Source organism: Collinsella sp. OM07-12 (assembly GCF_003438275.1).
Lineage (GTDB): Bacteria > Actinomycetota > Coriobacteriia > Coriobacteriales > Coriobacteriaceae > Collinsella.
The window spans coordinates 1-43,501 of record NZ_QSTQ01000021.1; the positions used below are offsets into that span (position 1 = coordinate 1).

Annotated in this window: 35 protein-coding genes and 1 tRNA gene; 13 read left to right on the top strand and 23 right to left on the bottom strand. The window is 57.2% G+C overall.

The features are described 5' to 3' along the window. Nucleotides 1-87: 87 nt before the first annotated feature. Together DXB98_RS08065 and DXB98_RS08070 are read right to left on the bottom strand one after the other, a co-directional pair. Nucleotides 88-2,616, bottom strand: coding sequence for a phosphoketolase (locus DXB98_RS08065; RefSeq protein ID WP_117743773.1), 2,529 nt, complete (start codon nucleotides 2,614-2,616; stop codon nucleotides 88-90). Nucleotides 2,617-2,820: 204 nt separating this feature from the next. Then, nucleotides 2,821-3,849 carry a LacI family DNA-binding transcriptional regulator gene (locus DXB98_RS08070; protein WP_055252182.1) on the bottom strand — a complete coding sequence of 343 codons (1,029 nt, stop codon included), beginning with the start codon at nucleotides 3,847-3,849 and terminating at the stop codon, nucleotides 2,821-2,823. 183 nt (nucleotides 3,850-4,032) lie between these two features. Between DXB98_RS08070 and murB the strand changes: the two genes are divergently transcribed. Beyond that, nucleotides 4,033-4,995: a UDP-N-acetylmuramate dehydrogenase gene (gene murB / locus DXB98_RS08075; protein WP_055252181.1), complete on the top strand. Its 963-nt coding sequence runs from the start codon at nucleotides 4,033-4,035 to the stop codon at nucleotides 4,993-4,995. Between the two features lie 228 nt (nucleotides 4,996-5,223). Here the strand turns inward: murB and DXB98_RS08080 are convergent, their stop codons facing one another. After that, nucleotides 5,224-6,429, bottom strand: coding sequence for a hypothetical protein (locus DXB98_RS08080; protein WP_006235871.1), 1,206 nt, complete (start codon nucleotides 6,427-6,429; stop codon nucleotides 5,224-5,226). A 266-nt stretch (nucleotides 6,430-6,695) separates the two neighbouring features. Here DXB98_RS08080 and galE point away from each other — a divergent pair, with 266 nt between their 5' ends. After that, nucleotides 6,696-7,757, top strand: a complete 1,062-nt coding sequence (gene galE / locus DXB98_RS08085; protein ID WP_117743774.1) for a UDP-glucose 4-epimerase GalE — start codon at nucleotides 6,696-6,698, stop codon at nucleotides 7,755-7,757. 88 nt (nucleotides 7,758-7,845) lie between these two features. Here galE and DXB98_RS08090 read toward each other — a convergent pair whose 3' ends face one another. Next, the gene (locus DXB98_RS08090) at nucleotides 7,846-8,157 is read right to left on the bottom strand and encodes a hypothetical protein (protein ID WP_117564855.1); all 312 of its coding nucleotides are present in this window, start codon (nucleotides 8,155-8,157) and stop codon (nucleotides 7,846-7,848) included. Between the two features lie 294 nt (nucleotides 8,158-8,451). On the opposite strand from DXB98_RS08090, the gene DXB98_RS08100 reads away from it, so the two are divergent. Next, entirely contained in the window at nucleotides 8,452-9,750 is a 1,299-nt protein-coding gene (locus tag DXB98_RS08100) for an ATP-binding protein (RefSeq protein ID WP_035137751.1), read from the top strand. Between the two features lie 142 nt (nucleotides 9,751-9,892). Then, complete coding sequence (locus tag DXB98_RS08105; protein ID WP_124786586.1) at nucleotides 9,893-10,411, top strand: hypothetical protein; 519 nt, start codon at nucleotides 9,893-9,895, stop codon at nucleotides 10,409-10,411. A 22-nt stretch (nucleotides 10,412-10,433) separates the two neighbouring features. On the opposite strand, the gene DXB98_RS10465 is transcribed toward DXB98_RS08105, so the two are convergent. The 11 genes from DXB98_RS10465 to DXB98_RS10600 all read right to left on the bottom strand — a co-directional run bounded on the left by DXB98_RS10465 (nucleotide 10,434) and on the right by DXB98_RS10600 (nucleotide 20,571). Continuing rightward, a complete protein-coding gene (locus tag DXB98_RS10465; RefSeq protein WP_117584251.1) occupies nucleotides 10,434-10,706 on the bottom strand; it encodes a hypothetical protein in 273 nt (90 codons plus the stop codon). A 602-nt stretch (nucleotides 10,707-11,308) separates the two neighbouring features. Next, on the bottom strand, nucleotides 11,309-12,943 hold the full coding sequence (locus tag DXB98_RS08120; RefSeq protein ID WP_117743775.1) for an ABC transporter ATP-binding protein: 1,635 nt from the start codon (nucleotides 12,941-12,943) through the stop codon (nucleotides 11,309-11,311). Next, the gene (locus tag DXB98_RS08125) at nucleotides 12,927-14,225 is read right to left on the bottom strand and encodes a radical SAM protein (protein ID WP_117638255.1); all 1,299 of its coding nucleotides are present in this window, start codon (nucleotides 14,223-14,225) and stop codon (nucleotides 12,927-12,929) included. Before DXB98_RS08125 ends, DXB98_RS08120 begins: the two co-directional genes overlap by 17 nt. 66 nt (nucleotides 14,226-14,291) lie before the next feature. Beyond that, the gene (locus DXB98_RS08130; RefSeq protein WP_035137757.1) at nucleotides 14,292-15,080 is read right to left on the bottom strand and encodes a hypothetical protein; all 789 of its coding nucleotides are present in this window, start codon (nucleotides 15,078-15,080) and stop codon (nucleotides 14,292-14,294) included. Then, nucleotides 15,077-15,895, bottom strand: a complete 819-nt coding sequence (locus tag DXB98_RS08135; protein WP_117564851.1) for a hypothetical protein — start codon at nucleotides 15,893-15,895, stop codon at nucleotides 15,077-15,079. The genes DXB98_RS08130 and DXB98_RS08135 overlap by 4 nt, the downstream gene beginning before the upstream one ends. Beyond that, a complete protein-coding gene (locus DXB98_RS08140; protein WP_035137759.1) occupies nucleotides 15,895-16,815 on the bottom strand; it encodes an ABC transporter ATP-binding protein in 921 nt (306 codons plus the stop codon). The genes DXB98_RS08135 and DXB98_RS08140 overlap by 1 nt, the downstream gene beginning before the upstream one ends. Nucleotides 16,816-17,518: 703 nt before the next feature. Then, nucleotides 17,519-17,848 (bottom strand): helix-turn-helix transcriptional regulator, encoded by a 330-nt coding sequence (locus DXB98_RS08145; protein ID WP_052044110.1) that lies wholly within the window; start codon nucleotides 17,846-17,848, stop codon nucleotides 17,519-17,521. 8 nt (nucleotides 17,849-17,856) lie between these two features. Continuing rightward, nucleotides 17,857-18,393 (bottom strand): hypothetical protein, encoded by a 537-nt coding sequence (locus tag DXB98_RS08150; RefSeq protein WP_035137761.1) that lies wholly within the window; start codon nucleotides 18,391-18,393, stop codon nucleotides 17,857-17,859. A 120-nt stretch (nucleotides 18,394-18,513) separates the two neighbouring features. Further along, nucleotides 18,514-19,005, bottom strand: a complete 492-nt coding sequence (locus tag DXB98_RS10310) for an ATP-binding cassette domain-containing protein (protein ID WP_233505134.1) — start codon at nucleotides 19,003-19,005, stop codon at nucleotides 18,514-18,516. Nucleotides 19,006-19,007: 2 nt separating this feature from the next. Continuing rightward, nucleotides 19,008-20,117 (bottom strand): ABC transporter ATP-binding protein, encoded by a 1,110-nt coding sequence (locus tag DXB98_RS08160; protein WP_158553182.1) that lies wholly within the window; start codon nucleotides 20,115-20,117, stop codon nucleotides 19,008-19,010. Nucleotides 20,118-20,211: 94 nt separating this feature from the next. Further along, entirely contained in the window at nucleotides 20,212-20,571 is a 360-nt protein-coding gene (locus DXB98_RS10600; RefSeq protein ID WP_117564846.1) for a DUF3784 domain-containing protein, read from the bottom strand. Nucleotides 20,572-20,654: 83 nt separating this feature from the next. On the opposite strand from DXB98_RS10600, the gene DXB98_RS10105 reads away from it, so the two are divergent. From DXB98_RS10105 to DXB98_RS08175, 3 genes are read left to right on the top strand one after another with little or no spacing between them, the layout of a single operon-like run. Next, nucleotides 20,655-20,864 carry a hypothetical protein gene (locus tag DXB98_RS10105; RefSeq protein ID WP_147324162.1) on the top strand — a complete coding sequence of 70 codons (210 nt, stop codon included), beginning with the start codon at nucleotides 20,655-20,657 and terminating at the stop codon, nucleotides 20,862-20,864. Continuing rightward, complete coding sequence (locus tag DXB98_RS08170) at nucleotides 20,864-21,910, top strand: radical SAM/SPASM domain-containing protein (RefSeq protein WP_117743778.1); 1,047 nt, start codon at nucleotides 20,864-20,866, stop codon at nucleotides 21,908-21,910. The genes DXB98_RS10105 and DXB98_RS08170 overlap by 1 nt, the downstream gene beginning before the upstream one ends. 12 nt (nucleotides 21,911-21,922) lie before the next feature. Next, nucleotides 21,923-22,105, top strand: a complete 183-nt coding sequence (locus DXB98_RS08175) for a hypothetical protein (RefSeq protein WP_117564844.1) — start codon at nucleotides 21,923-21,925, stop codon at nucleotides 22,103-22,105. A 319-nt stretch (nucleotides 22,106-22,424) separates the two neighbouring features. Here DXB98_RS08175 and DXB98_RS08180 read toward each other — a convergent pair whose 3' ends face one another. Continuing rightward, nucleotides 22,425-22,655 carry a hypothetical protein gene (locus DXB98_RS08180; RefSeq protein ID WP_117564843.1) on the bottom strand — a complete coding sequence of 77 codons (231 nt, stop codon included), beginning with the start codon at nucleotides 22,653-22,655 and terminating at the stop codon, nucleotides 22,425-22,427. A gap of 769 nt (nucleotides 22,656-23,424) precedes the next feature. Between DXB98_RS08180 and malQ the strand changes: the two genes are divergently transcribed. Then, nucleotides 23,425-25,002 (top strand): 4-alpha-glucanotransferase, encoded by a 1,578-nt coding sequence (gene malQ, locus DXB98_RS08190; protein WP_255413331.1) that lies wholly within the window; start codon nucleotides 23,425-23,427, stop codon nucleotides 25,000-25,002. A 128-nt stretch (nucleotides 25,003-25,130) separates the two neighbouring features. After that, nucleotides 25,131-27,398, top strand: a complete 2,268-nt coding sequence (gene glgP, locus DXB98_RS08195) for a glycogen/starch/alpha-glucan family phosphorylase (RefSeq protein ID WP_233505135.1) — start codon at nucleotides 25,131-25,133, stop codon at nucleotides 27,396-27,398. A 536-nt stretch (nucleotides 27,399-27,934) separates the two neighbouring features. Here glgP and DXB98_RS08200 read toward each other — a convergent pair. The 5 genes from DXB98_RS08200 to DXB98_RS08220 all read right to left on the bottom strand — a co-directional run bounded on the left by DXB98_RS08200 (nucleotide 27,935) and on the right by DXB98_RS08220 (nucleotide 33,326). Further along, complete coding sequence (locus DXB98_RS08200; protein WP_117743781.1) at nucleotides 27,935-29,134, bottom strand: ABC transporter ATP-binding protein; 1,200 nt, start codon at nucleotides 29,132-29,134, stop codon at nucleotides 27,935-27,937. A gap of 68 nt (nucleotides 29,135-29,202) precedes the next feature. Continuing rightward, a complete protein-coding gene (locus DXB98_RS08205) occupies nucleotides 29,203-30,042 on the bottom strand; it encodes a carbohydrate ABC transporter permease (protein ID WP_117735679.1) in 840 nt (279 codons plus the stop codon). Beyond that, the gene (locus DXB98_RS08210; RefSeq protein ID WP_099432301.1) at nucleotides 30,042-30,896 is read right to left on the bottom strand and encodes a carbohydrate ABC transporter permease; all 855 of its coding nucleotides are present in this window, start codon (nucleotides 30,894-30,896) and stop codon (nucleotides 30,042-30,044) included. The genes DXB98_RS08205 and DXB98_RS08210 overlap by 1 nt, the downstream gene beginning before the upstream one ends. 87 nt (nucleotides 30,897-30,983) lie before the next feature. Next, complete coding sequence (locus DXB98_RS08215; protein WP_055252173.1) at nucleotides 30,984-32,300, bottom strand: ABC transporter substrate-binding protein; 1,317 nt, start codon at nucleotides 32,298-32,300, stop codon at nucleotides 30,984-30,986. A 306-nt stretch (nucleotides 32,301-32,606) separates the two neighbouring features. Then, nucleotides 32,607-33,326: a GntR family transcriptional regulator gene (locus DXB98_RS08220; protein ID WP_117743782.1), complete on the bottom strand. Its 720-nt coding sequence runs from the start codon at nucleotides 33,324-33,326 to the stop codon at nucleotides 32,607-32,609. A gap of 224 nt (nucleotides 33,327-33,550) precedes the next feature. On the opposite strand from DXB98_RS08220, the gene DXB98_RS10210 reads away from it, so the two are divergent. From DXB98_RS10210 to DXB98_RS08240, 4 genes are all read left to right on the top strand, one after another. Continuing rightward, nucleotides 33,551-36,001 (top strand): PTS transporter subunit EIIC, encoded by a 2,451-nt coding sequence (locus DXB98_RS10210; RefSeq protein ID WP_158553183.1) that lies wholly within the window; start codon nucleotides 33,551-33,553, stop codon nucleotides 35,999-36,001. A gap of 127 nt (nucleotides 36,002-36,128) precedes the next feature. Further along, on the top strand, nucleotides 36,129-37,142 hold the full coding sequence (locus tag DXB98_RS08230; RefSeq protein ID WP_117735677.1) for a polyprenyl synthetase family protein: 1,014 nt from the start codon (nucleotides 36,129-36,131) through the stop codon (nucleotides 37,140-37,142). A 138-nt stretch (nucleotides 37,143-37,280) separates the two neighbouring features. Continuing rightward, a complete protein-coding gene (locus DXB98_RS08235) occupies nucleotides 37,281-38,186 on the top strand; it encodes a peptidoglycan-binding protein (RefSeq protein ID WP_199406666.1) in 906 nt (301 codons plus the stop codon). A 38-nt stretch (nucleotides 38,187-38,224) separates the two neighbouring features. Further along, nucleotides 38,225-38,299, top strand: a tRNA-Gln gene (locus tag DXB98_RS08240). 497 nt (nucleotides 38,300-38,796) lie between these two features. Here the strand turns inward: DXB98_RS08240 and DXB98_RS08245 are convergent. Both DXB98_RS08245 and DXB98_RS08250 read right to left on the bottom strand, forming a co-directional pair. Beyond that, nucleotides 38,797-40,977: a hypothetical protein gene (locus DXB98_RS08245; RefSeq protein WP_117743783.1), complete on the bottom strand. Its 2,181-nt coding sequence runs from the start codon at nucleotides 40,975-40,977 to the stop codon at nucleotides 38,797-38,799. Nucleotides 40,978-41,160: 183 nt separating this feature from the next. Further along, nucleotides 41,161-43,050 carry a carbon starvation protein A gene (locus tag DXB98_RS08250; protein WP_117743784.1) on the bottom strand — a complete coding sequence of 630 codons (1,890 nt, stop codon included), beginning with the start codon at nucleotides 43,048-43,050 and terminating at the stop codon, nucleotides 41,161-41,163. Nucleotides 43,051-43,501: the final 451 nt, after the last annotated feature.

Consider the following 43,501-nt stretch of genomic DNA (forward strand, 5'->3'; position numbering starts at 1 on the left):
CGCCTTCCTCTGAGAAGTTCGCGAAGCCCACTTCTCAGAGGAAGGCGCCCGCCCGGAGGCGGCCCCAGCGCGAGGCCGTCCCGGATGCTATTCGTTGTCGCCGGCAGTTAGCTGCGTTGCGGAGAGCGCGCCGTCGGCTGCGGTTGCGGCAGCGGCGTCGGGCCAGACCCAGTCGGTAAAGGCCGGGTGATCGAAGCCCTCGTCGCACGCGAACTCAAAGGCCTCGGTGCGGAAGGCCTCCCACTCATCAATCTGCTCGGCAAACTTAACGGCGTCGACCATGCGCAGCACGTCGGCGGCCAGGGCCCAACGATCCATGTTGTTCAGGCGCAGCATGTCGAACGGCGTGGTCGTGGAGCCCTTCTCCTCGTAGCCGTGGACGCGGAACGCGTCGTGTCCGGGGCGGTTCCAGATCAGGCGGCGAATCGTGCCGGCATAGGCGTGGAACGCGAAGAGCACGGGCTTCTCGCCGCAGCCAAACAGCTCAGCCCAGCGCTCGTCGCTTATAGCCTGGTCGTTCTCGCAGACGTTCTGAATCTTGAGCAGATCGACCACGTTGACGAACCATACCTTGATGCCCAGCTCGCGCAGCATATCGGTTGCAGCCAGAGCCTCGAGCGTCGGCACGTCGCCACAGGTGGCGACCACGACGTCGGCCTCGCCGAGCGAGTCGGCGGTCGATGCCCACTCCCAATTTGCGACGCCCTCGGCGAGCTCGGCCTTTGCCTCGTCGACCGTCTGGAAGGTCGGGGCGGGCTGCTTGCCGCAGAAGATCGCGTTGACGCAGTCGGTGGACTGGTAGACGCGCTCGGCCACGGCGAGAGCCATGTTAGCGTCGGCCGGATAGTAAGCGTTCACGATATGCGTGTCGTTGGCCTTGTTGAGCAGCAGGTCGATAAAGCCGGGATCCTGGTGCGAGAAGCCGTTGTGGTCCTGACGCCAAACATGGCTCGACAGCAAAATGTTGAGGCCGCTGATGGGGGCACGCCACGGAATCTCGCGCTTGGTAGCCTCGAGCCACTTGCAGTGCTGGTTGACCATGGAGTCGACCACATGGACAAAGCTCTCGTAGGAGCTCCACACGCCGGAGCGGCCGGTGAGCACATAGGCCTCGAGGAAGCCCTCGCACTGGTGCTCGGACAGCTGCTCGACAACCTTGCCGGAGCCAGCGAGCAGCTCGTCGTTGGCCTCGTCCTCGTAGAAGCCGGCATCCCACTGCTTCTTGGTCACCTTATAAGCGGCCTGCAGGCGGTTGGACGCGGTCTCGTCGGGACCGAAGATGCGGAAGTCGTCCATGTTCTTGGCCAGAACGTCGGCAGTGTACTCACCAAAGACGCGGGCAGCCTCGGTGGAGCCCCAACCATGGCCCTTCTCGGCGACGGGAATCTCGTGGGCGTGGATATCGGGCAGCTCGAGCTCGCGACGCACCTTGCCGCCGTTCGCGTTGGGGTTGGCGCCAATACGCAGCTCGCCGGTCGGCATAAAGGCCGTTACCTCGGGGCGCACCTGGCCCTCGGGCGTAAAGAGCTCCTCGGGCTTGTAGGAGCGCAGCCACTCGCGCAGCACGCGGAAGTGCTCGTGAGTGTCCTTGGCGCTTGCCAGCGGCACCTGATGGGCGCGCCAGGAGTCCTCGGTCTTCTTGCCGTCGATCTGCTTGGGGCAGGTCCAGCCCTTGGGCGTACGGAACACAATCATGGGGTAGGCCGGGCGGACCACGGTCTCGCCCGCGGCAGCCTGGGCCTGCGCGGTGGCCTTGATGTCACAAATCTCGTCAAAGACCTGCTCAAACAGGGCGGCAAAGCGCTCATGGATGCTTGCGTGGCTCTCGTCGTCAAAGCCGGCGATAAAGAAGTGCGGCTTATAGCCCATACCCTCAAAGAACTTGGTGAGCTCTTCGTCGGACACGCGGGCGAGGATGGTGGGGTTGGCGATCTTGTAGCCGTTGAGGTGCAGGATCGGCAGGACGATACCGTCGGTTGCCGGGTTCACGAGCTTGTTGGACTGCCAAGAAGTCGCGAGCGGGCCGGTCTCGGACTCGCCGTCGCCCACCACGGCCACGGCTAGCAGGCTCGGGTTGTCCATGACGGCACCGTAAGCGTGGCTGAGCGTGTAGCCGAGCTCGCCGCCCTCGTGGATGGAGCCGGGCGTCTCGGGCGCAAAGTGGCTCGGGATGCCGCCGGGATAGGAGAACTGGCGGAAGAACTTCTGCAGACCGGCCTCGTCATTGGTGATGTCGGGGCGGATCTCGCGGTAAGTACCGTCGAGCAGCGACTGGGCGGTGCCGGCGGGGCCACCGTGACCCGGGCCCATCAAGAAAATGGCGTTCTGGTTGTGATCGGCAATAAGGCGGTTGACGTGGCCGAACAGGAAGTTGATGCCAGGCGTGGTGCCCCAGTGACCAACCAGGCGATGCTTGACGTCCGGACGACCGAAGTCGCGCGCCTCGCCAGTCTTATCGTCGACAAAGTCAGCGCGCATCAGCGGGTTGGAGCGAAGGTAGATCTGACCGACGGACAGGTAGTTCGAAGCGCGCCAATACAGATCGACACCCTCGAGCTCGGAAGCCGGCACCTCGTGCCCCAGCTTTTGCCACGGCGTCCCCAGTGTTTTAGCCATTGTTTATGTCCCTTCGCTGCGCGGTCACCCTCCGATACGGCAACCATTCGTTGGGACTAGTATATTTGCTAAAACGTTTTATCATGGTGAAAAAACGTTTTATCATCTCTATCAAACACACCAATTGGCAAAACGCAACATTCACCTGCGGCATTGCCTGTCACAGATGCTCCACATTCGATCTTCTCGAATTGATAAACATGTTTAGTTGTATTTAGTAAGTTCTAGAACGCTGCCCTTCACAATGAGAGCAGGTTCCAGAACCACTTCTTCGGCACGCCTGCCGCCCTTGCCGGCAAGACGTTTGGACATGCAACCAAAGGCATGCTCGGCAAGCACGCCCGGATCCTGCTCGATCGCGGTCAGCGCCGGCTCAAAGAGAACGTCGGCAGCCGAGTTGTCATAGCTCACCACCGAGATATCGCCCGGGATGCTCTTCCCCATCTCGTGCAAGCGCTTGAGCAAACCGAGGGCGATGTTGTCCGAACTTGCGAACACGGCGGTGGCATCGGTTGCGAGCACCGCCTCCGAGGCCTCGTAGGCACTCGGAATGTAGTACTCGCTCTCGAACTCCAAGCGCGCGTCGATGGGCAGGCCAACCTCGCGCAGCGCGCGTTCATAGCCGGCAAGTCGTTTGCGACCCGTATTGGAGCGACGCGCGTTAACCAAGCAGGCAATACGGCGGTGGCCTTGCTCGATCAGATAGCGGGTGGCCATATAGCCGCCCATCTCGTGGTCGAACATCACCTTGTCGCACTCGAGCCCCTCAATGGCACGGTCGACCATTACGGCCGGGATGGGCAGGTGGCTGACTTCTTCGCGCAGGGCGCGGTCGTCGGAGAACTCGTCACCTACCACCAGGAAGACGCCATCAACGCCGCGCGTCACCAGCTGGCGCAGCAGCTCCAGATCGTCATCGGCGCTTCCGCCCGAGCTGGTAATAAAAAGCGCGTAGCCGTCCTCGCGGCAGCGCTTTTCCAAGCTGCCGGCGAGCGAGGCGAAAAAGCGGCTCTCGATGTTGGGGACGATAAGGCCCAGGGTGCGCGACTCGCGCATGACCAGGCTGCGCGCGATCTGGTTGGGAACATAGTGATTGCGCGCCGCAACCTCCTTGATGAGTTTGCGGTTTTCTTCCGAGATGCGACAGGGCCGATTATTGAGAACAAGCGAGACCGACGAAGGGGAAAGCCCCACCTCTTGGGCAATCTGCTTGAGGGTGACTTTGTTGGCCATCTCGCTCCTTCCGGGTTTACGCGCAATCTCTTGAAAGTATAGCGACTGCCCCTCTACCTCGATGATAAACACTTTATCAATCCGGTGGACGGCAGTTTTATCGCCGCCAGCGCACCAAATACATCTGGGTGGGGTATATTGCAATCGATTGATGAGAACGACCACCAAAAGGCGGATATTCGTATGCACGAGAACGACTTTTTTAACGAGGACCTGCTGTGCGCGCTCGCTGGCGTTGCCGGCGAGGACAACGTGTTGATGAGCGAGCCCATGCGCGAGCACACCACGTTTAAGATCGGTGGCCCGGCCGATGTCTTTGTCACGCCCGATACCGAGCAGGGCCTCGTCGCCACGCTTGACACCTGCTATCGCTGTGATCTGCCGCTCACCATCGTGGGCAACGGCTCGGACCTGCTCGTCGGAGACAAGGGCATCCGCGGCGTCGTCGTGGCGCTGGGCGAGGGCCTCTCCGACATTACGGTCGACGGCACGCACGTCACGGCGGCAGCCGGCGCCCTGCTTTCCGATGTCGCCGCGGCAGCAGCCGAGGCCGGCCTCACCGGCATGGAGCCCATCTCGGGCATCCCCGGATCGGTCGGCGGCGCCTGCTACATGAACGCCGGTGCCTATGGTGCCTGCATGGCCGATGTGCTGGAGTCTGTGCGTGTCTACAAGCCCGCCCGCATGTTCGACGACGGCACCCGCGGCAGCGGCAACATCATCGAGTTCGATGTCGATGAGCTCAACCTGGGCTATCGCAAGAGCCGCATTGCCGACGACGGCTTCATCGTTCTTTCGGCCACCTTCAATCTCGCCCCGGGCAACGCCGCGATGATCAAGGCCGACATGGACGACTACCGCCAGCGCCGCGAGGACAAGCAGCCGCTCGACATGCCGAGCGCCGGCTCCACCTTCAAGCGCCCCGAGGGCTACTTTGCCGGCAAGCTCATCATGGACGCCGGCCTGCGCGGCCATGCCGTCGGCGGTGCGCAGGTAAGCGAGAAGCACTGCGGCTTCATCGTCAACGCCGACCACGCCACCGCAGCCGATGTCGACGAACTCATCCGCCACATCCAAACAACCGTCAAAGACCAATTCGGAGTAGACCTAGAACCCGAAGTCCACCGAGTAGGCGAATTCCTCTAACAAAGAAGGCCCCGAAAGGGGCCTTCGCCATATTTATTCAGATAAACCAGTCCGGTATGTGACGTATTGGACCCGAGAGGTCCATAGCTGCCCGAAAGACATTAGGTTGATCGCAAGTTCCGCACGAGCCGGAGAGCACTTAATGTGCTCTCCGTGCGAGCAGGACTGTCCAAGCAGGCAACCTAATGCCTTTCGGGCAGCCACGGACCAACTTACTTCAAACCGCCGTTACGACAGCGCAATACCGCCAAGCCAGCCCCAACGCACGCCAGAGCCAGTGCCATAGAAGCTAATAAACGAATCAAGCGACTTAGACGTAATGGCGCCCTCGTTGCTCATTACGATGCCGCCGCCAACATAGATACCCACATGACCGTAGATAAGGCCCGGAGCACCCGTGCCGCTATGCGAGGAGTCGGCTACGATCATGCCCACCTGCAGCGCCGAGCGGTCGGAGCTATAGCACCAGGCGTTGAACATGTCGCAGGCGTTGCCGCCAAAGTAGCCAACGCCGGCGTTACGGAAGACATTGGTAACCCACGCCGCGCACCAGTTCTGACCCGGCGAAGGCGTGGAGTAGCACGCGTTGACGACGGCCTGCTGCTTGCCCGAGCCGGCATTCTGCTGCGGAGTTCCGGGCGCATACGATCCACCGCCCGAGCTCGAACCACCCGAGTAGGAATTGTTCTTGTTCGCGGCAGCCGCGGCAGCGGCAGCCTTCCTAGCAGCCTCCTCGGCCTGGGCGGCAGCGAGGATCTCGGAATCGCGCTGAGCCATGAGCTCCTTGACGTCGTCGGAAAGACCGTTCAGCACAGTCTGGACTTCTTGCTGCTTGGCCTGCATATCCTGCATCTGAGCAGTCTGCTGGTCCTTGAGCTTCTCTAAGTCAGCTTTCTGCGACTCAAGCTCGGTCTTTTGCGCATCGAGCTCTTCCTGGATGGTCTGAATGTCCTCGATGGCATCGCGGTCGCTCTTGTTGATCTTCTCAACGTAATGCGCGTTGGCGACGAGTTCCTCAAACGAGCCAGAGGCCAGCAGCAGCGAGAGGATGTTCGTGCCGCCGGACTTGTAGCTGGCGGCCACGCGATCGGAAAGGTCGTTGCGCTTCTTCTTGAGCTCGGCCTTCTTTTCATCGATCTGGGCCTGCGTGTCGTCAATCTTGCCCTGGACATTCTCGATGTCGTTGAGGGTCTGAGCATTCTTGTTGGCCAGCGCCGCATACTCATTTGCGATGCTGTCGAGCTGGGCCTGAACCTCGTCGAGCTGGGCCTGGGCGGCATTCAGTTTATCGGTTGTTTCTTTGGAAGCCTCCGCCGCATGGGCGCGAGCGGGCAGGCCAAAAAGAACTGCCGCAGAAGCGGCACCGAACAGGGCCTTGAGGGCCGTGCGGCGCGAGAGCTCCTGGGAAAGGATGGAATCGCTGTTTGGTGACATATGTACTCCGTTACATGTTTATTTATATGTCGCTCAACTCATACATATTAGCGTACATACGGCGCGTCCCAACGATTTCCACGAACGGCAGGAAACTACAAGGTCGGCGGCTCGTAAGCAATTGCCAAATTTGAGGTAACAATTGAGCAAGCTCTTATATGAGTACGTTAACATAATCCTCTGCTTTTCCTACAGTGCACCATTTGGGCGTCCCCGCCTGCGCTATACTGCCCTCAAGAAGTGTTCCTGATTCGATAGGAGACTACATGTCCCAAGCACTCGACCCCAAAGACACCTGCGTCCTCGTTACCGGCGGTGCCGGCTTCATCGGTTCCCACACCGTCGTTCAGCTGCTCGAGGGCGGCTACCAGGTCGTCGTCGTCGATGACCTCTCCAACTCCAGCGCCGTCGCCATCGACCGCGTCAAGACCATCGTGGGCGACGAGACCGCCAAGAACCTCACCTTCTACGAGGCCAACGTGCTCGACCGTGATGCGATGAACAAGATCTTCGATACCCATCAGATTGACCGCGTCATCCACTTTGCCGGCTTTAAGGCCGTCGGCGAGTCGGTGAGCAAGCCCGTCGAGTACTACCATAACAACATCGAGAACACCCTGGTGCTCATCGACGTCATGCGTAACCATGGCTGCAAGTCCATCATCTTCTCGAGCTCCTCGACCGTCTACGGCGACCCGGACAACCCGCCCGTCACCGAGGAAGACCCCAAGAAGCCCGCAACCAACCCCTATGGCTGGACCAAGTGGATGATCGAGCAGATCCTTATGGACGTCCACACCGCCGACCCCGAGTGGGACGTCGTGCTGCTCCGTTACTTCAACCCCATCGGCGCTCATCCGTCGGGCCTGATCGGCGAGGACCCCAAGGGCATCCCCAACAACCTGGTGCCCTACGTCGCCCAGGTCGCCGTCGGTAAGCTCGAGGCCGTTCAGGTCTTTGGCAACGACTACCCCACCCCCGACGGCACCGGCGTGCGCGACTACATCCACGTGTGCGACCTGGCATCTGGTCACGTTGCCGCCCTTAACTGGATGAACGGCAAGACCGGCGTCGAGATCTTTAACCTGGGCACCGGCACCGGCACCTCGGTACTCGAGGTCGTCGCCGCCTTCTCCAAGGCCTGCGGCAAGGAGCTGCCCTACGTGATTCGCGAGCGCCGTGCCGGCGATATCGCCGCCAACTGGTGCGATGCCTCCAAGGCCGAACGCATGATGGGCTGGAAGGCCCAGTACGACATCGCGGACATGTGCCGCGACAGCTGGAATTGGCAGAGCCATAACCCCAACGGCTTCGCCGACGCCGAGTAGCCACTCCCCCGTGCTAGGTTTTGTGGCATGCCTCAAAACCTAGCACGCGACATGCTCGGCACATGCCGCTTCCCGCATGGGTAGATTTCTAGACATGTCCCAAAAATCTACTGGCCCCGGCCTCCAATGTGAGGTCGGGGCTTTTTAGGAACTCGTTCTCGAGCTCGAGCTCGCGCATGCACTTGCGGGCGGCCCTCATCTCGGCGGTCTCGGTCTTGGCCGCGGCCGCCGCGACCGGGTGGTTGGCCAGTTCCTTCTTTCTGACCGTCACCCATCTTCCCAGGATCTTCTCATTGATGCCGAGGTCGGCGGCCACTTGGGCGATGGGCTTCCCCGACGCGACGGCGAAGTCTGCGGCCTCGGTGCGGTGCCCCGCTGTGCAGGAGAGCCTATCTGCCATGACTGAACACTCCTTTCTTTTTGGCGCTGAAACGATTATCGCCGCTCAACGCCATTCCTCTAAGTCAAGTGTCCTGGGATACAATACAGTTCAAATGGACGAGGAGGATCCGGCGCTCCTCTTGATGAGCCCGGAGAGGCCCCTGGTCGTCACCCTTCCCCGCGCGAACGCAAAGCGGACGGCGGCGAGCCATGTCCTCCCCGCGCGTTCCATTTAGGGAGTCCTCGAGAAGTCGATCTCCCTGTGCGATAATCGAGCTATTGAGTCTCGCGAGTTTAGAGCTGGTGATATGCATTGAAAATCAAGGTGAAAAACATCGGCAGGGTCGCTGAGGCCGATATCGAGATTAATGGCATTGCCGTGATCGCCGGGGAGAACGGGACGGGGAAAAGCACGGTTGGAAAAGCGCTTTATGCGGCCTTCAACAGCATGTCCGATTCGGAGAACAAAATCGACCGCATGAGGCGCAATAGTGTTGAACGCGCCATCAGGAAGGCATATGTGGGAGGCCCTCTCGACTCCACGTCTCGCCACAGGCGAACTGCTGGAAGAATGAATGGTTTCATCGACAGGGTTTTTTCGGGCGAGTGCACGAGGGACGAGCTTATTGATGAGATAAAGGAGTATTACGGGGAGGAGATCTCCCGTGAGATCGAATCCGATTTCACGAATGGCGTAGCAGGAGTTGCCGATCAGATTATCGAGATCATGGATATCTCCGATGATGAGGTATTTCGTGCGATTGCGACAAACAGGTTCCAAAGCGAGTTCAACGGCCAGATCAATTCGGTTTTCGGCGAAGAGCCCGGGAAGGTCGAACTCCAGATAAAGGACGCATCTACGGTTTTCTCGGTTGCAGGTGACGAGGTGGCGGAGGTGCACGATAGGAGGGTTTTGCGATTCAGGGCGCATTATCTGGACGACCCGTTCCTGATCGATTCTCTCGGAGGGCCCTACGGCCCCGCTTTTCGGTTCAGGCCCCTCCTTGGACACCAGGAGGAGCTGCGGCAAGATTTGATTCAGGCGACCATCCGTAACGATGACAGCGAGTCCTCGCTGTTCGACGAGATCGCGAAGGAGCGGCACCTGAAGGTTCTCATGGACAAGGTCTCCTCCTTATGTCCGGGGTATTTCGAGAGGAGCGAAAGTCGCGGTCACCTTACGTATCTCGAAGAGGGCTTCGCTCGGGGGTTGGAGCCTGGGAACCTTTCTGCTGGCTTGAAGACGTTCGCCATCATGAAGGTGCTCTTGAAGTCCGGCGCGCTAGATGCCGGAGGGACCATTATCCTCGATGAACCCGAGATTCATCTTCATCCTGCATGGCAGCTGGCCTTCGCCGAGATAATCGTGCTGCTCCAGAAAGAGCTCGGGATGCACGTCTTAATGAGCACCCATAGTCCATATTTCTTGAATGCGATCGAAGTGTATTCTAAGAAGCACGCTGTTGATGGATTGTGCTCATATTATCTTGCGGAGACCTGCGCTGATGGACGCTCTCGCTTTGCCGAAATAACCGGCTCGACTGAGGTCGCCTACGAGAAGCTGGCGGCTCCTTTTGATACGCTTGAGAGGGAGGAGTACGGCCTTGAGTAGCGACCTGTGCGCCTCCTGCCCTCATCCGAACTCTCCCGTGGTGCCAGATGGCAGCGATGGTTGCTCCCGTTGCAGGACCTGTATCCTAAGGGACTGCACGTCGACCATCTCCAAAACATCCAGAGACGGGAGCGTCTCTCTTGTGGATGACGATTTGCCTGTTGTCAATTTTGACTCTGTTAAAGAATGCTACTGCAAGAAGGTCAATAGGTGGATGCAACTCCCGCGCTCCGCCGATGCGCTGTATTGCGATCGGGAAACGTTATATCTAGTCGAATTTAAAAACGGCAGTCTGAAGGAGACGCTGGGGAAGAGGCTCAATCCCAAGGATGACGAGGAGCTTGGTATCAATCTTGGCCAAAGGGACGCCCTCATCGAGAAGTGCAAGGACAGCGTTTTGATCTGCTCGGACCTGTGGGGAAAGAGGACGAGATGGTTTCGCGAGCACTGCGTCTTTGTTTTGGTATACAACGAGGACAAGAACAAGACCGCGTTGAAGCGGGTTGCCAGCTCGATTAGGAAAAAAGCGCGTTTTGGGCTTCCTGACAAATTGAAAGGTTTTTGCGTGAAGGATGTCTTGACGCTAACCGAAAAGGAGTTTTCGACATCGCTCCTTTCAACTTGGCGAGACGCAGAAGAAATCGCGGAGGTCGACGCGTAGGAGACCGAAAAGCATCCGGTGGCTATTTGCTCCCGATATCGATCGTTCGTCTGCAGTCGGTTTTCTTTCCGCTGCGCCCGCCAGTTTGCGATGAGTCGCGCACCGTGTGAAGCTCAACACGGATGAAATACAAATATAATCCCCCCTTGCACTGTGTTGATAAATATTGCTCGTCGAACTCATCTGAACTGGGCTTTCTTGCATAGAACTGCCTGAACCTGAGCGTTTTCGGGTATCGCATTGCCCGATCGAGCACCATCGCGACCTTCTCAAGCTTGTCCTCGGGCGGACTCATAGCCACAGCCCCGCATGTCGCCCCGGTTGGAGCCGGGATGAGCCCTCAGGAAGCACTGCATGAAGTAGCGCATCCGGTTCACGGGCCCCAGCGGGTTCTGGCCGTCGGGAACGCCCTTGAGCAGCTTCGCGTTGTAGTGCTGGCTCTTCAGTGACAGATTGTTGACGGGAGCCGTGTGGCGCCCGGCTCCATGTCGTGGATGAGCGTGGAGCCGGGCGCCACACGGCTCCCGAACGTCGCCAAGGTCTTCGCCCTGCTTGTCTTGCCAAGGCCCTCCCGGATGAAGATTGAATTGCCTGGCTCATCGCAGCCGAGCGCGACACGGCCTCTACCCGAGACCATCATCTCTACACATAGCCCATCATTCGACAAGAACGCGCAGTTTGTCCTGCATAGGCGCATGGTGTCCCCCTCCGCCGCAAGAGGTGAGCAAAAGAGAGGCTCCCCTCGCCACTACCGGACAAAGGGACCTCTCTGGGGAAACACGCTATAAAACCTTCTTGCCGGGCGGTCGAGTACAGCACCGACGGCGTACCCGTGGAGACCTACCCAGAGCCCACGCCATTTCAAGTTTCTTGGTCTTCAACGCCACAATCCGATAATCATCCAGCCGTCGAAATGACCTCGTCACAGGCGGCAAGCATCTCCTCGTCATGAGTGACAACGATTACAATATGGTCTCTCTTAATTTCATGAAGCAATTTGATCAGCGCGCCTCGACTCTTCGCATCAAGTGCTGAGGTCGGTTCATCAAAAAGCATAACGTCCGGCGATTTCAACAGCTGTCTCACAATTGCAATCTTTTGCTTCTCGCCGCCGGACACCCCTCCTTTCCCGCCGTCAAGCATCGCCGTTGCCCCGTTCTCCACAGAAGCAACCATTTCGTCTAGCCCCAATATGACAAGCATCCGATTCAGCTTATCCATCTCGTAATCATCAGAAAGCAGCGTAAGATTATCGAGAATCGTCCCCTCAACGATAGGGGGTTCTTGCTCCGTAATGCTGACTCGACACCGCCGCAATGCATATCGATCGATGCAACGCTGTGACACCCCGTTGTAGCAAACGGCCCCTTCTGTGTCATCTGGATATAGCCCCAATATCACTGACAGCAGCGAGCTCTTCCCCGAACCATTCGGCCCCGAGATTCCATATAGCCGACCCCTGGAAAACGCGAGCCCCTCAATGCTTAACGCGACCCTTTCCGCCCCTGGATAACGTAGCTTGATGTTCTCTAGACGGATTTCCTCAATCGGACCAAGCGCCAATTTGCCATTCGCTTCCACCGGGACATCCCAAATTCTTTTCAGCCGCTCATAGCATACGCGATTAGTCTGGTAATCCCTTCCCCAGCCCAACAAATACTGTACCGCTGAGCTTAAGTTCGAATAATATCCAACAGCAGTCACGAGAAAACCAGGCAACAGTCTCCCGCCCATCACTTCAACCGCGCCCACAGCAAGAAGACATCCTTGAGCGGCGGAAGCGACCAACGCGTTGCCAAAGGTAAATCTAGACCCTACTTCCTGATTTGCTCTCATCGTTGGATAGAGCCCATTAAAAGCTTCGACCAGTACAGCGCGGGACCTATCGAACAAAGCATGTTTGCGGATGAAATCAACTTTCTCCAACTGATCTTGTAGACAGGAAAAAAACCTCGCGCTCTGCTCTTGTACGTCAAAACTTCTCTCAAACAGCCTTGCGCGTGAAACCGCATAAAAAGCGGCACTCGCTGCCGCAAGAACAAGGCAGACCACACTCAACTTGATATTCAGGCTACCGAGAACAAACAGGGCGGACAAAAGGGTGATAACGTTGCTTGAAACCCCCACAACCGAGTTGATTACGAAGATGACAAGGTCATTAGCGTCGTGATTGATTTGCTGGTTATAATACGACGCGTTGAAGCCCTCGAAGAATGCCTGGGGAAGGTGCTTCACGTGCTCAAGCGTATCCGCATTTAAGCCGAACCCCGCATGCGACTGAAGGTTGATGTACAGCATCTCTGAGCAATACACTAGTCCCGCTCGAACCGCTTGGACCGCAACCAAAATAAGGCAACAAACGAGAACGGCGGCAAGATCGGCGCTGGCCGGCATCGCCAATCGGTTTACCACTATGCCGGTAAGAAAGGGACCCGCAAGCGCAAGCAGCCCGACCAAAACTGTTACGACAAGATAGGCGTAGAATCGACCGCCCAGTATATATTTTCTACAGAGATTAAGCATCAGCCTCATTTTGCCCCGCACCCCGTTTTGCCGTATTCATCATCTGGGAGAGCAGCATTTTTTGCTCGGCATCATACCGGAAGGAAACGCAACGTTTCCCCTCACCGTTTAAGGCGTGGTTGGGGCACCCTCCCATGCACATGGGAAAAGCAAAGCACTCTTGGCATTCCGGGTCATCCGGCTCATATGCCATCCAGTTAATCATGTTCTTGCTCAACATTGGCGGCTCGAAAATAGTTCCGACCCTCCGCTCCTTCATTCCAATGTCATCCCAGCACTTATACAAATCTCCGACGGGATCAACCACGTACGAGTTGATTCCAACGGCGCAACATATCCCGAAATTCGTCCCACCAAAAGGTTGAACTTTGAAGCCCCGCGCAATTGCCCTTTTATAAAACTCAGTCTCCTCATACGAGAACTCTTTTACAGTAAAGCAGTGGCTGTCGTTCGCACATACCTGATTGATATCGTCAACAGGGGCTAAATAGAAGTGAACCTTATTCATCAGGCCATTTAGCTCGAGATAATCCAATAGCTCTTGAGCGGCCTCGATGTTGGTCTTGTCGACGTTGCTCCTTATCGAAATATCGATGATGTCGGCACACTCTTTGACGTTCTTGAGAATACGTTCGTATGTAGGGCTTCCGTCGTGAAGAATCCTTCTCGAATCGTGATCCGACTTCGATCCATCTATAGTCACTTGCGCGCTCGTCACACCACATGCCGCGAGCCTCCTTGCAACATCAGGCGTCAGCAGATAGCCATTTGTCACTATCGATGCGGAATATTCACACGTTGGTCCCACGACATCTTTCAGATCCGACGTAATCCGTTCGATCATCTTCATTCCGAGCAGAGGCTCGCCGCCGTACCATCCAACTGAGAGACTTGCGATACCAGGATAGTAATCTTTCACGAACTTGGAGAGCTGTGTCAAAACCTCCTCGCCCATCGTCGTGTACGCCTGTCCCTTTTCATAGCAGTAGGGACAGCAAAAGTTGCAAGCCATCGTTGGCGCAATGGTAAGGGACAGAGCAGTATTCGCAAAGCGCGCGGCGCGACTTTGCAACCTGATCTCCCCAAGCTCGTCCCTCTCCTCATTGACTAGGATGCCTCCCCTTATCAGCTCCGCGACAAGATCATCGGCATCCCGAACGTCCCCTTCTTGAATCCTTTTGAATTTCTGCGCGTATTCCGGATTTAACGACAGGATGCCGCCGGTTCGCGCATTCATGATAAGAAGACTTCCGTTATGTTCATGCACCACATTAAATTGCGACAGTTTCACTTCGCACCATCTCCATTTCCAATCAAATCCATATCGACCCTCAGACGCTGCGCATACGCCAGCGCACTACCTTCTTCGATAAAAACTGCACGAAAGCAGCAATAGGCATGCGAGCGACACGATGACCGCATGGCCGCATGCAGCCATCAGGACCGTCCCGCCGGCAGCCCCGCACGCCCTCATCCAATAAGCCATGTGAACCGGGGGTAAAACGGTTGGGAAACTCATCGCGATAACAAGGCCCGCGAACGTTGCGACCAGCAAGGCTCCCGACACAAGAGATCTGATCCTGAACACCTCATATGCAACCGCAACCATCAGCGTATAAGCGGCGTCTATAACGATATTCGACAGGAGTGCCGAGGTCACATTACCAACCGTAAGGCTGTCTAGACCGCTTCCGGAGCACACGGCAAAGACCGCAGCGACACCGAGAGTAAACACGATGTAGGGGCACAGCGTATACACTTCGCAAGCCAATGTCTTTGCCGCAAACAGCTGCCAGCTGCGGAAGCCCCGAGCAATCGAAACTCCCCTTGCCGACACGCTCGTCGCATCACCGAATAGCGTCCCCGCCACAACAACAGAGACGATTGGGAAGAACACCGTATGCGCCATGGAGACGACACTTAGCCAGGAAGAGATACCCGTTGGCCCAACCCCTATCGAGAAAAGATAGCCCGGATCGGCGGAAAAGCCAAAGAACTGGCCCTCTCCCCCTGCGGAGACCCATGCGCCGGACCCGGCAAACACATAAATCCCCGCGATGCCCAAATACATCAGCGCTATTATCACGGCGAGTTTCATTCTCCTTGCGCGGAACAGTTCCGCCCTGACCGACATCCCAAGATTCATCGAACCGCCGTCCTTACAAATAGCGAGACGAGCGCAACTCCAACCGACACAAGCACAGTGCCGCCCGCATACAGCAAAACCTGAATTACACCAACATTCTGCATACTCAGGGAACACAGGTTCATCAGGTAATACACGGGCGAGAGCATGAGCAGCAAGCTGGGCTGACCGCTTCCGTATGTACTTGGGAACCACACCATCACAAATGTCGAAACCGCTATTGCAACGACGCTGCTCGCCACCACACTCCTCGTGAGCAAATACAGGGCGAAGGTAGCGGCGTACATCGAAATGAGCAGCAGCGCGATCATCAGCGCAATCGATACAAATTGGGCAAACCCTGAGCACGAGGCCCCAACGTCCCATTGGGCCATCTTGGTTAAATACAGCGCAGTCGTAGAAAGAAGATACACGGCACCGACCAGAGTGCAGTTCACCAACAGCTTCGTGATCACAATCGCCGCCTGCGACACCCCTCGCGATCTCGATACGGCGTAAGCCACGGATTCAAAGTCTCTCGACGTAGCGTAAACCGCGTAGAGAATCGTCACCGGAATCCAGACCACTGTAGACGCAAAAGACGTCCGGGCAACAGAGCCCAAAACGTCCCCTGCATCCACTAGGTTTCCAATAAAACCTATAGCCCCTCCAAGCGTATACGGGTCATCACCGGCGACCATGATCAGCACCTCAGACGAAGTCGCAGCCGCAACCACATACAGCACAGCCGCAAGCGCAATCATCAGAGCGGTCGCCGGGTGCCTGGCGAGCAACCATACCTCGCTCCGAAAAGCTGAGATGAACTCGCGTTTCATCACAGCTCGCTCTCTCGACCGATGAGCTCCGAATAAAACTCCTCAAGGCTCTTCCTATGAGAATACGCCTCCGCAACCCTCACACCTGCGGTCGAGAGCGCTTCGATTGCAATGCCCCGCCCTTCCTTTTTCTCCTCATAGCGCATAAGGACGCTGCCGTCCGGCAGAAAAGAATGTGAGGTCTCATCTCCGAGAACCGATCTCGTTCGCTCCAGATCGTCCACATGCAACACGAAACCACCGCGGCATGACTTTTCCAGCTGAGGTGCGGTCATCCTTCGAATGAGGCGACCATGACTTATGAAGAGGTAATCAGTTGCCAGCTTGTGCATCTCCTCAAGATTGTGGCTGGATACGAGAATCGTTTTACCTTGATCTTTGTTAAGATGCGTAAGGATTTTTCTTACTTCGACTATCCCCATCGGATCCAGGCCGTTTGTCGGCTCGTCCAGGATCAACAGCTCCGGATCGCCCAGCAACGCTATGGCCAGATCGAGACGCCTCCTCATTCCCATTGAGAAGTTCTTCACTTTCTTCCCGCCGGCCTCCCCCAAACCGACGGTTGATAACACACCGTCGATGGAACGATCGGTGGGAAGCCCCCACTCAATACAGCGAACGACCAAGTTGTCTCGCGCGGTCAGATTAGGATACGAAGCATTGAGGTCGGGCATATAACCCAGCCTTTCCCTGCAGCTCCGTATTTCACGTCTCCCGGTTTGCCCAAACATCGAGATCGTTCCTGACGATGGCTCCGAAAGCCCCGTGATCAATCGAATTAACGTGCTCTTGCCGGCACCATTCTCCCCAATGAGTGCACACAGCTCGCCTTCCATTAAAGAGAACGAGACTGATTTAACCGCTTCAAACCCGCCATATCTCTTGGATATGGCACGCAATTCAACTGGGACTTCCCGCATGGACGACATCCTCCCCGTCAATAAAAAGGGACGACATGGCAATTGTGCGGGGTTATAGGTAACGTCGGTTCGCCCCCCATATTGCAATGCCACATCGCCCCTCAGGCGCTGCTGGCCAAAATATCTTTGAACAGTCTGTGCACGCCGTACGGCGTGCACTATCCGCTAAAAGCGGATAGTGCACTCCTGTGAAGAACACTTGGTGCTGCAGCTGCCGTGCGCGTAAAAGAAGCAATTGTTGCACATGGGCTCAGCCCCGGCTGACGGCTCGGTAATCCATTCCATTTCATTCCCCTCCTTTCGCGGTAGAAAGCCAGTTCATCTCTGCCCCCTAGAAACGGAACGTGCAGGACTGATTGGGGCACCTCTTCGTGCATCCCCCGTGCGCGTAGAAGAAGCAGTTGCCGCACGCGGGTGCAACGCCTTCCTCCGGCTCGTTAATCCAATCCATCTCTCCCTCCTTTCCTTGCATACCGAATTGATAATGTTATTCTAATTCAATATGTATCATATTTCAATATAAGCTTATTTATATATTACACAAGGTAAGCACCCCCCCCTGCATCCAGCACAGGAAATGACTCTCTCGTTCCCCAGTGACGCGGCGAGAAATACAGGCCACTGCAGGACGTTGAATGAACAGCCCGTGAAAACCGTTGTTTTCACGGGCTGCACCTGCTCAATACTTTTTTATTCTCCAGCCTCAGTCGTCTCTAAGATCGACCACGTAAACATGATCTGACTCCAGGACCGGGTCATCACCCGTCGCGGTCGCCCTGCTCAGCGCGTTGCGGGCGCGCCGCGTCGCCAGTTCCTCAAGTTCTCTTTCGTTGACGCGCTTAATAAGATCGCCAGGCTGGCAATCAAGCTCTACGCAAATATCCAGCAATGTCTTTAACCTAATTGCCTTCACCTTGCCATTTCGTATTTTTGAGATACTTGCCGGTGTGTGCCCGGTCGCCCGAATGATATCCGTACTCGTCTTTCCGCGTCGAAGCAATAAGCTTTCAAGCTCAATAATCAGATAGTCCATGCCGCCCCTCACACCAAATCCTCGGTCTGGTCTTGAAGCAGAGCTCCGTAGCGCCATATCGCAGAAATCGAGAAGCAGCAAACGGCCCCCAGCACAGCACCAATATCTATGGGCAGGGCCAGGTTTTCAAACATCGAATAGGCGTTCCCCAGCAAGTCGAAGGGGCCAATCACTATCGAAAGAAACCCCGGAGAAAACAAGAGGTCACCTATTGCTGCTGCAACAAACAGCCACCCGATAATCGAGATTCTTCGAGCATGCGAAAGGGTAAAGGGCGATTCGCCATGAGCCATGTCCATGCTGATTCCCCGCAGGGTCCATGTGGCCCCTCCGGAAATCAGAAGATACATCAAAGGAACCACTACGGAAACCGTCTTTGATGGATCATATAGGTTTCCTTGAGCAGCCATAAGCCCAATGGAAATAACCACCACCACCGAACAGCAACACACCGCTATAAACAGCGCCGTAAACAGAATCCCAAGCCTTCTTCCGAGAGTCATCATCTTCTGGATGGACTTATCGATCTTCTGGGCGCTATTCACCACAGCTCCTCCTAAAGCAATCAGAGGTCTTCTTACTTACTGTTTTTCCTACATTGTAACGAACTCGATAAGAAGAGGGTCGCTTCACGCCGCGCAATCCCGAACTCCAAGCGTTTCTCATCAGCATTGCCCATCTTTCGAGTCGAAATTCAAATCCAGTTTCTTATCGCATGCCAAAATCAAATCCTGATCGTGGCTTACAACAAGAATTAGCTGATTAAAGGGGTTTCGAGAGACATACTCCGTGAACTCCCGACGGCTTTCTTCGTCTAAATCATTCGTCGGCTCGTCAAACACAAGCACTTCCGGTTGCCTGCAAAGTGCTGAGATTATCCTTAGCTTCCGATACTCTCCACCAGAAAGGTCCCTACAATTCTTACCTTTTAACGATTCGACGGTTCGGCAGAAACTCGGCACAAGCTCGCAGAGATGCTCGCCCGTTCCCCGAATCGATGCCCTCTCAAGATAGTGTTCCACCGTTTCATTCGGAATAAAGAGCTTTTGCGGGCACACCGCAAACAGGTCATGTCGGATCGTCTCCATATCGAGCTCTTCATATGGCACCGACCCCAAAGTCCGATGCCCCCCAGCAGAATATAGTCCAAGAAGCACCTTCAGAAACGTGCTTTTGCCGCATCTGTTCGGCCCGGTAATGGTATAGGTTTCCCCCTCTCGACCTCCACGGAGAGATCGCGGTACAAGTAGGGCTTTCCCGCATATCGGTACGCGATGTTGGACAACGATATGCTCTCCACGTGCCCAACCGAGATGGTGCCGCGGTCCTCGGCGCCTTCCGACAGAGCCTCCAATCGGTCGAACGAGGCCCTCGCGTCCTGATATGATTTGAAATAATTCAAATAATATTTGAAGCATCCGAACGCCATCGAGTAATACGAGTTCACCATTGTGAACTCGCCAATGCTCATTCTTCCGCTTAATATTTCCATTCCGGAGATCACAAGCAACGCTCCCCGGAACACAGATGAGATCAGGCCGTCGCTCGAGGTGGCCAGATTCGAGACCCTACTTGCTTTCATGTAAATCGGGTAGTACCCCTCGAATACCCCCTTGAGCGTACGGGCACTCTGGTCATATGCCCCATCGCACTTAATGTCAAACAACTGCGACAGCTCGCCGCTCACGGATGCGAACAGCTTGCTCAACCCCTCTTTGTTCGCAAGCGAACTGTTGTACAGCGGCTTTTTCAACACCCTAAATAAAATGAAGTATGCCCCAAGCGAACATGTACTTAACGCCAGAAACACCGGGTTAATTGAAAACAGAATGATGAAAATAAACACAATCAGAATGATGTTAAGCCCGATTGTCAGGAAGTTGTTCACGACAAACGATGACACCGCATTCGAATCCGCATACACCCTCTGCGTTGTATAGGATGAATCCGCCTGCTCCCCCTTTTCCAAGGGCCCTCGTTCAAACGACTCACACGTGGCCCCCATCAGTCTCGTAGTCATCTCCAAAATGACGCGCGATACGTTCACGCCCATCGCATACGACATGAAGGATGCCGATATCCCTATGCTGGCAACAAAGGCTGCAAACCATACGACGCGAGATGGATCCCTATTCGTCACGAGAAAATCTACAAACCCACCGTTTAAGGCGGGCATGACGCACGAGAGAGCATAATTCACCGACATGAGAATCACGAAAAGCCGCGACCCTTTACAGCGAAATAACTCGTTAACCGTCTTCTTAAACATGCCAGCCCCCATCAAGCGACCTTTTATCCAAAACTGAATTAGTTCGCCGCTTAATCGCTCCCATACACTCCTTATTGTTAATCCTCGCAAAACACTATCGCGGGTTGCGATGCCCAGGATTCCGTTTCGCCTTGATATACATACGAATAGACTCCCTATTTACATAGGCAAGTGCGGCGATTATTACGGCAGCCACCATCAGACCGAAAATCGCCCTTTTGTCCGGAAAAAGGGACGAAAAAAGGAGACATATTGCGGAGAAAACTATAACCGCCCCCACCGCTCGGTTTGTGCCTAGAGACTCGGCCGTCCGCTTTTCCTCCTCTAAACGCCCTCCCGATAGCGATGACATTCCAGCAAGCAATCCCGTGAGCTTGCCTCGATACATCATTATTCCGAACACCAGCAGCAGGCATGACCCCACCATTGGAACTATAACGTCCGACATCGCCATCACTCAAGTCCACTCCTTCAATAACAGCCTAATCGTCAAACAACAAAACGTCTTACAATTGCAGCCCTACGCTGCTTGCCAGCGTGCTCGACCGTCTTGCAGAATACTACGAATCTTCCGCTCCCAAAGCCTACCGCACGCTCAGAATAGATGCGCCTAATTCCACCCCAATTGCCGAGCAACTTGACCGTTCCAGCCAGCACCTTGGCTTCTTCTTAGTCGGCACCCTGCCCGACGAACTCGACTCGGGCGACGTCAAGCTATTTGTTCGTCCGCTCGATAAGGAGCAATAATGAGCATGACAGCAATAATCGGAGCGCCTCACAGCGTTGCGCTCGACATTACAAACAAATGCAACCTTCGTTGTCTACACTGCTTCAACAACAGTGGAGAAAACGACGTCCTCGCAAACGAATTATCCGATAGCGAAGTCCTCGAACTCGTCGACTCGATTTGTCAAATGCACCCCTTTAGCTTCTGCTTCTGCGGAGGCGAGACCCTTCTGCGCAAGAATCTTGTCGTCGAATCTTTGCGGCGGCTCAGCACATCTGGCGTCAAATGCAACCTCGTGTCAAACGGACTGCTCGCAAGCTCAATTACTTGGCATGAGCTCGAACATACCGGTTTAAACGGCATACAGTTTAGCCTCGATGGCCTACGTGATTCTCATGAACATATGCGGGGGTTCCCGGGGCTATACGACCGGGTACTAGACGCCATCGATATCACGCTGAACGAAACTTCGCTGCACCTTTCGATTGCCTTTTGTCCAACATCATTTAATGTCGACGATTTCAAACCAGTTTGCACGATGCTCCGGGACAAGCTGAAATCGTCGAGCAGGACCGACCGAATTGACCTTCGAGTTCAGCCACTTATGCTCCTCGGCAGAGCCCGAAAAAACCGCACAATTCGCCCTTCAAATAATCAATACCGTCGGTTGGTCAACACGATCAACGACCTTCGATACGATCCAGGCTATCGAGGCTACTTCATGTTTGAGTGGGGCGACCCCATCGACCACTTGGTCAGATTCCCCCAGCTGCAGATGCAATTTGACCAAGTGGCCATCCACGCCAATGGCGATATCGTCGTATCCCCCTATATACCTCTCATCATTGGAAACGTTCGCAAACACAGTCTTCAGGAATACTACGATGCCGGAATGGCAACCGTTTGGGATAAACCCGTTATTACCGCGTTGGCCAATCGCATGCACTCGATTGACGAGATGGAAGAGATCTCATCGTTGATTGCAGACATCAATATGGACGGCGACCTCTATATCGACCTAATCGATGACGATCTAGGCGACCTGAGCGTCCTGTCCCAACTCTAAGGAGATGTTCCCATGTACGAGACCCCAGAAGTAGAGAAGATGGATTCCAAAACCGGCCCCATTCCCGTTGTAGTCAACTTCGCAGCCGTCGTGGATAACGTAGTTGCAGCCGTCTACGATGCCGTCGTTGCGGCCTACGCATTCTGGTACTCGGCAGATAACGACGGCACCGGGGCAAGTACGGCACAAAACTAGTCGCCAACCCATCGAGCAATCACCTCGCCTATCGCTGCATGCGATTGACTGCGCAGCCCTAGCCAACGCCCAGAGCGCCTTGAAGAGCTGCTTGTAAAATTCGCTCATTCAACAACGCGATCTCTTCACCAATCTCGGCCGGCCCGACAGAACTGCACACCAGTCGGACCGGCCAGACCCATAAAACGCTGCGTCCCGTCCACACCACACCTCACGAAACTCGCACTGCCACCACATGGGCGATTCGCGCCTCGATGTTGCGGCGCGATACTATCACGAATAGTCCCCGTCCAACAAGGCTATCCCTTCCACAGGCGTTTCAACTGTCAGTGGTAGCATTAAACTGAACGGTGAAAAATACACTAACACTAACAGCGGAGATGACGACGTCGATGCCCTTCATGCAGCTGAGCACGTCCATCGTCGGCTTCCATCGGGGCTGTTCCGACTGGGACTCCACCTTGGATTCCAGGTCCTTCTTCTCGTCTACCGCCCGCTTGACGCGCTCCTTATAGCAGTCGAGGGTCTGCTGGGCCGTGGGGTCGGCCATCTCCGCGGCTTCGATCCAGGCCCAGTGCGCCCTGGTCCACGTCCCGAGCCTCCTTCTCTGGTCGTCTCCGCCGGGGTGGCACTGCCCATTCCTGGGCAGGTACTTGGAGAGGCGCTGCTTGACGGTAACACGGTAACCTCTCCCGGGCATCGGCGGGGGCCTGGGAGAGGTCCCTGGCGCCCTCGCACTCGCAGTCGGGGACGTGGACCTCGACGATTTCGTGCAGTGCGAGCTGCTTGGCCGAAAACTCGGCGTCGCGCTTGTCGGTCTTGCGTCGCTTGTCGGCCGCGGGCCTCTGCATCTTGGAGACCGCGCCGATGACGCAGTCCACGCCGAGGCAGCGCGGCTCCCTGCAGAAGGGAAAGCCGGTGACGCCGGACTCGTAGACTGCCCCGGGCGACTCGATAGAAAGGATCGAGTCGGCGACGGAGGCGGGGTCGTAGGAGAAAGGGCTTCCCGCCGATCTCGCCCGTGAACGGATTGAAGGCGCATCCTTTGATGCTGCGGGCGTGCACCTCAAGGCCAATAGAGGCAACATGTGGCATTGTGAGCCAGTCTCGCATTGTGGCAACCTGGCTGGCTGCCGGATTTTAATGACGACGACCATTGTCAGCCTTGGCCCACGAATCAAAAGACGATACGAAGCAGGGGCTCACATTGTTCTGCTCATATCGTCTTTATGGCGCACTACCATTCACCGAAATTCGGCAACTTTTTCATTCTCTATATACATGTTTAAACAACATGTTCTACAATAGGGACAATAGAAATGGAAACTCGGGACGAGCCGTCTATCCATCTACGGCGCAGCCCCTTATTCAAAAGGACGGTGAGTGCATCCATGGAGCGTGCAAGCGGTGTTCTGATGCCCGTTTCGTCATTGCCCGGGCCTTACGGCATCGGCGGCTTTGGCTGGAATGCCTACGACTTCGTCGATTTTCTTGCCTCGTGCAAACAACATTACTGGCAGATTCTGCCCCTTACGACGACGAGCTATGGCGACTCGCCCTATCAGTCGTTCTCGGCCCGTGCGGGCAACCCCAACTTTATCGACTTTGCCGAGCTTATCGAGGCCGGCTATCTGGAGCAGCACGATATCGACGGCGTGTACCTGGGCTCCGATCCCAGCAATGTCGACTACGGTGCTATCTTTGGCGGCCGCCGTCAGATTCTCGACCGAGCCGCTGAGCGCTTTGCTGCCGACAAGCCGGCCGATTTTGATGACTTTATCCAGGCCAACGAGGACTGGCTCATCCCCTACTGTGAGTTCATGACCGTCAAAGAGGAGTGCGGTCTCAAGGCGTTTTGGGAGTGGCCCGCGGAGCTCCGTACCCGCGGCGAGTCTTCCGCCAAGGTCTGCGCCGACCATCCGGCGCGCATGCTCTACCACCAGATGACGCAGTACTTCTTCGATCGCCAGTGGAGCCGCCTCAAGGCCTATGCCAACGAGCGCGACATTCTCATCATCGGCGACCTGCCCATTTATGTCTCGCGCGACTCCGTCGAGATGTGGGCGACACCTGAGCTCTTTAAGATCGACGCCGCCGGCAATCCCGTGAGCGTCGCCGGCACGCCGCCCGACCAGTTCTCGGCCACCGGCCAGTACTGGGGCAACCCCATCTACGACTGGGACGCCATGGAGTCCGACGGCTTCTCCTGGTGGGAGGGCCGCATTCGCGCTGCCCTCGACATGTACGACGTCATCCGCCTGGATCACTTCCGCGGCTTCGAGGCCTATTGGGAGGTGCCGTTCTCCTCGCCCGATTCGTCCCACGGTTCGTGGACGCAGGGTCCCGGCCTCAAGCTCTTCAAAGCGCTCGAGGAAAAGCTCGGCACGCTGCCCATCATCGCCGAGGACTTGGGCTTCCTCACTCCCGGTGTCATCGACATGCGCGACAACTCGGGCTTCCCTGGCATGAAGATCCTGCAGTTTGCCTTTGAGGGCACCAACTCGTACTACCTGCCGCACAACTACATTGCCAACACCGTCGCCTACGTGGGCACCCACGACAACGAAACGGCGCGTGGTTGGTTTGAGGGAACGGCCACCCCGCGTCAGCGCGAGCAGGCAGCCCTGTACGCCCATCAGCAGGCCGGCGAACCCATGGCAGATGCACTCAATCGCACCATCGCCGCCAGCGTAAGCGACACGTGCATCTACACCATGCAGGACCTGCTCAACTTGGGCAATGAGGCGCGCATCAACACCCCTGCCACGCTGGGCGGCAACTGGACCTGGCGCATGCTCGACGGCGCCATCACCCGCGAGCTTGAGCACAAACTCACCGACTGGACCGAAACCTACTTCCGCATCCCGTCGGAAGCTGAAATCGAGCTTCCTCAATAGGAGCTACCGCGCCCGACCCCTCCCCACCGTGCGGACGCGCTTGCTTTTCCCGCGCGAGGCCACCCCAATCCCCTCGCGCGGGCTTCTTATGAATTGCAGACATGAAACAACCCATCACAGGAGGAAACATGCCCCAAATAAACCTCATGGAACTCGCCGAGCAGTCTTTTGGCACCTCGCTCGAGCAGCTCGACGACCGTCGCATTTACAAGCTGCTGGTCAAGCTCGTGCAGGAGCGCTCTTCCGCCTGCCCGCTCAACAATGGCAAGAAAAAGCTCTACTACATCTCTGCCGAGTTTTTGATTGGCAAGCTGCTCATCAACAACATGATCGACCTTGGCATCTACGACGAGGTTAAGGATCAGCTCACTGCCGCCGGTCACGACCTCAACAAGATTGAGGAGTTTGAGGTCGAGCCGTCGCTGGGCAACGGTGGCTTGGGCCGTCTGGCCGCATGCTTCCTGGATTCCATCGCCACGCTGGGCCTTACCGGAGACGGTGTGGGCCTCAACTACCATTACGGCCTGTTCCGCCAGCGCTTTGTCGATAAGCAGCAGAAGGCCGTCCCCGATGAGTGGCTTGGCGAGCAGGACATCCTGGTCGATGACGACCGCTCCTACACCGTTGAGTTTGACGATTTTGCCGTCACCTCCAAGCTCGTCAACATCGATGTGCCTGGTTACGGCCAGCCCACCAAGAACCGCCTGCGCCTGTTTGACCTGGCAAGTGTCGACGATGGCCTGGTCCCCGGCAGCTCCATCGACTTCGATAAGACCGAGATCGCCAAGAACCTCACCCTGTTCCTCTATCCGGATGATTCCGACGAGCAGGGCCGTCTGCTTCGCATCTACCAGGAGTACTTCATGGTGAGCAACGCTGCCCAGCTCCTGATTGACGAGGCTGTCGAGCGCGGCAGTAACCTGCACGATCTGGCCGACTACGCCGTAGTCCAGATCAACGATACGCATCCCACCATGGTCATTCCCGAGCTCGTTCGCTTGCTCACCACCGAGCATGGCATCGAGTTTGACGAGGCCGTGACCATCGTACGCTCCATGGTCGCCTACACTAACCACACGATTCTTGCCGAGGCCCTCGAGAAGTGGCCGCTCGCCAGCCTGCAGAAGGTCTCCCCTGCCATCGCCGACATTATCGTCAAGCTCGATGAGATTGCGAAGGCCGAGCACGATGACCCGCGCGTCGCCATCATCGACGAATACAACACCGTTCACATGGCCCACATGGACATCCACTTTGGCTTCTCCATCAACGGCGTAGCCGCCCTCCACACCAAGATCCTGGAGGACACCGAGCTTCATCCGTTCTACGAGATCTATCCCGAGAAGTTCTCCAACAAGACCAACGGCATCACCTTCCGCCGCTGGATCCATGGTGCCAACCCCGCGCTCGCCAGCCTGCTCGACGATGTGATCGGCACCGATTGGCGCAGCACCGGCAATCTGAGCAAGCTCGCCGAATTCGCCGACGACAAGGACGTTCTTGAGCGCCTGGCTGCCACCAAAGTCGAGGCCAAGAGCATCATGCGCCAGTTCATGGCGCTCGAGCAGGGCGTGACCATTCCCTCCAACGCCATCATCGATGTTCAGGTCAAGCGCATCCACGAGTACAAGCGCCAGCAGATGCTCGCGCTCTACATCATCTGGAAGTATCTCGACATCAAGAACGGCAACAAGCCCACTCACCCCGTCACCATCATCTTTGGCGGCAAGGCGGCACCTGCCTACACCATCGCCCAGGACATCATTCACCTGATCCTGACGTTGTCGCAGTGGATTGCAAACGACCCCGACGTGGCGCCCTACCTGCAGGTTGTCATGATCGAGAACTATAACGTCACCGCCGCCGAGCGCGTGATCCCCGCCGCTGACATCTCCGAGCAGATCAGCCTGGCCTCCAAGGAGGCAAGCGGCACCTCCAACATGAAGTTCATGCTCAACGGCGCCCTAACCCTGTGCACGCTCGACGGTGCCAACGTGGAGATTGCCGAGCTCGTGGGCGACGAGAACATCTACACCTTTGGCGCCTCGTCCAAGCAGGTCGAGCAGCTCTACGCCGACGGCACCTACGATGCCGGCGCACTCTACCGCAAGCCCGGCATCAAACTGCTGGTGGACTTCATCACCAACCCCGCCTTTATGGCGACCGGCAACGCGGGGCGCCTGCAGCGTCTGCACGACGACATCAAGGGCAAGGACTGGTTTATGGCCCTACTCGACATTGAGGAGTACATCCAGACCAAGGAGCGCGTGCTGGCCGACTACGAGGACCAGGACGCTTGGATGCGCAAGGCGCTCATCAATATCGCCAACGCCGGCACCTTCTCGTCCGACCGTACGATCTCCCAGTACAACGACGAGATCTGGCACCTGAGCTAGCTCATTCCCCTTACCCATCCTCTTCAGAAACGGAGTCGTGGCAACACGGCTCCGTTTTTTGTGCCCGCACGTTACCCTGTGACCCGACTCTGCCAAACAATCTCGATCTGTAACAACTAGCCAGCAGAATTGGCACCGCCCGTTACAGAACGAGACAATCAAAACCGTCCATCTGAGTTCATCTCAATCTGTAACATCTGGCACCTAAAATTGGTTCTTCCTGTTACAAATCGAGACAAACGGAATCGTCCCGCAGCAATATCTCAATCTGTAACATCTAGCAGGTGAAATTCGCCTTTGGTGTTACAGATTTAGATGAAATGGTTAGCTCAGCGGAACCGCCTCGATCTGCAACATCTAACGTCCGAAATCGGCCCTATCCGTTACAGATCGAGACAAACGACCGGTCAGACAGTCCCAACACAAAGAAAGGCTCCCCTCTCGCCCAGTGGACGGGAGGGGAGCCTTATATGTGACCGCGGCAAAAGGATGGCAAAGCCGCAGTCGCCCAAAGGGAGGGCCTGGATGCACCGGGCCTAGATAAGGTTCTTGCCAGACACCTTATCGAAGAGATGAGTCGCGTTCTTCTCGAACTTGAACCAGATGGGGTCGCCCGCCTTGAGCGCGCCCTTGGCCTCGAGGTCGACGACGGGGATAATCAGGACAAACTGGCCGTCGGGAGCGGTCACGTGGACATGCTCGGTCGAGCCCATGAGCTCGGTCACCTCGACGGTGCCCTGGAGCGCACCCTCCTCGCCCTTGTCGGCAAGCAGAATCTGCTCGGGACGCACGCCGGCCGTGATCTCCTTCACGTCGCCGCCGTCCCAGTTGAGAGCAAGCTGAGCGCAGGTCTCGGGGGCGAGCGCCACGTTCATATCCTCGGTCTTGACGGTAAAGCCGTTGCCCGAGCGCACCAGCTGGGCATCGAAGAAGTTCATCTGCGGCACGCCGATAAAGCCGGCGACGAAGATGTTCGCGGGATGGTTGAAGACCTCCTGCGGGGTGGCGATCTGCTGGACGACGCCGTCCTTCATGACCACGATGCGATCGCCGAGGGTCATAGCCTCGGTCTGGTCGTGGGTAACGTAGATGAAGGTGCCCTTGATCTCGTGACGCAGCTTAATGAGCTCGGCGCGCATCTGGTTACGCAGCTTGGCATCCAGGTTGGACAGGGGCTCGTCCATCAGGAAGACCTTGGGGTCACGCACGATGGCGCGGCCGATGGCGACACGCTGACGCTGGCCGCCGGAGAGTGCCTTGGGCTTACGGTCAAGGTACTCGGTAATACCCAGGATCTCGGCAGCGGAGCGAACCTTGCGGTCGATCTCGTCCTTGGGGACCTTCTTGAGCTCAAGCGTAAACGCCATGTTCTCGTACACCGTCATATTGGGGTACAGAGCGTAGCTCTGGAACACCATGGCGATGTCGCGGTCCTTGGGAGCGACGTCGTTGACGCGCTTGCCGTCGATGAGCACGTCACCCGAGGTGATGTCCTCCAGGCCGGCGACCATGCGCATCGTCGTGGACTTACCGCAGCCAGAGGGGCCAACGAGGACGATGAACTCCTGGTCGTGAACGGTGAGGTTAAAGTCCTCTACAGCGAGCACACCGTCCTCGGTAACCTTGAGGTTGTGCTTCTTCTCCCCGGTCTTCTTCTTTTTGCCAAAGAAGCCCTTCTTTTTTGACTCGTTGTTGGGATACACCTTCTGAACATGTTTGAGAACGATCTCGGCCATGTCTTTACCTTTCGATACGCGGCGCCGCGATGAGGGGCGCCGCCAAAACTTGCAAAACAGTTACGGCATCAGCCCTTGACGGCACCTGCCACCACACCGTCGATGATGTACTTCTGGCAGAAGATGTACATGATGACGATGGGGACGACGACCATCATGATGCAGGCCATCATGGGGCCAAGCTCGACATGGCCATAGCCGCCACGGAAGTACTGGATCAAGATAGGAATGGTCTTGTACTTGGTGGAGTCGAGCGTAAGGTAGGGCAGCAGGTAGTCGTTCCAGACCCACATGGTCTCGAGGATGCCGACCGAAAGATAGGTGGGCTTCATGATGGGAAGGACGATCTTAAAGAACACCTGGACCGGGTTGCAGCCGTCGATCATGGCCGCTTCTTCAATCTCGAGCGGGATGTTCTTGACAAAGCCGGCGAACATAAAGACCGCCAGGCCCGCACCAAAGCCCAGATAGATGAAGCAGATGTTGAACGGCGTGTTAAAGCCGATGCGGTCCGCGAGGTTGGACAGCGTGAACATGAGCATCTGGAAGGGCACGACCATCGAGAAAACGAACAGGTAATAGAGGAAGTTCGAAATCTTGCTGTTGACGCGCACCACGTACCAAGCGCACATGGAGCAGCACACCAAAATCAGCACGACCGACGTGACCGTGATGATAAGCGAATACATAAACGCCGAAGCAAAGCCTTGCTCGTTAAGAGCATGCACGTAGTTTGCAAGGCCGTTGAACGTCTCGGGCGTGAGCAGATCGAACGCCGTGGTGGTGCTGATTGCAGTCCCCTTCTTAAAGGAATTGAGTGCAATCATGAACACGGGGTAGATCCACGCGAGCGACAGGATTGTAAAGAAAATCGAGAGAGCGCGGTTGATAGCCTTATCGCGTTTCATTACTGCTGCACCTCCTTGGACCTCGTGGCCTTAAGCTGGATCATGGAAATAGCGACGACCAGGATGCAGAAGATGACTGCCTTGGCCTGGCCAATGCCCTGCCATGCGATGCCAGCGCGCGAATAGAACGTGTTGTAGATGTTCAGGGCGAGCATCTCGGTGGAGTGCGCAGGGGCACCACCGGTAAGGGCGAGGTTCTGGTCGAACAGCTTAAAGCCGTTGGTAATGGACAGGAACAGGCAGATAGTAATCGTCGGCATCAGGTTAGGGATCTTAACCTTCCAAAACGTCTGCCATGCCGTAGCGCCGTCGACCTTGGCGGCCTCGATGTAGTCGGACGGAATGGACTGCAGACCAGCGATGTAGATGATCATCATGTAGCCGACCTGTTGCCACAGGGTCAGGATGATAAGGCCCCAGAAGCCAGCGGCGGAGTTGAGGGCGATAAGCTGGGCACCCACGTTGGAGAGCAGGCAGTTGATTAGAATCTGCCAAATGTAACCCAGCACGATGCCGCCGATCAGGTTAGGCATAAAGAAAATCGTACGGAAGATGTTGGTGCCCTTGAGCGCCTTGCGAGTGAGCGCCTGCGCAATAGCCAGCGCGATCACGTTGATGAGCACCGTCGACAGGAAGGCAAACGCCACGGTAAAGAAGAACGACGTGGAGAACTGCGGGTCGGTCAGTGCGCGCACGTAGTTCTCGATACCGACAAAGTGCGCGTTATTGATGGTAATAAACTGGCAGAACGAGAGATAGAAACCCTGGATAAAGGGAATCACGAACCCGATCATAAACGCCAGGCACGTGGGCAGCATAAAGAGCGGCCACCAGCGCTTGAGTGCTTTGCCCATAGAAGGGTCCTTTCAATATGCAGGGGGCGGGCAAACCTACGTCTGCCCGCCCCCTGTCGCTAATCAGATAGCTTGGGCAGCAACTGCTTACTCGGAAGCAGCCTTCTCGGTCTTCCAGCCATCGACGAAGGCGTTCTTGACGCCGTCCCACTTGGTGTTGTCGGCAGCATAAGCGATGAGAGCCTGCTTGAGGTTCTTCTTCCACTCCTCAGAGGGGATGTAGACGAAGTCCCAAGCGACGGTCTTCTTGCCGTCCTTGGCCATAGCAACGGCCTGCTGAGAGAAGACGTTGGTGGTCTCCTTAGCGCTCTTGAACGGGGCGGTCAGACCCATCTTGTCAGCGATGATGCTGGTGGCGGTGTCAGAAGTGACGCACCAATACATGAAGTCCTCGGTGGCCTTCTGGGCATCCTCGGAAGCCTGGGAGCTGACGCACCAGTAGTTCTCGCCGCCGGAGCACAGGCCCTGGTTCTCCTCGCCGTCGACGCCGATGTAGATCGGCAGCATGCCGAGCTGGTCGTCGGTCATACCGGCCTTGGTGAGGTCGGCGTAGGCCCAAGAGCCGTTCTGGTAGAAGACGGCCTTGCCGGTTGCGAACTCGTTGGTGGCGTCGTCACCGGTCTTGGAGGCGAGCTGCGAAGGATCGCAGGTGGAGTCGGTGATGTACAGGTCGAAGATCTGCTTAAAGTTGTCGAGATACTCGCCCTTGATCTCGTCGTCCTCCTGGTTGTGCTCCTTCTCGAACTCGTAGTAGAGCGGGAGGTTGGCGAGGTGGGTGGTGTAGCGCCAGCTGGAGGAGTCATCCATGCCGGCGGAAGTGAAGGCACCGTCAACGCCGAGCTCGTCCTTGCGGGCCTGGATGTCATCGGCGCAAGCCTTCAGCTTGTCGAAGGAGTTGATGTCCTCGGCCTTGTAGCCGGCCTTCTCGAGGAGCTCCTTGTTGTAGATGATGCCGTAGCTCTCCTGAACCCAGTCGATACCCAGATCCTTGCCGTCGGACTGCAGCGCCAGGGAGTCGTCGATGAGCTCGCCGCGGAGCTTGGTGTCGGACAGATCGGCGCAGTAATCCTTCCAGTTCTTAAGACCGGTGGGGCCGTTGACCTGGAACAGCGTCGGAGCGGAGCTCTTGGACATCTCGGACTTGAGCTTCTCCTCGTAGGTGTTGGAGGCGGCGGTCACGATCTTGACCTCGACGCCCTTCTCCTTCTTGTACGCCTTGGCGATCTCCTTCCACTCCTTGTCGACCTCGGGCTTGAACTGGAGGAAGTAGACCTCGGCAGCGTCACCAGAAGCAGAGGAGCCAGAGCCGGCAGAACCACCGCAGCCCACGAGGCCCAGACCAAGAACCGCAGCCGCGGAACCAGCAAAGCCCAGGAACTGCCTTCTGCTCATTTCGTTCTTCATTACAATCCACCCTTTCACACCGTGGCGGCACCCTTTGCCGCCGCCTTCGGAGATTGGCTCGGGGACTTTGCCCCTTTTGCTGATTTGTACAATACGCTATTTGGCTAGTTGTTTGAACAAGTATTACTAGAGCGGTAGAAAAACTTCGGTGAACGGTAATTTCGACTTGATACTTGACAAGTTTTGTATAAACAATTATTTATTATCGAATGCAGCGAAAACGCCCGGTCAAGCCGATGCATTGTCGGTTTGACCGGGCGTTTTCGCTTTGAGGGCATGAGTCTCGTCAGGCTGCGAGCTAGCCGGCTATCGCTTGGAGTTGACGCGGTAGTGGAAGATCTCGGGATGCGTGCGGGCATGCGTGACCTCGAACAAGATGCCGTCCGAGGTGTACGACTGGCTCTCCATGACGGCGACACAGTTGTATTTGCCAAGGTCCAAGTAGCTGCAGTCCTCATCGTTGGCGAGCTCGACACTCACCGTACGGCGGCTCGCCATCACTTTGATGCCGCGCTTGTGCTCCAGATAGTCGTAGATAGACTTCTCGGCGACCTCGGGCGTCAGGCCCTTGGCGATCGACTCCAAAAAGTAGCCGTGGTCCACCTGGCGAGCACTGCCGTTGAGGCTTCGGACACGCACTACACGAATCAGCTCCTCGCCCACCTTAAAGCCCAGGCGACGAGAAAGTTGCTCCGTGCAAATCAAATGTTCAAAAGACTTGACCTCGGTCGATGCGACGGCATTGTTGCGTTTTGCGAACTCGCCAAACGACTCAACCTCTTCGAGTGCGCCCAACATGTCGGTTTCGCCCTTAAGCCAAATAACGCGCACGCCCTTGCCGTGTATGGGCTGCACAAACATCCCGTCGGCCAGCATACCCAAGGCGCGACGGACAGTATTGCGAGTACATCCGAACTCCGCGGTCAACTCAGCTTCGGTTGGCAGCATCTCCTGAAACGCATAGGTCCCATTAATGATGCGCGAGCGTATTTCTCGGTAGATTCCTTCGTATATCGCTTTTGGCATTGTTTCACCTCTAATTAATATGTATGGCTAGGCACGATAGCATTTCTTTGGGTTGTTTAAACCGTCTATCGGCAAAGCACCGATTATTAACTGTCAACGGCGCCCGTGATGCTCCAATCGATTCGAATCAAAACCGTCAATGCGGCAAGCAGCCAGTCCTCTACAATGAGTTCATTGTTTAAACGTTCTTGCTCGCACAGCATGTTGCATCCGGAAGGCATATTATGCTGCAGAAAATCCAACGTTTTGGCGGAGCCATGTTCGCGCCCGCCATGCTGTTTTCTATATCAGGCCTCATGGTCGGCATCTCCGCCCTCGCCACGACCGTAGACATCGTCGGTGACCTCGCCGTATACGGAACCCCTTGGTACGTTTTCTGGACCATCATCCAGCGCGGCTCGTGGACGGTCTTTAAACGTCTCCCGCTCCTTTTTGCCGTAGCGTTGCCTATCGGTCTTGCCCAAAAGCAACCGGCACGCTGCTGCCTCGAGGCGCTTGTGGCCTATTTTGCCTATTGCTTCTTTTTGAGCGAGATCATTAAGCTGAGCGGAGACAACCTTGGGCTTAAGTACCCATCATCTTTGACCCCCGCCAGCGGTATCACCGTCATCGACGGCATCAAGACGCTCGACACCGGCATTATCGGCCCGCTGGCGGTATCGGCAACCGTCGTCGCCATCCATGACCGCTTCTACGATGCCAAGGTTCCCGATTGGCTCGGCACCTTCTCGGGTTCCTCGCTGGTCTACCTCATCAGCTTTTTTGCCGTGTTTGCCCTTGCCGCCATCTCGGCCGCCATCGTGCCCTTCGCATACGCTGTAACCGAAACGCTGCGCCACGCACTTGCGGGCGTCGGCCCCTTCGGCGTGGGCATCTTTGTGTTTTTGGAGCGAGCACTCGAGCCCATGGGGCTGCACCACCTGCTCTATATGCCCATCTATTACGACAATCTGGTCATTCACGACGGTATTTACGCCACGTGGACCAACCTGCTCCCCATTCTCTCCCATAGCACGCGCCCTTTAAATGAACTTGCGCCCTGGGCAGGTTTTACCGCCACCGGCTGGGGCAAGCTCTTTGGCCTTCCCGCCATCGCGGCAGCATTCTATTTCACCGCCAAACCCGAACGCCGCGCCGGCCTTAAGGTCATCCTTTTGCCCGCCATCGTCGCCTCGGTGGTCTGCGGTGTCACCGAGCCGCTCGAGTTTCTCTTTATGTTCACCTATCCTGGACTCTTTTTGCTCTACGCCGTCCTATCCTCCTGCCTTGCCATGACCATGAACTTCTTTGGCATCGTCGGCATCTTCTCGGGCGGTCTCATGGAAATGACGGCCTTCAACTTCATCCCACTCATGCGAATGCATGCCAGCTCCTACCTTTTGGCGCTCGGTATCGGTCTTGCCTTTAGCCTCATCTTTTTTGTTAGTTTTCGAGCACTCATCTTGGTCTATGACCTTAAGACGCCGGGCCGCGAGGATCATGCCTCCAATCGCGCGGCAATCGATCGTTTAACGGGAAGCGGCTTTGTCAAAGAGCAATCTCCCAATGGCGAGGTCAGTATTCAATCCGATCAAGATCACGTCCTCGCTGAGCGGGTAATTCAGCTTTTAGGTGGCGTTGGCAATATCGTGGGCGCAACCAACTGCGCCACGCGCCTGCGCGTCGAGGTCGCAGACCCTTCCATCGTTGCAGATAATGCGTCGTTTGTCGCGGTGGGCGCCAAGGGCCTCATCATTACGGGCAAGACCGCCCAGGTGATTATCGGCATCTCCGTTCCCCGCGTTAAAGAGCATTTTGACCAGATCATGGGCCTCGAGCCGGGATTTGTGCCCACCACCTCGGCCTCCCCTGCCGCCAGCGCAGCCCATAAGCGCGGCGATATCTGCTTCTTCGATATCGACGGAACACTCGCCTGGCAAGACCCTCGAGTGGCACAAGAGCTTCCCGAGGGCGAGCGAGACCTCTCCCCCTATCCCAATGAAGCGGTCTCGCAAGCCATCCGTGATTTTGTCGCCAAGGACAATATGGCGTTTATCTGCACAGGGCGCACGCTGAGCTGCATCCATCCAAAGCTGCTCGAGCTGCCCTGGACCGGCATCGTCTGCCTCGCGGGTGGCTATGTCGAACTTGAGGGACACGTGATTCGCGATTTGGCGATGACGCCCGGCATGCTGCAGCGCCTTGCTCCCATTCTTGAGCAATCGGACGAAGTGATTCGTTTTGAGGGACTCAATGGCGTCGTTCGCATGAGTGCCGATGCGCCCGACGCCCCCGGATACGCCCGCACCGTGGGCGATGCAATTACGCAGCTGCAACATTACAGCGCCTACAAGATCTTAATGTCTACGTCGCTTGCCAACCGCATCGCTCAGGATCAAGCGTTTGAGCCGCTGCTCTGCTTTAACGAGCTCGAGCTCGAAGTGACCGAGATTTCGCCTCGCGAATGCACCAAGCGCGAGGGTATCCAGTCCGTACTCGACGCTCTCGACCCCAACCATGGAACGGTGTATGGCATCGGTGATGCCAGCAATGACATCTCGCTGATGAACGCCGTCGATGTCGGTATCGCCATGGGCAACGCACCGGACTTCCTCAAGGAAAAGGCCGACTATGTCACCGACAGCATCGACCACGACGGCGTCGTCACCGCGCTCGAACACTTTGGGCTTATCTAGCCAAGCCCCTACCGCACTTGCGGCCGCATGGACCAATCGTCTTCAACCGCCGCGCTCGACGCCCTAATGTGGCAATATGTTGTCTGCATAATGCAACGATGCAACCTATCAAAGAATGCGAGAACCCGTGTCCAGTCCGTTTACTAGCTTTTTAGCCCAGCACTTTGACCAGATTAACGACTATCTGGCCACGTTCTTTGACGGACAGGCGACTTCCGCCGATATCGAGCGCTACCTGTATACCCCGCTCTCGGCATTTACGGCAAACGCTGGCAAGCGCCACCGCCCGCTCATCTGCATGCTCGCCGCCACCGCGGTAGGCGGCAGCTTTGAGAGCGCCCGCAGCGCCGCGGCAGCCATCGAGCATTTCCAGTCGGGCGCGCTAATCCACGACGACATCGCCGACAACGGACAGCTTCGTCGAGGCAAGCCCTGCATGCACCTTACCGAGGGCACGGGCCTTGCCATCAATTGTGGCGACCTAGCGCTCACCATGGTCACCAAGACGGTTCTCGACGACCCCACGCTGGAGTCCAACGTGAAGGTGCGCGTGCTCCACGAGCTTACCGAGATGATCGTCCGCACCATCGAGGGCCAAGCGCTCGACCTGGGTTGGGTCCGTGATGAGCGCTTTGATATCTCGGTTGATGACTACCTGGACATGGCGACGCACAAGACCGCGTTTTACAGCGGAGCGACGCCGCTTGCCGCCGGAGCCATTATTGGCGGCGGCAGCGATGAGCAAATCGAGGCGCTGCGCACCTTTGGCCTGCACACCGGTCTTGCCTTCCAAATCCAGGACGACCTGCTCAACCTTGTTGGCACCAAGGAAACCGCCAATAAGGACTTCCGTACCGACATCACCGAGGGCAAGCGTACGCTCGTCGCCGTACACGCCCTCTCTGATGAGCGCCACCACAACGAGGTCGAGGCGATTCTTTCCTCGGGCACCGATGATCCCGCGCAGCTCGCACGCGCCGTGGAGATCTTCCAGGAGACCGGCTCCATCGATTACGCCCACACCTACGCGCTGGACCTGACCGCTAAGGCCAAGGCCGCCATCGAAGGCGTCGAGCTCGACCCGCATGCACGCGAGCTATTCCTCTCCATGGCAGATTTCTTTGTGGAGCGCCTTAACTAGCGGGGGTTATAAAACCTGTCAGCAGCGTATTTGGGTACAACTTGCTACACTGTTGAGTGCATGTTTATGCATCCCTTTGCGTTGTCTATCCGACACACGCTCAAATAGTACGAATGGTACGCCGAAAGGGGTTCGTTCATGGAACCTATTACTACGGGCATGCAGGGAGCAGCCGTCGAGGACGTCCAGTCCCGCCTTCTGCAGCTCGGCTATACAATCGACGACGCCGAGGTCGCCGACAAGCGCTTTGGCACCACCACCGAGCAGGCTGTTGGCACCTTTAGGCTCGATAGCGGCCTCGCCGCCGGCAGCGCCGTCGATATCCCCTGCTGGAGCGCCCTGGTAGACGCCTCGTATAAGCTGGGCGACCGCACCCTCTATCTGCGCATGCCCAATTTCCATGGCGCCGATGTGCAGGCCCTGCAGCGCGCTCTGAACGTTTTGGGCTTTGCCTGCGGCGAGGACGACGGCTACTTTGGCCCGCATACCGAGGCCGCCCTGCAGCAGTTCCAGGAAAATGTCGGTCTGTTTGCCGACGGCATGGCCTTCCAGGACACCTACGCCTACATCAACCGCCTGCACCATGTGTGGGAGGGTAAGCCCTCGGTCACCGAGGCCGAGTCGCGTATCGGTTTTGCCCGTGCCGCCAATGTGCTTGAGCGCTTTCAGATTGCCGTTATCGGCGAGGACCCCATCGCACGCAGCGTTGCGTCGCGCATGTGGAATATCGCCACGGCAACGACCGACAACAGCGGCATGATGCTCTGCGACTCCGAGGTCCCAACCGACGTTGACCTGGTGCTCGAAATCGCAAGCGACGAGCTGCCCGCCGACGCCGCACCGCGCGCCACGATTGCCCTCGCCGAGTGCCACAACCTGGCCCAGCGCATCCGCACCGCCAATGTCGCCGCGCAGCAGAAGCCGGCTCGCATTCGCATTGAGCTCACGGGCATGACGCGCTACAACGGCACCTTCACGGCCAGCGACGCGCAGACGCTCGCCGTACGCCTGCTCGATGGCGTTTGCGATGCCCTCGCAGATTAGGTAAACTAGACGAGTTGCTTTTGGGCAACACCACACATTGGGACGTAGTTCAACGGTAGAACTCCGGTTTTTGGTGCCGGCTGTTGGGGGTTCGAATCCCTCCGTCCCAGCCAAGGTAACTGAGCGCCCTGAGCTTTCATCAGCCCAGGGCGCTTTCTTGTGAGCAAACGGAGGGATTCGAACCCGCAAGGGTGCGGAGCTGAGGAAACGCGAAGCGTTTTCCAGCGCAGCACGCAAGGAGCGAAGCGACGCAGCGGGACGCGGCCGCCGAAAAGGCGGACGCGGAATCCCTCCGTCCCATACCAGCAACGGGCTCCCCGCATCTCGACTTTCCAGCCAAACCGGCACTTAGGGACGCTCCCAAAGTGCCGGTCATAGCTTCTCCTACAGAACGAGAAGTTGCAAAAGGTAGATTTTCAGGCATGTCCCAAAAATCCACCCTCAAAATACAGGCGCCCCAAGCCCATTAGAACCAAGAGCGCCTTACATCTAGAAAATATCAGCCCAGTTCCGCACGAACAGGAGGCCGCTTAATGTGGCCTCCATCGTGAGCAGGACTCTAGAGCAGGAAACCTAAGTCGGTGTCCCCGCTCTCCCGGGGCCGGCGGAACTAATTGTTCAGCATGCGGTCGAAGCTTCCCGAGTCGCCATCCCGATAGTCAGCGGTCATCAGGATCTCCTGCGGAATGCGCCCGCCTTCGCGCAGCACGTTGCGGAACTGCACGCGCGTAACCATGGGCAGGTCTTTGATCGTGGCCGCCAGGTTCTGCGGCACGCCCTGGTTGGCAGCCGCGGGCTCGCACTCGCCGCCGGCCTTCACGCGACGTTTATGCTCGGCGAGCATGGCGCGGTACATGCCGGCATGCAGGCGAATCTCAACCACATTGGCATTGCGAGTCTGCTCGACGATGCGCGCGCCCTCGCGATCGATATCGCCCACGTAGTAGACGTAGTTAAAGCGATAGCCAATCTCGGCCAGATAATCGTCCAGGGCATGCGAGACGCTCGCCTTGCATCCGCCGCCAAAAATCACGCCGCCCACCTTGATGCCAAAGAGCTTGGCGTGCTTGCGGCCACGCAGCAGCTTGACGATCTCGTCGTAGGTGTCCAGGTTCTCGACCATAATGAACGGCTTGTCGGCGCCCAGCGTAAAGAAACCCGTAAAGTGCACGGGGCGGTTGGGGGCAACCTTAATCGCCTGCATGCTGATGCCCTTTTCGGCCATGCGCTTAATCAGGCGCTCACCGTGCTTACCGTCAAAGGCCTTCTCGTCGTTAAAGATCTGGTAGGCGCGCTGGCGACGCGAAGCGACCGGCGTGTCGGCACCTCGGTTCTGCTCAATCCAAGCCTGGATGGTCGCAATCTCCTCGGCAATCTTGCGGTTGGACATCTCGTTGTGCTGAGCGCGCTGCGGAGCCTTTTTGCCGTCCTTGCCCTCGACCTTTACGATCTGTGTCTGCTGCTCCTTGATCTTAGAGAGCGCCATAGGCGTAGGGACAACTTTGAGCAGCTGCCTGCCTAAAACGCGGGCAAGAGCAAACGCCGAGACCTCGCCGTGGGCTGCCGACTCGGGCTGCTGGGCAGCAGTATCTACTGCGGCAGACTCCGGCTTCTTCTGAGACTTGCGCTTAGAATCGCCTTGGGAATTGCGCTCGCGCTTCGGCATAGACGCCTGCTTCTGCGGACGATCGGACTTGCTCTCCTTCGCTGGCTGGCGCTTAGGCTGCCCCGCAGAAACCTCGGCCTTCACATCCTCGTCCCGCGGCGTGATCTTCTCGGTTGCAGTCTCGGCATGGGAACTGCGGCCCCCGCGATGGCGACGGCGGCGAGGCTTGCTCGACGCGCCCTGCTCCGTCTGCTCATCAGTAGACTGCTGGCCCTGGGTCTCCGTATCGGACGCAACCTGCTCATCAACAGGCTTCTGTTCACGAACTTCCGCCTCGGCAGGCTTCACGGCCTTCTCGGCCCGCACCTCCGGAACCTGATTAACCTTCTCCTGGCGCTTTACGGGATACGCGCGACCTGCAAAGCCGCGACCGGGACGACACGAGTCTGAGGCCTTCTTGGCCGGCTTCTCGGAATCGTCCGCAACCTCGGCAGTCTCTTCGGCCTCGAGCGCAACATCCTGCTGCTCGGCCCTAAAATGCGCACCGCGGCGACGCTTGGGCTCCTGGATCTCAGCATGCTCTTGAGTGCGAGTCGGCTCCTGCATCCCAACGGACTTTTCCTCGACAGCCTCGGCATCCGTCTCACCCTTTTGAGCAACTGCGCGACGGAAGCGCTCCTGCTGGGCGCGGCGCTGCGCATCGCGCTTGCCACCCCCGCCAAAACCGCCGCGTCCCGCCTTGGCCGTAAAGGCACGCACGACGTTCTCATCGAGCAACTCATCGGTATCGACATGCTCACGCGGAGCAACTTCTTCCACAGCGGGCACGTCAGCGGAATCCTCGACGACAAAATCTTCGACGGACTCGACAGGCCGCTCCTGGGCATCGCGGATCTCGGCATTGATGGTATAGAACGCCGGGCGCCCGTTAATGCCGCTACCCTCAATCTTGGTCACGATATTTGCCGCGATAAGCTCATCGCGCATCGCCTTGGTGTCGCATTCCTTATCGACGGAGCGGAAAATCTGCGCCAGCGCACTCGACTTAATCTTGAGCGCCTTACGGCAAAGCAGGTCGTAGGCAACCAGCTTGGCACGCTCAGCAGAAAGCGACGTCTGGCTGCTCAGGCGCTCAGCCAAAGCATCGACATTGTTTTGATTATCGGAATATACCGTCTTGGCCACGGGGCCCCTTTCATATGTACACATATACGTCTATATGGTACAACGCGCGCCCTTGTCCACGCAAAACATCTGCGAGAACACTCGGGCGTCACTCGTTTTTGCATGAAAAAAGACCGAGCCCGCGCAGTCGCGGACCCGGTCTTTCCGAGTCAAATAGATGGGAGATCCAACCCGTCCGACCGACTAGGCCTTGGCGGCTTCGGCGTCGGCAGGAGCCTCAGCGGCAGCGGCGCGACCGTACTCGGCCTTGCCCATCTCGGACCACTCGGGCTCCTCGTCAGGCATGGAGCCAGCCTCCTTACCGAAGAACTCCTTGAGGCAGTTGACGGCGACGATGAGGCCCAGGACCATCAGCAGGACGGCGAAGACGAGCTGCAGGCCCTTGGTGGCGGCGACGGAGACGGCGGCCGTGGTGGCGGTAGCCGGGATGGTGCCGAAGAAGCCGTAGGCCTGGACGGCGGTCATGCAGCCCATGGCGCTCTGGACCAGCGAGGTGAAGGTGCAGCAGAGCAGGAAGGCGACGGGCACGTAGAGCATCCAGCCCTTGCGGCCGGTGCACTTGCAGAACACGGCGAGGGTGATCATGGTCATACCGCCGAGCAGCTGGTTGGAAGCACCAAAGAGCGGCCAGATGTTGGCATAGCCACCAAAGGCGAGGGCGAGGCCAGGAAGCAGGGTAACGACCGTGGCGAACCAGGGATTGCCGAGGACCTTCATGTAGCCGGCCTTGGACTCGATGGCCAAGGCGTCGTTGGTCTGGGCAAAGAACTCGGAGAACGAGGTGCGGGCGATGCGGGCAACGGCGTCGAGCGAGGTCAGGGCCAGTGCGGAGACGTTCATGGTCATGAAGACGGTTGCGAGCGTGCCGTTAACGCCGAAGGCCTGCATACCGCGGGAGATGCCAGCGGCGAAGATCTGGAACGGGGTGGAAGCGACGCCGGCGTTGAGGGCGCCGGTACCGGCGGTGTTCATGTCGGAGAACATGATGCCGGCGACGATGATGGCAAGGATGCCGACGAAGGACTCGACGATCATGGCGCCGTAACCAACCTTGACGGCGTCCTGCTCCTTCTCGACCTGCTTGGAGGAGGTACCGGAAGAAACGAGGCTGTGGAAACCAGAGAGAGCGCCGCAGGCAACGGAGACAAACAGGACCGGGAACATCATGCCAGAAGCGCTAGAGAAGCCGGTAAAGGCCGGAGCGGTGATAGTGGCCTGGCCGTTGACGCCCAGGACGACGATGCCGAGGACAGCGCAGGCGATCATGACGATCATCATGATCGAGGTGAGGTAGTCACGCGGGGTCTTGAGCATCTGGATGGGCATGGCGCCGGCAAAGACCAGGTAGACCATGACGACGGCGAACCACTGGAACTTATCCAGGTAGACCGGGAACTGCATACCGACGGCAAACATGAGAACCATGAGCACCACGCCGGTGACGAACTCGGCAGCGCCGGTGAGGTTGAACTTCTTCTGAGCCCAACCAAAGGCGATCGCGACGAAGGTGAACAGGATGGAGATGGTACCAGCGCAGCCGGCGGCATAGGACTTGGTGAAGTCGATGGCACCGGTAGCAGCACCAGAAGCGTCAACGGCCGGGGTGAACATGAACGTCTTGCAGACCATGTCGGTGAAAGCGGCGATGACGATGATGCAGAACAGCCAGCAGAACAGCAGGAACAGGCGACGACCGGTCTTGCCGATGTACTTCTCGATGAGCTGAGCCAGGGACTTGCCGTTGTTCTTCATCGAGGCGTACAGGGCGCCAAAGTCGTGGACGGCGCCAAAGAAGATGCCGCCGACGAGAACCCAAAGCACGACGGGCAGCCAGCCAAAGGCCATGGCGACAATCGTGCCCGTGACAGGGCCGGCACCGCAGATCGAGCTGAACTGGTGCGAGAACGCGGTGAAGGCGGAAACGGGCGAGAAGCTCTTGCCGTCCTTCATGCGCTTGGCCGGCGTGAGGGCATCCTTGTCAACGCCCCACTTATTGGCCAGCCAGCGACCGTAGCCCAGATAGCCGCAGGCGAGCACCGCCGCGGCCACAACCATGAGCAAAACTCCGTTCATTACATTTCCTCCTCTAAAAAGAACTTCCTAGACATAAAAAATGAGGGCCGTCGGTTGCGCTCGACGGCCCTCATCTTCATCAGCCGCCCGTTATCGTACGGGCTAGCTGTATGTGCTAACCCGCATCAGATAATTACTACGCTGATAATGTTTAGCTGATGCGTGAACATGTCTAAGAAATCCTCTTCGATCATGATGTGAACGTTCCGTGCGTGTTCACATCCCCCAGTGGATGAAAAGCAGTATGAAACTTTAGTTACCTAAAGTCAACGTACAAATGTAATGAATTTTCAACTTTTTTGAAATTTACGGTATAGAACGCCATTAACCTCGGACTTTATCAGACAAGAGTTTTTGCATGAGAGATACCCCTGAGAGTCGCGGGAGCCGGGCGGCGCACATGAACTTTTCTGCTCTACAGTCCTGCGCAAGACGGAAAGCACATTAAGTG

Coding starts and splice junctions, on each gene's coding strand:
- DXB98_RS08120 (WP_117743775.1), bottom strand. CDS start 12,943: ATGAGGCTGATGCTTAATCTCTGTAGAAAATATATACTGGGCGGTCGA.
- DXB98_RS08170 (WP_117743778.1), top strand. CDS start 20,864: ATGAGCATGACAGCAATAATCGGAGCGCCTCACAGCGTTGCGCTCGAC.
- DXB98_RS08070 (WP_055252182.1), bottom strand. CDS start 3,849: ATGGCCAACAAAGTCACCCTCAAGCAGATTGCCCAAGAGGTGGGGCTT.
- DXB98_RS08180 (WP_117564843.1), bottom strand. CDS start 22,655: ATGGCCGACCCCACGGCCCAGCAGACCCTCGACTGCTATAAGGAGCGC.
- malQ (WP_255413331.1), top strand. CDS start 23,425: ATGGAAACTCGGGACGAGCCGTCTATCCATCTACGGCGCAGCCCCTTA.
- glgP (WP_233505135.1), top strand. CDS start 25,131: ATGCCCCAAATAAACCTCATGGAACTCGCCGAGCAGTCTTTTGGCACC.
- galE (WP_117743774.1), top strand. CDS start 6,696: ATGTCCCAAGCACTCGACCCCAAAGACACCTGCGTCCTCGTTACCGGC.
- DXB98_RS08080 (WP_006235871.1), bottom strand. CDS start 6,429: ATGTCACCAAACAGCGATTCCATCCTTTCCCAGGAGCTCTCGCGCCGC.
- DXB98_RS08210 (WP_099432301.1), bottom strand. CDS start 30,896: ATGGGCAAAGCACTCAAGCGCTGGTGGCCGCTCTTTATGCTGCCCACG.
- DXB98_RS08160 (WP_158553182.1), bottom strand. CDS start 20,117: ATGTTTAAGAAGACGGTTAACGAGTTATTTCGCTGTAAAGGGTCGCGG.
- DXB98_RS08145 (WP_052044110.1), bottom strand. CDS start 17,848: ATGGACTATCTGATTATTGAGCTTGAAAGCTTATTGCTTCGACGCGGA.
- DXB98_RS08235 (WP_199406666.1), top strand. CDS start 37,281: ATGGAACCTATTACTACGGGCATGCAGGGAGCAGCCGTCGAGGACGTC.
- DXB98_RS08130 (WP_035137757.1), bottom strand. CDS start 15,080: ATGAATCTTGGGATGTCGGTCAGGGCGGAACTGTTCCGCGCAAGGAGA.
- DXB98_RS08090 (WP_117564855.1), bottom strand. CDS start 8,157: ATGGCAGATAGGCTCTCCTGCACAGCGGGGCACCGCACCGAGGCCGCA.
- DXB98_RS08220 (WP_117743782.1), bottom strand. CDS start 33,326: ATGCCAAAAGCGATATACGAAGGAATCTACCGAGAAATACGCTCGCGC.
- DXB98_RS08215 (WP_055252173.1), bottom strand. CDS start 32,300: ATGAAGAACGAAATGAGCAGAAGGCAGTTCCTGGGCTTTGCTGGTTCC.
- DXB98_RS08250 (WP_117743784.1), bottom strand. CDS start 43,050: ATGAACGGAGTTTTGCTCATGGTTGTGGCCGCGGCGGTGCTCGCCTGC.
- DXB98_RS08205 (WP_117735679.1), bottom strand. CDS start 30,042: ATGAAACGCGATAAGGCTATCAACCGCGCTCTCTCGATTTTCTTTACA.
- DXB98_RS08135 (WP_117564851.1), bottom strand. CDS start 15,895: ATGAAACGCGAGTTCATCTCAGCTTTTCGGAGCGAGGTATGGTTGCTC.
- DXB98_RS08065 (WP_117743773.1), bottom strand. CDS start 2,616: ATGGCTAAAACACTGGGGACGCCGTGGCAAAAGCTGGGGCACGAGGTG.
- DXB98_RS10600 (WP_117564846.1), bottom strand. CDS start 20,571: ATGGCGATGTCGGACGTTATAGTTCCAATGGTGGGGTCATGCCTGCTG.
- DXB98_RS10210 (WP_158553183.1), top strand. CDS start 33,551: ATGCTGCAGAAAATCCAACGTTTTGGCGGAGCCATGTTCGCGCCCGCC.
- murB (WP_055252181.1), top strand. CDS start 4,033: ATGCACGAGAACGACTTTTTTAACGAGGACCTGCTGTGCGCGCTCGCT.
- DXB98_RS08175 (WP_117564844.1), top strand. CDS start 21,923: ATGTACGAGACCCCAGAAGTAGAGAAGATGGATTCCAAAACCGGCCCC.
- DXB98_RS10465 (WP_117584251.1), bottom strand. CDS start 10,706: ATGAGTCCGCCCGAGGACAAGCTTGAGAAGGTCGCGATGGTGCTCGAT.
- DXB98_RS08200 (WP_117743781.1), bottom strand. CDS start 29,134: ATGGCCGAGATCGTTCTCAAACATGTTCAGAAGGTGTATCCCAACAAC.
- DXB98_RS08140 (WP_035137759.1), bottom strand. CDS start 16,815: ATGCGGGAAGTCCCAGTTGAATTGCGTGCCATATCCAAGAGATATGGC.